Annotated in this window: 55 protein-coding genes, 1 tRNA gene and 3 pseudogenes (1 of these 59 running past the window's edge); 27 read left to right on the forward strand and 32 right to left on the reverse strand. The window is 41.4% G+C overall.

What is annotated here, in order from left to right; translation table 11 throughout:
- The 6 genes from D3222_RS00005 to D3222_RS00035 form a co-directional block, all read left to right on the forward strand.
- The coding region (locus D3222_RS00005) for a transposase (RefSeq protein ID WP_198672711.1) at nucleotides 1–290 on the forward strand (290 nt) is incomplete at its 5' end.
- 151 nt (nucleotides 291–441) lie between these two features.
- Complete coding sequence (locus tag D3222_RS00015; RefSeq protein ID WP_118984270.1) at nucleotides 442–1,122, forward strand: helix-turn-helix transcriptional regulator; 681 nt, start codon at nucleotides 442–444, stop codon at nucleotides 1,120–1,122.
- A gap of 29 nt (nucleotides 1,123–1,151) precedes the next feature.
- The gene (locus D3222_RS00020; RefSeq protein WP_118984271.1) at nucleotides 1,152–1,835 is read left to right on the forward strand and encodes a helix-turn-helix transcriptional regulator; all 684 of its coding nucleotides are present in this window, start codon (nucleotides 1,152–1,154) and stop codon (nucleotides 1,833–1,835) included.
- Nucleotides 1,836–1,864: 29 nt separating this feature from the next.
- Nucleotides 1,865–2,545 carry a helix-turn-helix transcriptional regulator gene (locus D3222_RS00025; RefSeq protein ID WP_118984272.1) on the forward strand — a complete coding sequence of 227 codons (681 nt, stop codon included), beginning with the start codon at nucleotides 1,865–1,867 and terminating at the stop codon, nucleotides 2,543–2,545.
- A gap of 30 nt (nucleotides 2,546–2,575) precedes the next feature.
- A complete protein-coding gene (locus tag D3222_RS00030) occupies nucleotides 2,576–3,247 on the forward strand; it encodes a LuxR C-terminal-related transcriptional regulator (RefSeq protein WP_118984273.1) in 672 nt (223 codons plus the stop codon).
- A 147-nt stretch (nucleotides 3,248–3,394) separates the two neighbouring features.
- Nucleotides 3,395–4,090: a helix-turn-helix transcriptional regulator gene (locus tag D3222_RS00035; protein WP_118984274.1), complete on the forward strand. Its 696-nt coding sequence runs from the start codon at nucleotides 3,395–3,397 to the stop codon at nucleotides 4,088–4,090.
- Nucleotides 4,091–4,453: 363 nt separating this feature from the next.
- On the opposite strand, the gene D3222_RS00045 is transcribed toward D3222_RS00035, so the two are convergent.
- From D3222_RS00045 to D3222_RS24890, 11 genes are all read right to left on the reverse strand, one after another.
- Nucleotides 4,454–5,551: an aminotransferase class V-fold PLP-dependent enzyme gene (locus D3222_RS00045; protein ID WP_118984500.1), complete on the reverse strand. Its 1,098-nt coding sequence runs from the start codon at nucleotides 5,549–5,551 to the stop codon at nucleotides 4,454–4,456.
- A 60-nt stretch (nucleotides 5,552–5,611) separates the two neighbouring features.
- Nucleotides 5,612–6,967 (reverse strand): YhfT family protein, encoded by a 1,356-nt coding sequence (locus D3222_RS00050; protein WP_118984276.1) that lies wholly within the window; start codon nucleotides 6,965–6,967, stop codon nucleotides 5,612–5,614.
- A 10-nt stretch (nucleotides 6,968–6,977) separates the two neighbouring features.
- Nucleotides 6,978–7,337, reverse strand: coding sequence for a DUF2620 domain-containing protein (locus tag D3222_RS00055; RefSeq protein ID WP_118984277.1), 360 nt, complete (start codon nucleotides 7,335–7,337; stop codon nucleotides 6,978–6,980).
- Nucleotides 7,338–7,348: 11 nt separating this feature from the next.
- On the reverse strand, nucleotides 7,349–8,239 hold the full coding sequence (locus D3222_RS00060; RefSeq protein ID WP_118984278.1) for a phosphotriesterase-related protein: 891 nt from the start codon (nucleotides 8,237–8,239) through the stop codon (nucleotides 7,349–7,351).
- Nucleotides 8,240–8,282: 43 nt separating this feature from the next.
- Nucleotides 8,283–9,461, reverse strand: coding sequence for a YhfX family PLP-dependent enzyme (locus D3222_RS00065; RefSeq protein ID WP_118984279.1), 1,179 nt, complete (start codon nucleotides 9,459–9,461; stop codon nucleotides 8,283–8,285).
- Between the two features lie 115 nt (nucleotides 9,462–9,576).
- Nucleotides 9,577–9,936, reverse strand: a complete 360-nt coding sequence (locus tag D3222_RS00070) for a PRD domain-containing protein (protein ID WP_118984280.1) — start codon at nucleotides 9,934–9,936, stop codon at nucleotides 9,577–9,579.
- Between the two features lie 24 nt (nucleotides 9,937–9,960).
- Nucleotides 9,961–10,866 (reverse strand): GntR family transcriptional regulator YhfZ, encoded by a 906-nt coding sequence (yhfZ, locus tag D3222_RS00075; protein WP_118984281.1) that lies wholly within the window; start codon nucleotides 10,864–10,866, stop codon nucleotides 9,961–9,963.
- Between the two features lie 152 nt (nucleotides 10,867–11,018).
- Nucleotides 11,019–12,686, reverse strand: coding sequence for a PTS fructose transporter subunit IIBC (gene fruA / locus D3222_RS00080; protein WP_118984282.1), 1,668 nt, complete (start codon nucleotides 12,684–12,686; stop codon nucleotides 11,019–11,021).
- Between the two features lie 72 nt (nucleotides 12,687–12,758).
- Nucleotides 12,759–13,886 (reverse strand): fused PTS fructose transporter subunit IIA/HPr protein, encoded by a 1,128-nt coding sequence (gene fruB, locus D3222_RS00085; protein ID WP_118984283.1) that lies wholly within the window; start codon nucleotides 13,884–13,886, stop codon nucleotides 12,759–12,761.
- A gap of 368 nt (nucleotides 13,887–14,254) precedes the next feature.
- Nucleotides 14,255–14,875, reverse strand: a complete 621-nt coding sequence (locus tag D3222_RS00090) for a tyrosine-type DNA invertase (RefSeq protein ID WP_118984284.1) — start codon at nucleotides 14,873–14,875, stop codon at nucleotides 14,255–14,257.
- Nucleotides 14,876–14,975: 100 nt separating this feature from the next.
- Nucleotides 14,976–15,134 carry a hypothetical protein gene (locus D3222_RS24890; RefSeq protein WP_157975257.1) on the reverse strand — a complete coding sequence of 53 codons (159 nt, stop codon included), beginning with the start codon at nucleotides 15,132–15,134 and terminating at the stop codon, nucleotides 14,976–14,978.
- Nucleotides 15,135–15,846: 712 nt separating this feature from the next.
- Here D3222_RS24890 and D3222_RS25755 point away from each other — a divergent pair.
- The 4 genes and pseudogenes from D3222_RS25755 to D3222_RS00115 all read left to right on the forward strand — a co-directional run.
- A pseudogene (locus tag D3222_RS25755) lies at nucleotides 15,847–15,957 on the forward strand (MurR/RpiR family transcriptional regulator); the annotation flags it as partial.
- 474 nt (nucleotides 15,958–16,431) lie between these two features.
- A complete protein-coding gene (locus tag D3222_RS00105) occupies nucleotides 16,432–16,749 on the forward strand; it encodes a hypothetical protein (protein WP_118984285.1) in 318 nt (105 codons plus the stop codon).
- 19 nt (nucleotides 16,750–16,768) lie between these two features.
- Nucleotides 16,769–17,440, forward strand: a complete 672-nt coding sequence (locus D3222_RS00110; RefSeq protein WP_118984286.1) for a helix-turn-helix transcriptional regulator — start codon at nucleotides 16,769–16,771, stop codon at nucleotides 17,438–17,440.
- Nucleotides 17,441–17,495: 55 nt separating this feature from the next.
- Complete coding sequence (locus D3222_RS00115) at nucleotides 17,496–18,191, forward strand: helix-turn-helix transcriptional regulator (RefSeq protein WP_118984287.1); 696 nt, start codon at nucleotides 17,496–17,498, stop codon at nucleotides 18,189–18,191.
- Nucleotides 18,192–18,498: 307 nt separating this feature from the next.
- Here the strand turns inward: D3222_RS00115 and D3222_RS00120 are convergent, their stop codons facing one another.
- The 3 genes from D3222_RS00120 to D3222_RS00130 are packed head-to-tail and all read right to left on the reverse strand — an operon-like array spanning nucleotide 18,499 to nucleotide 20,529.
- Nucleotides 18,499–19,755, reverse strand: coding sequence for a PTS ascorbate transporter subunit IIC (locus D3222_RS00120; RefSeq protein ID WP_118984288.1), 1,257 nt, complete (start codon nucleotides 19,753–19,755; stop codon nucleotides 18,499–18,501).
- A gap of 13 nt (nucleotides 19,756–19,768) precedes the next feature.
- Nucleotides 19,769–20,056 (reverse strand): PTS sugar transporter subunit IIB, encoded by a 288-nt coding sequence (locus tag D3222_RS00125; protein WP_118984289.1) that lies wholly within the window; start codon nucleotides 20,054–20,056, stop codon nucleotides 19,769–19,771.
- Nucleotides 20,057–20,085: 29 nt separating this feature from the next.
- Nucleotides 20,086–20,529 (reverse strand): PTS sugar transporter subunit IIA, encoded by a 444-nt coding sequence (locus tag D3222_RS00130; RefSeq protein WP_118984290.1) that lies wholly within the window; start codon nucleotides 20,527–20,529, stop codon nucleotides 20,086–20,088.
- Nucleotides 20,530–20,778: 249 nt separating this feature from the next.
- On the opposite strand from D3222_RS00130, the gene D3222_RS00135 reads away from it, so the two are divergent.
- A complete protein-coding gene (locus D3222_RS00135) occupies nucleotides 20,779–21,819 on the forward strand; it encodes a LacI family DNA-binding transcriptional regulator (RefSeq protein WP_118984291.1) in 1,041 nt (346 codons plus the stop codon).
- Nucleotides 21,820–21,899: 80 nt separating this feature from the next.
- Here D3222_RS00135 and D3222_RS00140 read toward each other — a convergent pair whose 3' ends face one another.
- From D3222_RS00140 to D3222_RS00160, 5 genes are all read right to left on the reverse strand, one after another.
- Nucleotides 21,900–22,355, reverse strand: coding sequence for an Rrf2 family transcriptional regulator (locus D3222_RS00140; protein ID WP_118984292.1), 456 nt, complete (start codon nucleotides 22,353–22,355; stop codon nucleotides 21,900–21,902).
- Between the two features lie 205 nt (nucleotides 22,356–22,560).
- Nucleotides 22,561–22,962 (reverse strand): nuclear transport factor 2 family protein, encoded by a 402-nt coding sequence (locus D3222_RS00145; protein WP_118984293.1) that lies wholly within the window; start codon nucleotides 22,960–22,962, stop codon nucleotides 22,561–22,563.
- A gap of 181 nt (nucleotides 22,963–23,143) precedes the next feature.
- Nucleotides 23,144–24,199 carry an alkene reductase gene (locus D3222_RS00150; protein WP_118984501.1) on the reverse strand — a complete coding sequence of 352 codons (1,056 nt, stop codon included), beginning with the start codon at nucleotides 24,197–24,199 and terminating at the stop codon, nucleotides 23,144–23,146.
- Between the two features lie 361 nt (nucleotides 24,200–24,560).
- The gene (locus D3222_RS00155) at nucleotides 24,561–24,890 is read right to left on the reverse strand and encodes a type II toxin-antitoxin system RelE/ParE family toxin (protein WP_118984294.1); all 330 of its coding nucleotides are present in this window, start codon (nucleotides 24,888–24,890) and stop codon (nucleotides 24,561–24,563) included.
- Nucleotides 24,859–25,095 (reverse strand): TA system antitoxin ParD family protein, encoded by a 237-nt coding sequence (locus tag D3222_RS00160; protein WP_118984295.1) that lies wholly within the window; start codon nucleotides 25,093–25,095, stop codon nucleotides 24,859–24,861. The genes D3222_RS00155 and D3222_RS00160 overlap by 32 nt, the downstream gene beginning before the upstream one ends.
- 285 nt (nucleotides 25,096–25,380) lie before the next feature.
- Between D3222_RS00160 and D3222_RS00165 the strand changes: the two genes are divergently transcribed.
- The gene (locus D3222_RS00165) at nucleotides 25,381–27,102 is read left to right on the forward strand and encodes a phospholipase (RefSeq protein WP_118984296.1); all 1,722 of its coding nucleotides are present in this window, start codon (nucleotides 25,381–25,383) and stop codon (nucleotides 27,100–27,102) included.
- Nucleotides 27,103–27,469: 367 nt separating this feature from the next.
- Here D3222_RS00165 and D3222_RS00175 read toward each other — a convergent pair whose 3' ends face one another.
- Nucleotides 27,470–28,801, reverse strand: a complete 1,332-nt coding sequence (locus D3222_RS00175; RefSeq protein WP_118984503.1) for a D-serine ammonia-lyase — start codon at nucleotides 28,799–28,801, stop codon at nucleotides 27,470–27,472.
- 431 nt (nucleotides 28,802–29,232) lie between these two features.
- The gene (gene dsdX, locus D3222_RS00180) at nucleotides 29,233–30,570 is read right to left on the reverse strand and encodes a D-serine transporter DsdX (protein ID WP_118984297.1); all 1,338 of its coding nucleotides are present in this window, start codon (nucleotides 30,568–30,570) and stop codon (nucleotides 29,233–29,235) included.
- Between the two features lie 241 nt (nucleotides 30,571–30,811).
- On the opposite strand from dsdX, the gene dsdC reads away from it, so the two are divergent.
- From dsdC to D3222_RS26570, 4 genes and pseudogenes are all read left to right on the forward strand, one after another.
- Nucleotides 30,812–31,750, forward strand: coding sequence for a DNA-binding transcriptional regulator DsdC (gene dsdC / locus D3222_RS00185; protein WP_118984298.1), 939 nt, complete (start codon nucleotides 30,812–30,814; stop codon nucleotides 31,748–31,750).
- Between the two features lie 512 nt (nucleotides 31,751–32,262).
- A complete protein-coding gene (locus D3222_RS00190; protein ID WP_118984299.1) occupies nucleotides 32,263–32,835 on the forward strand; it encodes an Ail/Lom family outer membrane beta-barrel protein in 573 nt (190 codons plus the stop codon).
- A gap of 387 nt (nucleotides 32,836–33,222) precedes the next feature.
- Nucleotides 33,223–34,113 carry a gp53-like domain-containing protein gene (locus D3222_RS00195; protein WP_118984300.1) on the forward strand — a complete coding sequence of 297 codons (891 nt, stop codon included), beginning with the start codon at nucleotides 33,223–33,225 and terminating at the stop codon, nucleotides 34,111–34,113.
- 28 nt (nucleotides 34,114–34,141) lie between these two features.
- Nucleotides 34,142–34,216, forward strand: a pseudogene (locus tag D3222_RS26570) (tail fiber assembly protein); the annotation flags it as partial.
- Between the two features lie 70 nt (nucleotides 34,217–34,286).
- On the opposite strand, the gene D3222_RS00205 reads toward D3222_RS26570, so the two are convergent.
- Nucleotides 34,287–34,362, reverse strand: a tRNA-Lys gene (locus tag D3222_RS00205).
- A gap of 255 nt (nucleotides 34,363–34,617) precedes the next feature.
- Here D3222_RS00205 and cycA point away from each other — a divergent pair.
- From cycA to D3222_RS00220, 3 genes are all read left to right on the forward strand, one after another.
- A complete protein-coding gene (gene cycA, locus D3222_RS00210) occupies nucleotides 34,618–36,024 on the forward strand; it encodes a D-serine/D-alanine/glycine transporter (protein ID WP_118984301.1) in 1,407 nt (468 codons plus the stop codon).
- A 232-nt stretch (nucleotides 36,025–36,256) separates the two neighbouring features.
- Nucleotides 36,257–37,285 (forward strand): NAD(P)-dependent alcohol dehydrogenase, encoded by a 1,029-nt coding sequence (locus D3222_RS00215; protein ID WP_118984302.1) that lies wholly within the window; start codon nucleotides 36,257–36,259, stop codon nucleotides 37,283–37,285.
- A gap of 3 nt (nucleotides 37,286–37,288) precedes the next feature.
- On the forward strand, nucleotides 37,289–37,501 hold the full coding sequence (locus D3222_RS00220) for a hypothetical protein (RefSeq protein ID WP_118984303.1): 213 nt from the start codon (nucleotides 37,289–37,291) through the stop codon (nucleotides 37,499–37,501).
- Between the two features lie 77 nt (nucleotides 37,502–37,578).
- On the opposite strand, the gene putP is transcribed toward D3222_RS00220, so the two are convergent.
- Nucleotides 37,579–39,063, reverse strand: a complete 1,485-nt coding sequence (putP, locus tag D3222_RS00225) for a sodium/proline symporter PutP (protein ID WP_118984304.1) — start codon at nucleotides 39,061–39,063, stop codon at nucleotides 37,579–37,581.
- A gap of 486 nt (nucleotides 39,064–39,549) precedes the next feature.
- On the opposite strand from putP, the gene putA reads away from it, so the two are divergent.
- On the forward strand, nucleotides 39,550–43,530 hold the full coding sequence (gene putA / locus D3222_RS00230; RefSeq protein WP_118984305.1) for a trifunctional transcriptional regulator/proline dehydrogenase/L-glutamate gamma-semialdehyde dehydrogenase: 3,981 nt from the start codon (nucleotides 39,550–39,552) through the stop codon (nucleotides 43,528–43,530).
- 110 nt (nucleotides 43,531–43,640) lie between these two features.
- Here putA and D3222_RS00235 read toward each other — a convergent pair whose 3' ends face one another.
- From D3222_RS00235 to D3222_RS00260, 5 genes are all read right to left on the reverse strand, one after another.
- Nucleotides 43,641–44,165: a GNAT family N-acetyltransferase gene (locus tag D3222_RS00235; RefSeq protein ID WP_157975258.1), complete on the reverse strand. Its 525-nt coding sequence runs from the start codon at nucleotides 44,163–44,165 to the stop codon at nucleotides 43,641–43,643.
- 267 nt (nucleotides 44,166–44,432) lie between these two features.
- Nucleotides 44,433–44,906, reverse strand: coding sequence for a hypothetical protein (locus D3222_RS24895; RefSeq protein WP_157975259.1), 474 nt, complete (start codon nucleotides 44,904–44,906; stop codon nucleotides 44,433–44,435).
- Nucleotides 44,907–45,323: 417 nt separating this feature from the next.
- Nucleotides 45,324–45,830 carry a hypothetical protein gene (locus D3222_RS00250; protein WP_118984309.1) on the reverse strand — a complete coding sequence of 169 codons (507 nt, stop codon included), beginning with the start codon at nucleotides 45,828–45,830 and terminating at the stop codon, nucleotides 45,324–45,326.
- The gene (locus tag D3222_RS00255; protein ID WP_339367455.1) at nucleotides 45,805–46,458 is read right to left on the reverse strand and encodes a multinuclear nonheme iron-dependent oxidase; all 654 of its coding nucleotides are present in this window, start codon (nucleotides 46,456–46,458) and stop codon (nucleotides 45,805–45,807) included. The genes D3222_RS00250 and D3222_RS00255 overlap by 26 nt, the downstream gene beginning before the upstream one ends.
- A gap of 129 nt (nucleotides 46,459–46,587) precedes the next feature.
- Nucleotides 46,588–47,664, reverse strand: a complete 1,077-nt coding sequence (locus D3222_RS00260; protein WP_118984311.1) for a multinuclear nonheme iron-dependent oxidase — start codon at nucleotides 47,662–47,664, stop codon at nucleotides 46,588–46,590.
- Between the two features lie 442 nt (nucleotides 47,665–48,106).
- Between D3222_RS00260 and D3222_RS00265 the strand changes: the two are divergent.
- Nucleotides 48,107–48,467 (forward strand): annotated as a pseudogene (locus D3222_RS00265) (transposase); the annotation flags it as partial.
- Between the two features lie 165 nt (nucleotides 48,468–48,632).
- On the opposite strand, the gene fliZ reads toward D3222_RS00265, so the two are convergent.
- The 3 genes from fliZ to D3222_RS00280 form a co-directional block, all read right to left on the reverse strand.
- The gene (gene fliZ, locus D3222_RS00270) at nucleotides 48,633–49,145 is read right to left on the reverse strand and encodes a flagella biosynthesis regulatory protein FliZ (RefSeq protein WP_011146218.1); all 513 of its coding nucleotides are present in this window, start codon (nucleotides 49,143–49,145) and stop codon (nucleotides 48,633–48,635) included.
- Between the two features lie 53 nt (nucleotides 49,146–49,198).
- Nucleotides 49,199–49,921 carry an RNA polymerase sigma factor FliA gene (locus D3222_RS00275; protein ID WP_112876894.1) on the reverse strand — a complete coding sequence of 241 codons (723 nt, stop codon included), beginning with the start codon at nucleotides 49,919–49,921 and terminating at the stop codon, nucleotides 49,199–49,201.
- Between the two features lie 246 nt (nucleotides 49,922–50,167).
- Nucleotides 50,168–51,235 carry a FliC/FljB family flagellin gene (locus tag D3222_RS00280; RefSeq protein ID WP_118984312.1) on the reverse strand — a complete coding sequence of 356 codons (1,068 nt, stop codon included), beginning with the start codon at nucleotides 51,233–51,235 and terminating at the stop codon, nucleotides 50,168–50,170.
- A gap of 274 nt (nucleotides 51,236–51,509) precedes the next feature.
- Between D3222_RS00280 and fliD the strand changes: the two genes are divergently transcribed.
- The 3 genes from fliD to fliT are packed head-to-tail and all read left to right on the forward strand — an operon-like array spanning nucleotide 51,510 to nucleotide 53,725.
- Nucleotides 51,510–52,928 carry a flagellar filament capping protein FliD gene (fliD, locus tag D3222_RS00285; RefSeq protein WP_118984313.1) on the forward strand — a complete coding sequence of 473 codons (1,419 nt, stop codon included), beginning with the start codon at nucleotides 51,510–51,512 and terminating at the stop codon, nucleotides 52,926–52,928.
- Between the two features lie 12 nt (nucleotides 52,929–52,940).
- A complete protein-coding gene (fliS, locus tag D3222_RS00290; RefSeq protein ID WP_118984314.1) occupies nucleotides 52,941–53,351 on the forward strand; it encodes a flagellar export chaperone FliS in 411 nt (136 codons plus the stop codon).
- Complete coding sequence (gene fliT / locus D3222_RS00295; protein WP_118984315.1) at nucleotides 53,351–53,725, forward strand: flagella biosynthesis regulatory protein FliT; 375 nt, start codon at nucleotides 53,351–53,353, stop codon at nucleotides 53,723–53,725. Before fliS ends, fliT begins: the two co-directional genes overlap by 1 nt.
- Nucleotides 53,726–54,079: 354 nt before the next feature.
- On the opposite strand, the gene fliE is transcribed toward fliT, so the two are convergent.
- Nucleotides 54,080–54,391 (reverse strand): flagellar hook-basal body complex protein FliE, encoded by a 312-nt coding sequence (fliE, locus tag D3222_RS00300; protein ID WP_118984316.1) that lies wholly within the window; start codon nucleotides 54,389–54,391, stop codon nucleotides 54,080–54,082.
- A gap of 284 nt (nucleotides 54,392–54,675) precedes the next feature.
- Here fliE and fliF point away from each other — a divergent pair, with 284 nt between their 5' ends.
- The 3 genes in view from fliF to fliH are tightly spaced (each overlapping or abutting the next) and all read left to right on the forward strand, a layout consistent with a single transcriptional unit that may run on beyond the window.
- Nucleotides 54,676–56,379 (forward strand): flagellar basal-body MS-ring/collar protein FliF, encoded by a 1,704-nt coding sequence (gene fliF / locus D3222_RS00305; RefSeq protein ID WP_118984317.1) that lies wholly within the window; start codon nucleotides 54,676–54,678, stop codon nucleotides 56,377–56,379.
- Nucleotides 56,376–57,368, forward strand: a complete 993-nt coding sequence (gene fliG / locus D3222_RS00310) for a flagellar motor switch protein FliG (RefSeq protein WP_118984318.1) — start codon at nucleotides 56,376–56,378, stop codon at nucleotides 57,366–57,368. The genes fliF and fliG overlap by 4 nt, the downstream gene beginning before the upstream one ends.
- Nucleotides 57,361–57,671 carry the start of a flagellar assembly protein FliH gene (fliH, locus tag D3222_RS00315; RefSeq protein WP_118984319.1) on the forward strand. The gene runs 394 nt beyond the window's last position, so only the first 311 of its 705 coding nucleotides appear in the window; the start codon lies at nucleotides 57,361–57,363; the stop codon falls past the right edge of the window. Before fliG ends, fliH begins: the two co-directional genes overlap by 8 nt.

Below are 57,671 nucleotides of genomic sequence, written 5' to 3' on the forward strand. Positions count from 1 at the left end.
GTGGATGGGGGGATGGGGCGGGTTACAACAAAGCTCATCTTGTGAAGGAGTGGGCTTATGTTAGCAATATTGAGTTACATTACCTTCCTCCATACAGCCCAAATTTAAACCCGATAGAGCGATTATGGAAGGTCATGAATGAACAGGTTCGAAATAACCGTTATTTCGCTGATAAGCATGAATTTCGAGACAAAGTCTTCAAATTTTTCACCACAACGTTACCTGATATAGCGGACTCGCTGACGTCTAGAATTAACGACCATTTTCAGGTGCTAAAAACTGCATCTTGAAGTTTCTTGGGTATAAAAGATTTCTGTAAAGAAAATAAACTTGATCTTTATATTCCGGCAAGATTCGTCACTATTGGTAGTTTAGAGTTAAATTGATTATAAGATTAAATATCAATAATCTAACTTTAAGACTAGAAAGAGGAATGATGACATGGACAATAAATTAATTATTTCACCTCAGGTTATTAACACAATGGAGCAAAGTAATGAACCTTGGGGGATAAAAGATAAAAATTCATGCTTTATTTATGTCAACCAGGCATGTAAGCGTCTTCAAAATATTTCATGCTCTTTTGACTATGAGGGAGTTTATGAGCATGAACTCCCCTGGGATGGGGCTGAATTTGCCAAAGAATACATCGCTCATGATCAAAAGGTGATGGAAAAAGAAGAAAGAGTATGTTTGCTTCTAACACATACTTTTGGAAAAGAACAAATTCTTTCGTCTTATTTTTTTGAAAAACACCCTCTTTATCATGAAGACGGAAGCTGTATGGGAACGATATATCATGGCTGGCAAGCTCAGGATTTCTCATTAACCCGGCTATTTCATGGAAAATTGCCAGCCAATATTATATTCCAGCCACCGACCGATCTCTTTACTCAACGGGAATGGGATGTTATTTTCCTAATGTTACACAAGTATACCAGTAAACAAATCGGCAGAATGTTAAATATTTCCTACCGTACGGTTGAAACCCATATCTCACGCATATATAAACGGATTGGTGTTCATTCTAGTTACCAATTGGAAGAGTATTGTCGCACCAATGATTATGATCTCTATGTGCCAAAAAGATTTGTACATCCAGAAAGTAGAATGTTCCCTTAACCATTGGATTAAAAGGAGTTGTTAATAATATGAATAAGAACTATGTAATCTCCCCTCAGGTTATTAACACAATGGAGCAGAGTAATGATCCTTGGGGAATAAAAGACAAGAATTCATGCTTTATTTACGGTAATTCAGCAACAAAACAATTCATTCATGACTTTAAAAAATCATTTGATTATGAAGGACTTTATGATGATGAACTCGACTGGGATGGAGCTGAATTTGCAAAAGAATTTATTGCTCATGATAAAAGTGTAATGGAAAGAGGAGGAAGAGTATGTTCTCTTGAAACACATCTGTTTGGCAAAGATAAATTCCTATCATCTTATTTTTGTGAAAAAACCCCTATTTACCATGATAACGGGGATTGTATAGGAACTATATATCATATGTGGCAAGCCCAGGATTTCTCATTCACCCGGTTATTTTATGGAAAACTACCGGCATCTATTATGTTCCAGCCACCGACCAATCTCTTTACTCAACGGGAATGGGATGTTATTTTCCTAATGTTACACAAGTATACCAATAAGCAAATCGGTAGAATGTTAAATATTTCCGACCGTACGGTTGAAAACCATATTTCACGCATATATAAACGGACTGGTGTTCACTCCGGTTATCAACTAGAAGAATATTGTCGCACCAATGATTATGATCTCTATGTGCCAAAAAGATTTGTACATCCAGAAAGCAAAATGTTTCTTTAGCCCTTAGATTAAAAAGGAGTCTCACTAATATGAACAAAAACTATATAATCTCCCCTCAGGTTATTAATACAATGGAGCAAAGTAATGAGCCCTGGGGAATAAAAGATAAAAGCTCATGCTTTATTTATGCTAATCAAGCATGTAATCGCGTTCAAAATATTTCACGTTCCTTTGACTATGAGGGTCTTTATGATTATGATCTTCCTTGGGATGGTGCCGAATTTGCTGAAGATTACATGGACAATGATAAGATAGTGATGGAAAAGGAAGAACGAATATGTTCACTTGTAACACATAAATTTTTTAAAGAACAAATTCTGTCATCCTACTTCTTTGAAAAATATCCTTTCTATCATGAAGACGGAAGCTGTATAGGAACGATATATCACGGTTGGCAAGTTCAGGATTTCTCATTCATCCGACTATTTCGTGGAAAACTGCCAGCCAATATTATGTTCCAACCACCAACTGATCTCTTTACTCAACGGGAATGGGATGTTATTTTCCTGATGTTACACAAATATACTAGTAAGCAAATCGGTAGAATGTTAAATATTTCCTATCGTACGGTTGAAACCCATATCTCGCGTATATATAAACGGATTGGTGTCCACTCTGGTTACCAATTAGAAGAGTATTGTCGCACCAATGATTATGATCTCTATGTACCAAAAAGATTTGTGCAACCTGGCAACAGAACATTTCTATAGCCCTTAGATTACAAAGGAGTTTTTACTAATATGAAGAAGAACTATGCAATATCGCCTCAAATTATTAATACAATGGCAATAAGCAATGAACCGTGGGGAATAAAGGATAGTTCTTCAAACTTTATCTACGGTAATTCAGCCACAAAGAAGTTTATTCATAATTTTAAAGAGTCATTTGATTATGAAGGACTTTATGATCATGAATTGCCCTGGGATGGCGCTGAGTTCGCCAAAGAATTTATTATCCACGATAAAAATGTCATGACTAAAGGCGAAAGAGTCTGTTCACTCGAAACCCATGTATTTGGGCAAGAGCAAACTTTGTCATCCTATTTCTGTGAAAAATTGCCTCTTTATCATAACAATGGTAATTGTATGGGAATTATGTACCATCTGTGGAAAGCCAAAGAGTATTCATTGACCTGCCTATATCAATATTATGATAAATTACCACCATCCATACTACTCCAACCACCCTCCGATCTTTTTACTCAGCGGGAGTGGGATATCATCTTTTTCTGCTTACAGAAACACCCCAGAAAACAAATTGAGAAAATATTGAATATCGTCTATCGTGAGGTTGAAGAACATATGACAAGGATATACCGTAAAATCGGGATTCACTCTAGTCAACAGTTGGAAGAGTATTGTCGAGCCAATAATTTTGATCACTATATCCCAGAAAGGTTTTTATTGTCTTAGATTACGTATTATTTCCCAGTTTCTACATACTACCTTTGTTAATTATTTATTGATAAAATATATAACTCTATGGAAATATGCTTTTCTTTCAATGAAAAATTTACATTCAATAATTTAAAAAAGCAATAATTATCTTAAAGGATATTTATGAATAAATCAGGATTAAAACAAGTCCCTTTTATTACCCCTCAATTAACACATATATGGGACAAAAGCCCTGATCCTTGGTTTGTAAAAGATAAGGAATCCCGTTTTATTTATGCAAATACCAATTTTATTAAAGTCATCAAGTTACCGGAAAGCTTCAATATTATAGGATATACCGTTGAAGAATTACCAATATCCGTTAATGGTTTTGCTCATCACTTTAAAGAACATGATCGCAGAGTCTTAGAAAGTATGCAGAAAGTATGCTCTGTCGGCACTTATCCTCAAGGTAATGGTCGACCACCTAAATCCTATTTTTGCGAAAAATATCCATTGATGAGTGAAGATAATCACTGTATCGGCATTATCTCTCACGCCAGAGAATTAGAGCACTTTACGGTTTATCATTATATTAAGGACAATATACCAACGTCAGCCTGCCTCAGACCACCTAATGATTTGCTAAATGAGAAAGAGTGGATGGTTATTTTTCTATTTTGCTGTGGCATGAATAATAATGATACGGCCACTGAAATGAATATTTCATTCCATACTGTGGAAAAACATTTTGAAAGTATCTATGAGAAATTATCTGTCAGTTCAGTGACAGAGTTACGATTACTTTGCAAAGAAAAAGGTTATGATCTCTATATTCCACCCAGGTATTTTCTATCCATAGGCCATTTTATATTATAGCTAATTGATTTTACTATTAACTACGACTTATTTATTGATTAATTTTGTTAATAATTAGGAATACAATTAATGATATCACCGACTTTTGCATTAATTCAGGATCGATAAGCCTTGATATCGATTTCCCCATACTCAGAAAATATTGCACACATTTTGGATGACAGACGATATATACCTAATAGATTTCGAGTTGCAGCGCGGCGGCAAGTGAATGAATTCCCCAGGAGCATAGATAACTATGTGACTGGGGTGAGTGAAAGCAGCCAACAAAGCAGCAGCTTGAAAGATGAAGGGTATATACCGCCCATTGTGGCGGATGTCACTGCATCCAGAATAATTTTCTGCTTGTTTCTTAGCCTTTCATTATCGTAAGGCGACGGCTTGTGCACAACTTTGACTCAGGAGCCTTATTACCGTCTCCGCACCGCTTCGATTGGGATTTATCCTTATCATCCGTCTCTCTAACGTGGGATCAGACTGACGGAATGTACCGGACAACCGGTAAAACAGTGGTGGAATGTCAAATTTCGATTCAGCACCCACCGGATATGGCAGTGCACCAAGCTTATGAGCAACATGAAGTACTTGTTCGGCAATCTCATCGTAAAACTCCACCAGCAATACTTTCGATTGCGCATTGGCGATAAACGCCTGTTTTACCTGAGGAATAGCTCCCTGATTAAGCTGAGACACTAATGTTTCACTCACCTGAGCCTGCACAGCATGCATCACTGGGGCAAATACCAATCCACGCAATACTTCCAATGCCTGAAATCCCTGTACCTGACTGCCACCGGAATACATACTACGCCGGATGCGCTCTATTGCCGCTTGTTGACCGACCACAACACCGACACCTTGCGGGCCAAACAGTTTGAAGCTAGAGAAGGCCGATAACGCAGCACCCCATTCACAACCGATACGTTCCACTTTCATGGCAGCATAGTTATCGTCAACCAGAACTGGTAGTGATGCGGCATTCAGCAGTGATATGACTTCTGCCAACTCATAAGCATCATCAATTTTCTGTCGTGTGTGTTGTACCAACGCCGCCACCGGCGAATGTTGCAAAATCGCAGTCCGTATTTGTTCGGATTGATTGAAATCAGCCCGCACCAGATGCAAACCCATCTGCTCAGCAATAATCGCTGTCGAGGGATATAACGGCGCATCATGAACTAGCAGGCTATCACCCGCATTAAGTAATGCCGCCAGCCCACAACGTATTGCCCCGGTTCCCGCCCCTTGCACTAACACAGCAGCCTCAGCAGAAAAGAAATCGGCAACGACCTGTTCAACGCGTTGCGTTATCTGTGGCCGGTTCAATCCCGGCACCAACCCTAAATCTCCGGTAGTGAGAAAATCCGCACCGGGAAAATGGCGGCAGATAATATCAACTAAACGAAACTGTTTGTGCTGCGCTTGCTCCATGCTCAGACTAGGTAATGGATAGGTGTTCAATATCTGCTCTCCCACATTTCCCCCTTATATTTTTAAAAATAAAGGGGGAAATTTATTCAATTAACTGATACCTACCAGATAGATGACGTTAGCTAGCACACCAACCACAATCGTTGCAATCGGCCCAATCGCCATTTCAACCAAAGGACGTTTAGCCGTACGGTTGAGTAGATAAATACCCGCCACCACCATAAATCCCATGCCCGGCAGAATGGCGTTGGCAGCCATCATTCCCCCCACCAATAAGGCAACTTCCAACATGCGGGTAATAACCGTACGAATATGCTCACCACAAGCTTTGACTCCGGGATATTTATCCAACCAGATAGCAATTCTCGCCAGCAGTTTGATTTCCATAAACATAATCAAACTACCGGCAATGAAGGCAATCCACAGATTATTCGTGATTAACCCGGCGACAAACACGAACTTCATGCCGACCGGACTATAAACCCCAGTAGCAATAGCGGTCATACCAACTAACGGCACAAAGCTGATCGCCCTGGCAAGCGCCACCAACATGGCATTAGCCCCTTCTCCCTGCGCCATCAGTTGCAGTGATACCGGACCTTCCGCCAGCAGACTGAGTGACATCGAAGCCGCTACCGCAGTCAAACCACCACTTAATACCAGCAACCAGATGTTGTTTTGAATACGCTGTATCCGCGTGGAGAATAGTCCAACCAGCATCTCATTCGCGCCTTTGGCCGGAGCAGATCCCTCGCCAGCTTTGGGAGCACGCTGTTTCATCGCAAAGTAAAACATCACAATCATCGAGATCAGCAGGGCTATCCCGTTAGGATCCAGTTGCACCGGTTTGCTCAGAGCCCCACCAAAACTCAATGCTCCTACCGCTTTCGTCGCGATATACCCCACCAATGTCGCAATCAGCACCCATATTCCTTTGCCATATCCGTATTGATAGGCCACAACAATCGCCGGAAACAGTGCAAAGCAGGCTACGATAGGATCGCCAACTTTACTCAGGTTGCCCATGAAATTAACCGGCAAATGGGCAAAGATATCGACCACGGATCGTAAACCGGTCATCAAGGCAACGGCATACAGCGCCCCCAAAACAGCAGAAAGTATGAAACCTTTTTTACTGTTTGCACACCAAGTACCAATGACATCGGTTCCCAATAATAAGCTATGCACCAGAATAATCGGGGCGGTCAACGAGAACGGAATACCAAAGCCAATAACCAGCCCAAAACTTAGGGCAAAACTGGTGGCAGCCAGGGTTTTACGATTCATACGCCCTTCCAGATGCTCCGGCATTAAAGGACGTAGCCCATCATGAAATACGGCAATACCACGGTTAGCCATCATGGCGGATATCCCACCAATCACCGCCAACAAACCCGCTTTAAACGGATCAATTTCCATTAAACGGCTGAAAAATTCATATTCCATTTTCCTGTCCTCATGAAGAAAAAATAGCCTTGATAATCACCGGAATAACCGCGTCTATATCCTGACCCGTAAAACCAAATGCGGTCTTCCCGGCGTTAACATGGGCAATAATTTCTTCATCAAGCAGGATCTTGCCTGGCATACTGATGGTGGCGCATTTGTTAATACCAACAATAGCAATTGCCATTGCCAAAGCGCCTCCACCGGTATTACAGGCTCCCAAATAGTAATCCGCATGACCACTCTTAAGCGCCATAGCGGCATCTATATCGCCCATCACGGTAATGGATGAGGTTTTATCCCCGGCCAGACGGCGTAAAGTTTCAGCAATTTTTTCTTTCTCAATTTGTCCTCCAATAACAAATCTCATATGTTTTTCCTTTATTTGAAAAATAGCGTTGGGTTATCACGTAACATCAAATCAATATCGGTTTGCGTTAATCCCGCCCGGTTTAGCATCGGCACAAAGGTGGTGATTAAATAGGCAAAACCATTGCCACCATTGGCTTTTAAGTGAGAACGACGGGTAATATCCATCGATAACATGACGCGGTTAAGTAAGCCACGTTGGGCCAGGGTCTGTAACATAGCGATCCGCTTTTCATCCGGGTAGTAATCTCTTTTGCCAATCGTGTCGAACTGGATGTAGGCCCCCTGTTCAATGATGCGCAAGATGTTGTCTAGATTATCTTTAAGATCACAGTGACCAATAACTACCCGTTCAGCATCTACACCGTGCTTTTTCAGTAACGCCAGTTGTTCAAGACCCATCGTGCTTAATGTCGTATGGGTCGAAACAGGACGCCCGGTTTCCAGATGGGCTATAGCCGCAGCATAAAATACTTTCTCTTCATCAGGCGTAATCACCCCCTTGCTGGAACCAATTTCCCCAATCACTCCGGCTTTCAGCGTCGTACCGTCAATACCCTGCTCAATCTCAGCAATCATTTCATCCGCCAGTTGTCGAGCCGTAGTATGTGCTACATGTTCAGGAAAAAAGGCAGATTGGTAATAGCCAGTTGAAACTATTACATTAATGCCGGAGTCCCGCATCAAATCCAGTATAAACCGTGGGTTACGTCCCATGTAACGATTGGTCATTTCCACAATATTGTGTACACCCAAGCTGACCAGTGTTTTCATCTCTTCACAAATCAGGTCGTACTGATCCAGCCGGCAGTCAATGCTGTTTTTAAATGACGATAAATCGAGATGCAGGTGCTCATGTGCATAGGTATAGCCGGATGCGTCAATTCTGTTTTGCTGAGTCATGAGTAAGACGGTCCGAAGACGAACAGAGTGGAGATGCATCTAGTCATAGGCTATTTTCTCCATTAATCGGGATGGGGTTTCCCTGGCTGTCATAAAGCCCCTCCAAGACCGGATGCCCTGACTGGATACCGCTAACCAATGCCACATCACTGCGAGTAGCAAATATCTGGGTGCGAAAGCACAATACGACAGCACAGCCGACCGGAAATTCACCACTCAGAGGAAAATGGTAATCAATACTGGTGTCATCCATCGGTAACAGGTGAGTGGTGGTGATCTGGCCGTTTGGCAGGAATATCAGCGCGTTATGCGCCCGTCCACGACGGTAATAACCGCCCCCATAGCAGTAACTGTTACCGTTAAATCGGTGGGATATTTCCGTCAGATAGAGCATAGCAATACGTTCTGGCTGCTCTCCCCGAAAATTGGCAAGGATTGTTCCTGTTAGCGCATGTCCAGGCTCGGTATGGGTAACACCATACTTTGCCAGTAACGGCAGTGTGCTACAGCTTGACGCCGACGGCGCATTTATCTGCGTCACCTCAACCCCAGTTTGGCGTAAAATGTCTTTTGCTTTTAGTAAAGTCAATAAGTTTGGCGCCGGCAGTGTCTGCTGCTGATCCTCTTGCCACAGCAAGCAAGGAAAATGTGTCAACCCCGTCAGTTTTACACCGGGCATTGCCATAATGCGCTGAACGATAGTGTGCAATTCCGACAAGTGAAAACCCGCTTCCTGACCTGGATATAAATGATCATGATCATCATAGATTTTCAGCATAATACGTTGCACATTTCCCTCACGCTGCGCCAGACTGGAAATTTCCTCCGCTTTTTCTAAAGAAAATACTGTGATCACTTCCGGATGTTGCTGCATCACCGAGGAGACCATACTTCGAGGGATCTGTACCAGATGGCCTGCATGAGTTACCGGGATCTTGCCATTCATCAAGACTCTGGCTTCTTTAAAATCCACCACGGTGACACCCTGATAACCCAGTTCTATCAGTTTACGTGCCAACCAAGAGTTACGCCCAACCTGTTTGGTCATCAGATAGAGCGCAATACCATGATGCTCCGCTACCGCAAGCAATCGTCTGGCATTTTCTAAAACCTGATCAACGTCGATAACATAAGTATCAGGCAGTAAAACCCCTCGTGCCCACAACATCTGGGCTGCCTCAATCAGTGCCGGATTTTGTTTGTTCAGCGCATGCATAAACATGCTGTACCTCCTGTACTCCTTCGGCGATCAATGCCATTGCAATAAGCTAGATGTTAAATCATCATTTTTTTGAATATTTGATGGAAAAAAAATTCCCTTCATCTCTGTTGTTGTGCTACCACTGCCCCTTTGCCGCCCAAAGGCTAAACAAGTTTGCTAGCAGATAACCCTCCTCACAGGGATGTAATTGCACGTCAAAATGTGCCAACAGCGAAGCGTTTATCGCTTGCAAATGAGAAAAGACACCCGATTGACGTACTTCCATCAGCAGCTCAACATCCATTGAACCGATTTGTTCTCCCCGGCGTGAGCGCATCAACGCATTAGCCATATGTGTTATTACTATTTCCCCTAGCGCATTCTTGACAGGAATTTCCCAATTATTTTCAAGCTGCGCCACAACTTGTAACATGCCATCACAGATATCCTGATCAATGACATTTCCCTGACAGAGCAGATTCAGTCGATTTTCCATTTCGTTAACTCCATCCATGCCAAATTAATAACTTGGGTCCTGCTGGCCTGCCAGTACACGTTGTTGATGAGCCAACAACTCTGTTTTATTCACCATAGTACGTAAAAGTTGTTGAATCAGAATGTCATCAGCTCTGGTTAAAACTACCGCTTCAGAGGCTTGGATAAAACATGCACTTCCACGGAGCGGTACTGCAATAAGCTCCCTGGAACTGAGTTCAACTTCTCTGCTAACGTTCCAAATCACTGCATCAATGTCACCTTTCGCTACCTTATACAGGCTCTCGTGGTAAGAAATATCCACCAACGTGATATCCTGCCCGGCAAAGTACACTTCAGTCATGATTTTCTGGTCGGCGGAACGATGATCCAACCCAACACGACGGATATTATGTTCACCTCCTTTACGATAAATCAGTTGGTGTGCGCCAACATAGGTATGTGGCCCCAATTCAAGTACAGTACAAACATCACCTTGTTCCAGATAAGTTTGCGCCGCCAAATGTGATACCACTGCCAAGTCATAAATACCATTACGCAAGCATTCCACCCTAGCATCTGAACCTCTCATGTGGGCGAAGTAAAATGGAATGCCCTCAAATTGCGCTTTCAGACCGCTCGCCAGCCCCTCATACAACCGGGTATAAGGCAGCGGCATTGCACAAACCACGTTACTAATATCAGCATGGGCTAACAGTGCCTTGTGATCCATACCGACCAAATAGCTGCCATTGCGCCCCCGCCGTTCCACATAAACCGCGCCAGAACTCTCCAGTTTTTTTAATGCAAACTGAACCAGACCAACAGACAACCCATAGTCAGATGACAGCTCTTCAATCGTTTTCAACCGATTACCACAGCGCTCACCTAGCAGATAACGTGCCAGACACGCCTGAGCAACCCCCTCTTTTTTAAGCAGCCCATGACTCATAATAATTCTTCATTTTTTTGAATGTATTTATATCCAATTTAAGCAGGCAAATAACAATCGGAAAATAGCAAAAATGCGAATGAGGTCACGAATAAATAGGTAATTTTCTGCAATTTCAATAATTTTAGTTTGATAACCAATAATTTCTGTTTTTATGTTTTAGTCGTGGTCGTTTCTGGACGCTTAAGCAGTGCATAGATCAATCCCGCCAACAAGGTACCGGCAATAATCGACATCAAATAACCCAGTATTGGTGTGATAGCACCTGGAATCAACAGCACAAACAGGCCACCGTGCGGTGCCATCAACTGAGCACTCACTGCCATGGAGATCGCTCCAGTCACCGCGCCACCAACGATACAACATGGGAGCACACGCATCGGATCGCGGACAGCAAAGGGAATCGCGCCTTCGGAAATAAAACATAAACCCAACACCAATGCGGCTTTACCACTTTCCCGCTGAACGTTATCGAACTTCTGCCGGGCAATCAGTGTCGCCACTCCCATAGCCAGCGGAGGAACCATCCCCGCTGCCATAATGGCAGCCATTGGCGCATAAGTTTGCGAACTCAGCAAGCCGACACCAAACGCATAGGCAGCTTTGTTTATCGCTCCTCCCATATCAGCACACATCATCCCACCCAAAATGGCTCCTAGCAGGAGTGCGTTGGTTGTCCCCATGTGAGAAAGCCAATACGTTAGCCCCGCCATGATACCGGCGACGGGTTTACCAATAACGTAAATCATAATCAGGCCAGTGATCAGGCTAGCAAATAGCGGAATGATCAAGATCGGTTTCAACGCTGCCATACTCTGCGGCAATTTCACTTTGGTATTAAGCAACTTCGCTACGTAACCGGCGAGAAAACCCGCAATAATTCCACCAATAAATCCCGCGTTCGTGCTAGTTGCCAACATGCCGCCAATTAAACCGGGCGTCAGACCGGGACGATCAGCGATCGAAAAAGCAATGTAACCCGCCAATACAGGGACCATCAGAGCAAAAGCCGAGCCACCACCGATTTGCATTAACGCCGCCGCCAATGTACCCGATTCTTTAAATGCGGTGATGCCAAAAGCAAATGACAATGCAATGCACAGGCCACCCGCCACCACCATCGGTAACATATAAGAGACGCCCGTCAACAAGTGACGATAGAGACCTGCATTATCTTCCCTCTGGTCAGTTTTAACATTTTGCCCTTCCGGCTCGAAAAGCTTGGCTTCGGCTAACGCTCTATCAAATTCTTGCGCTGTTTTCTTCAACGCCAGCCCGGTGGAAGTACGGTACATAGGTTTTCCGGCAAATTTCGCCAGATCTACCTCAATATCTGCAACGACTAGCACCAGATCCGCTTTTTCCACCTCTTCCTGCGTAATAACATTGCCCGCACCTACTGAGCCTCGCGTTTCCACCTTTACCCACCAGCCGCGCTTTTTGGCTTCGGTTTCGATGGCCTCGGCGGCCATAAAGGTGTGTGCTACCCCTGTAGGACAAGCAGTAACCGCGATAATCCGTTTTGTATCACAACTGATGTCAGTAGCCGGTAACTGGTACGGCTGTGCATCGATTTTTGCCTGCTGAAAGAAACTCTCTGGCGCATGCAACGCCTGTTCTGTGTCGCCGAGATAAACGAGCTTACCGTTCAATGTGTTATCGGTGGGGATGCGACCGCCGGTCACCACCACCAAATCGGCCTCTGCTGGATCTTCTGTTAGTATCAGTCTGTTTTCCGCCGCCGCGGCACTAAGGATAGTTTTCACCAGATAACTTCCGGCAAGTCCGAGTGAAGGATCAACGATAAGCAGCATTTTCATCATACTTCTCCTGCTGTTAGCTAAAAGGGTTGTGGATCGACGTGCACCATTATCACGGCGAATTAGGGATTGCTACTCACGCGGCCCCTCCCCCAAACCAGAAGTAATCGCTTCACCAATGGCCGCTATCGCCTGCCGCGCATCATCACCATTGGCGGTAACGTGAAGCCGATGGCCTTTTTTAGCGCCCAATGCCATGATTTTCATCAGACTACGACCGCTGATCGGTTGACCGGTACCATCAAGATTAATGATGGTAATGCCACTGGAAAATTGCCGGATAACATTAACCAACACAGCACCAGGGCGAGTATGTAAGCCATGTTCGTTACACAGGACAAATTCCCCGCTGGATATTGTGCTCTGCGCCAGTACGCCACTGGTCAGTAATGCCAGCACTGTCGGCGCATCAGCTTTCAGCAAACATTCCGCTTTTTGTGCTAATAACAAGTTACTTAGGTGATGCAACACATTTAGCGGCTGGTCGTCGGCAACCGCAACAGTCAGCAACATCACCACCGGCTCGTTATCCCGCGTGAATAATCGGCTCACTGCCACAGCGCTAGTTAAGTTACCGTCGGGACTATCACTGAGCCAAATGCCCTGCCCAAGATCCAGTGGTTTACTGTTAATCACTTTGCTAACAAAGGCCGTATCCACTGCCCCCGCTTGCTGTAACCGCCCGGCATTCAATGCCTGTAGTGTCATCAGATCGCGGGCATTAACATCTAGCGTAATCAGGCTGGTATCGAATTTAAATTCAACCTGCTGAACTTCTCCCATTAGCAAGCTATGCAGTGACTGTGCTGACTCAATAGTTTTTAGCTGTTCGGCGATACGATCATCACTCAGTAGGTGTGTTAACTGACGCAGTAGTGCCAAATGCTCATCGGAACGCGCGGCAATACCAATAACCACATAACACATCGCTCCCTGATCCCATTCAACACCCTGTGAGAAATGAAATACCTGTACATCGGTTTTCAGTACCCGATCACGGGTATCTAGCGTGCCATGAGGCATGGCAATACCGTTGCCAAGGTAGGTGGAAATTTGCTTTTCACGTTGCAGCATGCCGTCAACATAAGTATCACTGACATTACCACTCGCGGCTAGCATGGCCGCTACCTGGCGAATGGCATCCTCTTTACTGGTCGCAATTGCACCAGTATGGATATTTTGCAGAGCCAACTGGAACATCATTTTCTCCCTATTACCGAAAATAGAATCGTTCCAGTTTACGCAGAGAAAAAAGCATTAGGTCCAATAAAAAGAAAAGAGATAAAAAACTGAAACGTTTCAACGAGTGTGGGATATGACTAATTTTTATTCAATACTTATGTGAAATAAAATCGCAATTTTTTGAGATTACTCACATTTTCCCTGCCATCGTCTTTTGCCTACCTCCGGTTTAAGGGATTTGGTAAACCAATAACTCGCTTGCCATTCACCAACCTCTACAGTACTAAGACAATGGTAAGAAACTATCCGTATGAAAATATTAAAAGTCACACTGTTTAAGATAGTTTTTATATATGCGCCTTAACAGGCGCATACATCAGAATCGCTTATTCAATTGAACAAGCATTTTCCTTTGGGACATAATCAAAGTGTAATTCTCGATCCCGGTTCCTTTTTACACCCCAAACACCGTGGAAACGCTCTGCATTACTGGCAGTATACCGCACAGTATGGCGAATATTGCTGTGCCCAAGATAATCTTGTATTAACCGAGTATCTATCCCTCTATCCGCAAGGGCAAAACCGCAAGCATGGCGCAACATATGTGGATGCGAATCCACGGCAATATTAGCCAATCGCCCTAATTGACTAACAAGTTGATAAATGCGCTGGCGTGTCAGCGGTCTCCCAGTACGTGACAGAAACAACCAATCACTTTCTGCCCCTTTAAAGGTTTTACGGACTTTAAGCCACTCCCTGATCGCCTGGATTTCATAACCCAAAAGAGGGTGATTAGTACAAAATCCACCTTTTAAACGCCGGATGTACAAACTTCCATCATCCAAATCCAGATCAGATAACCGTAAATACCTGGCTTCACTAACACGTAAGCCATGAACAAAACTCATATATACCAGACAATAGTCGCGCTCCCCATTGGAGCTCTTTTTCGCCATTTCCAGCATTCTTTCCACTTCGTATTGCGTTAGATGTCTTCGTTGACCCATTATGGTCTATCCCAAATATTCTTTATTTCAACGCATGTAACACACTGCGTTATCTGTAACTGATTAAGACCCGGAACCAACCCTAAATCCCCCATAGTAATTAAACCTGCGCCGGAATAGCGGCAGATGACTGTATAAACTTCTGTTTCTGTACTTGATCTATGCTCAAGCCGCGTAATGGATAGATATTCAATGTCTGTTCTCCGGTAATCCCCCCTATTCTTACCATCACAAGGTCAAAAGAAAAATAGTGATTCAATTAACCGCCCCCCGCCAAACAAGGCTTTTTGGCTAGAATTACCAACAAAAATCGCTGCGATAGGCCCAATAACCATTTTAACAAAAGGGCATGTCAATCAGATTGATTTCTGGTTCAAATCACTAAGGAAGGATGTTGATGCAGCAATGTTTGCCAGCTTCCGATAAACATTTAATCTCTCTATCTTTGCCAGAGAGACCGGCAGGCAGCAAATTTAACAAACTGGTAACACGAGTAGACGATCCTTTATGCAGAATGATCCGGTATATCAGCTAGATATAATATTCAGCTTTCCAAGCCATTACTAGATTTTATCCATGCCGTCATCAATGATGCCTGTTATAAATTTTTTAAACCTCAATATTATGACTCATTATTGCCCTCCTCCGCCAATCATTTGAAACAAAATTGGTTTGCGAGTGTATTCACATGTTTAAAAGTTACATGCTGCCTTTCCCATTATTTGTTATTTAAAACAATCGGATAAGTGTTATTTTACCTTCCTGTGCTGCTATTCTTAATCTGTATCTTTAGTTTTATGTAGTCAAATAATATCCATCGCAAGGAACAGAAATTTAATGAAAAGAATCATCCTCCCCCACCTTCACACTTCGTGACTCAGGAGGGGGATTCCCGTTAGTGGGTAACTGCTGATCGCTCAGTGTCTGGTTCCTGCTTCAAAGGACGGCCTGAATGCACCCTTCCTTCACAGGCAAATACGGCTGATGTGCACTTTGCACTGTATGACGAGGCAATTTATTTCGATGCGAAAATCAACGAAATAACTTCATTCGAGTCTAATCTGATCATGCTCATCGATTGACTATTATTACAGGCAACGTCTTAATTCATTGAGCACAAACCATACAATATGATTTCGACAGCCAAGGAAAATAAAAACACAGGAAGAGATGTTAAGTATTAAATCAAACCTACATAGAACTATCTAAATAATTTTAGCATTAAACAATATTAATGTTTATACCCTTCATCTTTCAAGCTGCTGCTTTGTTGGCTGCTTTCACTCACCCCAGTCACATCGTTATCTATGCTCCTGGGGATTCATTCACTTGCCGCCTCGCTGCAACTCGAAATCTATTAGGTATAGATTTTCTCACATAGAGGTATTTTTACATAGAATAATAAATTATTCAATTAACAGATACAGGTAAAAATCGATAAATTCTATTTTTCTACAAATTAATTATTGCAATTTGTTATATAATCAGGTTATTTTAAATAAAATAAGTAGAAAAACTCTTCAGATAATGATTTAAATACTCATTAAGGAGTTGTCATGTTAAATATAACAAATAAACAGAATAATATCACTCCGCAATTAGTTTACATGTGGAAAAAAAGCCATGATCTTTGGAGAGCTAAATATTGCCAGCCAAAATTTACCTATGCCAATCCGATTTTTTGCCAACAACTCAACTTATCTGAAAGTTCTGATATTACCAAATTTTCAGCAAATGAATTACCCTCACCTATTGCAGAATATGAGGATTCACGGCATCGTATTGGTACTCTCTTTCATGCAAATAAAGCAAACGATTTTGCTCTCGACACACCAGAAAAATTTTTACAACAAGAAAGCATTATGTTCTCCTAAATCAAAATATTACATAAATATGACTAGAAAAAATTCGACTACTTCACTACAAATAATCAATACCTTGGAAGTCAGCAATGAACCGTGGGGAATAAAAGATAAGTCTTCCTGTTTCCTCTATGGTAATAATGCATTAATTAAACTCCAAAATATAAATGCCAACTATGATTATGAAGGTAAATATGACAGTGATATTCCCTGGAGTGGCAATAAATCTGCCAAAGATTTTATTACACATGATTTGCAGGTAATAAAAAATAGAGAAAGTATTTTATCATTAGAGACGCATGTATTTGGGCGAGATAAAGTTTTATCATCTTATTTCCAAGAAAAATTTCCACTCTATGATGATCAAGGTGAATGCATCGGTATTCTTTTCCATTCCTGGAAAGTTCAGAATAATTCACTGACTCGGCTATTTCACAGTAAACTATCTGCTTCTATTATGTTTCAATCGCCAACTCATCTTCTTACTGAACAGGAATGGGAAATTGTCTTTCTTTTTCTGCAAAAATATAGTAAGTCACAAATCTGTCAATTACTCAAAATTTCAGATAAAACCATAGAGGAATATATAAGAAAGATTTATAATAAATTGAAAGTTAACTCAGACGCACAACTGGAGGAATATTGCCAACTAAATAGTTTTGATCTCTATGCACCAAAAAGGTTCTTATTGTCTTACTTATAAATATCGTCTATTTATTCAAATTTTTTATAAGGTAATAATGTTATAAAGGTCAAATATGAGTCAATCAGGATGTAAAAAAGTCCCTTTTATTACTCCTCAATTAACTAATATGTGGGATAAAAGCTCAGAACCGTGGTTTGTAAAAGATAAGGAGTTCCGCTTTATTTATGCAAATAAAATGTTTATTAAAGCTAATAAGCTACCTGAAGATTTTGATATTATTGGGTATACCGATAAAGAATTACCTTCGCCAGTTAATCAATTTTCTTATCTTTTTGAGGAACATGATCATAAGGTGTTACAGGGTATGCAACGAATATCATCTCTTAGCACTTACCCTCAAGAAAAAAATGAACAAGCTACATCCTATTTCTGTGATAAATATCCGTTAATAGACGAAAATAAACAGTGTATTGGCATAATTGCTCACGCAAGAGAAATACATAATTTTACGGTATCTCATTATATGGAGAACAATATTCCTATATCAATTCGATTTCAACAACCTAACAATATATTAAAAGAGAAAGAATGGATAATCATTTTTTTATTCTGCCGTGGCGTTAATAATAGATATATAGCTGACGAAATGAAAATTTCATATCGCACTGTGGAGAAATATTTCGAAAGTATCTATGAGAAACTATCAGTTAACTCAGCAATTGAGTTAAGAACACTTTGCAAAGAGAATAGTTATGATCTTTATATTCCCTCCCAATACTTTCAATCTATAGGCCATATTTTGCTATAAATAATCGATTTCATGATTACATATTTCTCTCTGACCTGTTTAATTAACCTGAATTTTGCTTAAATTCCCCCTAACTGATATATGGATAACAATTTTATAAATAAAAATAAAGGGCTAAAAACATGACTAAATAATCATTTTTTTGAAAATTTACTTTTCTATTTCTGTTGAAGACTTTATATAAAAACGATGAAACCAAGAGATTCCCATGAGCACTGATTGATGCCTTAAGGTTTACATCAACATTTTGGCAAGAGACAGGGTGTTTATAACCCTGTTTCAATGCCAAGATCCAGATACTCCACAATCAACGAACAATAATACCTAACAGAATGCCCAATGCGCCAAAGTCAGCATCACTGAATGTCGTGTTGGCAATACCGATATCCCCCAAAACGGGTAACAGAAATACGGGTAAGAAGGTGATCAGAAAGCCCTGAGCAAAAGCCCCGAGAATAGCGCCTCTACGCCCCCCTGTCGCATTACCAAAAACCCCGGCCGCCGCACCAACAAAAAAGTGCGGCACAACGCCGGGAATAATGACCGTCATACCTAATGCATACAGTACAAACATACCGATAACACCAGCCACAAAACTGCTCAAGAACCCTACCAATACGGCATTAGGAGCGTAAGGGAAGACAACCGGGCAATCTAACGCAGGTTTAGCATTGGGTACCAGTTTGTCAGAAATTCCTTTAAACGCGGGAACGATTTCTGCAATTACCATTCTCACACCTTGCAGAATAATGTATACACCCGCGGCAAAGGTAATAGATTGCATTAGCGAGAACATAAATCCATTTTTCCCACCACTGACTTCTCTCACAAAATCACCGCCAGCGAATAAGCAACTGATCATGAAAATAATCGCCATCGTAAAAGAGATGGCAACCGGTGTATCACGCAGAAACAGCAAGCTTTTCGGAACATTCATCTCTTCGGTTGAGTGGGCCTTATTTCCTAGTTTGCTGCCAATAAAACCAGATAGAACATAGGAGAGCGAGGAAAAATGCCCAATGGCAACGTCGTCAGAACCTGTTACTTTCTTCATATATGGATGAGCAATCGCCGGGAAGAAAACCATAGCAACGCCAACAACCACAGAACCAATAGCCACTAGCATCGAGCCTTTGATCCCTGCTGTTGCCAGAATCACCGCGACCATCATGGACATAAATAATGTGTGATGCCCAGTCAGAAAGATAAATTTCCACGGGGTAAAACGTGCAATCAAGATATTGATCACCATAGCAAAGAACATGATCATTGCCATTTCTTTACCAAAACTCTTTTGCGCAATGGAAACAATTGCTTCGTTGTTTGGTACGACTCCCTGAATACCAAAGGCGTGTTGGAAAATTTCAGCAAACCCTCCCAGTGAAGAAACGATTAATCCAGCACCGGCACCCAAGATCACAAAACCCATAATGGTTTTTATGGTACCTTTGATACATTCAGTCACCGGTTTCCTTTGCATGATCAAACCAACAAGCGCGATAAACCCAACCAAAATCGCAGGTTCTGACAGGACATCATTCATCAGAAAATGAAAAAATTCCATGGCGACCTCCCGGTTACAGTGCACCAAGTTCAACTAATGCCACGGACAGACGTACTTTCATTGCCGATTTATCCACCATATTGTCCAGCGAAACAATTTTGCCATCGACTGCCTGAGCAACCAGTTGTTCTGCAATATCTTTAGTACCGACAAAAATGTCGCTTTGAGTGGCTTTTGCCGACCCCAGATCAACGTGATCAACACTGGCATCTACTCCCATCTCTTTCAGAATATTTTTGATGCTCATTTCCATCATCAAGCTGGTACCTAACCCATGTCCGCAAACAACAGTGATTTTCATACAGTTTCCCCATGGCAAAAAATAACGATTTAATACTGGTTAATCACGGCAAGAATTTCTTCTTTACTTTTGGCACTCATCAGTAATGAAATATCTTGTTGATTATCAAATAGTTCGGCAAGTTGAGCGATCACTTCGATATGGCTGTTGCTATCAGTTGCTGCTAAGACAATCAACAAACTAACCGGATCATTTCCTTCCGACCCAAACTCCACTCCTTTGCTAATCACAGTTAACGCTAAAGCTAATTTGTTGACCCCTTCTTCCGGTCTGGCATGTGGCATAGCAATTCCCGGGCCGACAACATAATAGGGACCAATTACCTCATGTGAACGATAAATAGCATCAATATAACGAGAAGAAATGGCGCCATTTTCCACTAAAGGCTGACAAGCAATCGCGATCGCTTCGCGCCAATTTTTAACATTCGGTATCACTTGGATCACATCTTGAGTGAGTAACGTCTTTAGCATCAATCTCCCCTAATTAAAATCTCATTCCGCACTATCTACCTTCTGTCTTCTGCTAGTGATATTAGTCACAAATGATAGCGCTATCCATGATCGTAACTCATAATTGTGATAGCGCTATCATTTGTTATTTGATTAATTCACCAGAAAGCGAAAGTACATCATGGTTTTTTCCCACGACTTGCCTGAGATCAGGTAGAATCCCATCGTCAAATTCATAGCCGTTAATTAAAAAAATAGAAAAATATTTTGATGAAAAAGATACGAAAACGCCGTAATACAGGGCGAGTAACATTACAAGATGTTGCTAAGTATGCCGGTGTCGGTTCAATGACAGTTTCACGCGCATTGAGAACACCAGAAATGGTATCGGATAAATTACGAGAAAAAATTGAACAAGCTATACAAGAATTGGGATATATCCCAAATGGTGCTGCCGGCGCACTTGCTTCGGGCCAAAGTAATATTATCGCGGTGCTTGTGCCTTCATTGACAGATAAAGCCAGCGCTACATTTATACAGTCACTGCAACAAGTGCTGAATAAACATGCCTTTCAAGTTTTGCTTGGATGTCATGAATATGACCATCATAAAGAAGCCGAAATTATCATGACATTACTGCAAAGCAATGCAGCAGCATTGGTGATTTTCGGTTCGCAATTGGCGGATAAAACCTACAGTAACATTTCTCATATCAATATTCCCATTATTAATGTTGCGGGCTCTCATCAACAGCAGACGACTATTAATATAGAAACCGATTTTTCCGCGGCTGCCTATACGTTGACTGAACATATGTTGAATAATGGCCGCAAGCATATCGGTTATATTGGCGCCCAAATGGACAGCCGTTTACGCAATCAGCAAATTAATGGCTGGCATAAAGCCATGCTGCATCACTATCAGAATGCTGACCAAAGTATCACTACCTCGGATACTGCTAGCATGCAATTTGGTCGCCAGGCAATGACTGAGATGTTATTACGTCAACCTGAACTGGAAGGTGTGATTTGCAGTCATGAAGTCATTGCCCTAGGTGTCATGTTTGAATGCCAGCGGCGTCTGCTTAAGATACCCACTGATTTGGCTGTTGCTTGTCTGGAAGGCTCAGATAACTGTGACCACACACAGCCAACACTGACATCAATTCGCATTGATTATCCCCAAATAGGCAGGGACACCGGAAAATTGCTGATAAAACTGCTCGATCAACAAGGTGAAGATGAAACAAAATATCAAAACAACCAATATCACCTGTTTTCATATAAGTTCGAGCCTAGACAAAGTGCTTAACAAAATAAAAACGCCCTGACGAGACATCAATTGTGATTAAAGCCTATAGCCAGCCGTGGTAACTATTTTACCTGCTTTACCTACTGGCTTAGACCATGTGGCGTAAAAGAAAAACCCGCATAATCTTCAACCCTATTTACTATGTCAGCCACTGTCGTTTCAGCCAAGGCGGCTTCCAGCACACCGGTAACACGCGAGAATTCATCTTCTAATACTGGGGTGATATTGTGCCCAATATAACACTTGGGATTAGGTTTAGAGCGGTGCAATGTAAAATACAAAGGGTCTTCAACTGCGCGATAAATATCTAATAATGAGATTTGCTTCGACGACCGGGCGAGTAATGCTCCCCCTCCCTGCCCCATTTGCGAATACGTCAGGCCAGCTTCCGCAAGGGCGCCTAAGAGCCGACGAACAACAGCCGGGTTAGTATTCACACTTTTTGCGATATCTTCAGAACGCACGGCTTGTCCGTGGTGAAGCGCGATATCGGTGAGAATATGAATAGCGACAGCAAAACGGGTAGATGTTGGCACTGGAGGATCCTATATACCTTAAGGATGTTATGAAAGAATAGCAGAGTATGAATAAAAAGACCGTGTAGTATGTCACTAATTTCGTCACATAACAATGAATGAAATTCAGAATGTTAACTTGTCTGATTAACATTCCTACTCCTCCCGTTTTGCCACCGTATGCTATTATTTGGCTCAGTTAAGGTTACAAGCATGATAACTAATGCTACCGAATAGAATAATCTGCATAAGCACGCTCAATCTGAAGCGTATCGGCAGTTTGTTGTAATTTAACTAACCGCCCATCCCGCACTGTCCATATATGAACGAAACGAGAAATAAATCGTTTACCACGCTTCACCCGTCCTAAATAATTACCCAAAACAATGACATGATCATCTGACTCAAAATATTCAGAACTGTCTACAACAAACTCATCAATATCATTTAAAAATGGCACAAAGAAATTATTTAATACATCTTCAATTCCTTCATAAATCCCACCATACCGAGATCCTTCGGTAACATCCCAAATAATATCATTCGCCATAATCTGGCGAAGAACATCAACATCCCCCATAGCGTCGTAAAAACGACGAACAATAGATACATTTAATGAATCTGACATTATCATTCTCCTTCAAATTATCCTGCAATGAAATATGACCGGCTCTTATAAAATGAGCCGGCCGGATATCTTGAGACGTTCAACAAAAAAGCGCCACTGGAGCTTTAAATTAACATCCCCGGAAAATAACTCGAATATCTTTCATGTTAGGCTATCCATTACGGGTAAGATATCCCCTTACCTAGGTAAGCGCTGGATAATCAGTATAGCCTATGGCACCAGGAACCATAAAAGTTTCCGGTTGTTGTTCATTAAATGGTGCTTCAACTAAAAACCGGTGAGGTAAATCTGGATTAGAGATAAACAATTGACCAAAAGCCACTGCATCAGCCCAGTCGTCAGCAAGAACTTGCTCGGCACTCGCTTTAGTAAGTTCCTCGTTAGCAATATAGGTTGACCCAAAAGCCTCTTTTATCACCTTACTTAAGTCACCATCAACGATGGCATCACGCGAGAAAATAAAAGCAATACCACGTTTACCCAGTTCACCTGCTACATATCCGAATGTCACCACCGGATTAGAATCCGCCATAGAGTAATGTCCACCACGTGGCGCCAAATGCATACCGACGCGCGATGCCCCCCAAACTGAAATACAAGCGTCTGTCACCTCCAGCAGCAACCGAGCCCGATTTTCTACCGAACCCCCGTACTGATCTGTGCGCAGATTAGCACTATCTTGCAAGAATTGATCGAGCAAATATCCATTGGCGCCATGTATTTCTACTCCGTCAAATCCTGCCGCTTTCGCATTTTCCGCTCCACGTCTGAATGCTTCGACAATGCCAGGAATTTCCTCAGACTCAAGTGCCCGAGGAACCACGAAAGGACGTTTTGGTCGTAATAAGCTGACATGACCATCGGCCGCAATTGCACTTGGCGCCACAGGCCGTTCTCCATTAAGGAAAGCAGGGTCCGATATCCGCCCCACATGCCAAAGCTGTATAAAAATACGCCCTCCGGCAGCATGCACAGCATCCGTAACCAACCGCCAACCAGCAACTTGTTCATCCGACCAAATACCCGGCGTATTCTCGTAGCCAACTCCCTGTGGGGTTACTGAAGTCGCTTCACTGATAATCAAACCGGCAGAAGCCCGCTGAACATAGTACTCCGCCATCAGCGTATTAGGGACACGCCCTTCTCCTACTGCACGGCTACGTGTCAGAGGAGCCATAATGATGCGATTTGGCAAGTCGAGATCACCAATGCGAATTGGGTCAAAAAGTGTAGGCATATTTTTTCTCTCATTTAGATTAATAAATGCACTTCGTTGCAAATCATCAATAGGTACATCACCAGATAACAACACCCGTCAGGGAATGTAGGCTACTTTTCTCACTCTCGAACCTGTAATAACAGGCGATTCGTTTCTATGAATTAATGTAACTTACACAGTTACATTAAACAAGAGGGATCTGATACCAGATGTCAGGATATCCGCAAGATTAATGCCATGACACAACAATGACTTTGTTTAAGAATGGGATAGGCCGCTTGTAGTCTTTGATTTAAGTGAATAAGGATTCGTTGAATGAGTGGTATAAAAAAGGCTACGCAATACGCAGCCTTGAAACGCGCTTTAATGGATAGAGTCCCTATCCAATGAGTTTTAAATCCGCTTTTCCGTGTCGCTTTTGTTCCTGATAAAAATTTTCATGTGAGCCAAAGTTCAGCAGGTATAACTCTAATTTCCCTTCAACCCAACAATAACCAAGCAATGTTAACTGGTTATTTAACTGAAATTTATGAACACGAAGGAAACTTAAATCACCTTTCTTCTGCTCACCGATTTTAGGGTTATCAATTATTCTATCAATCTCATCTTCTACTATCGTAAGCAGATCCTCAGATAACTTAGATAATGCTTTAGAGAAACGTCTTGTTTCATAAACATCAATCTTTGGATCTTTTTGTCCTTCTGACATAACGCGACACCTTACCGCTATTGACTTCGCTTTTTGCCAGTAAAGAATCAAGGATAAAAGAGTACGACAAATCAGGGTTATCCTCCGCAATACGGCCAATCTTAGCCCAATGCTCGATTTGCTTAGGTACACTTCTGCTTGAAGCTTCTGCATGAATTTTTACATCATTCACGAAATCATCATCCAAACGTATACTGATAGCCATAGTTTAGTTTGCCCTCTGGGATTTTGTACTACATGCGATATAAAACGCATCTGTATAGAATGCAACATTTTGTCGCATTTTGCAATTTAAAAAACCAAACAATACTCAGCCTTGAAACATCCTTTAATGGATAGATGCAATAACCTACGTTTGAAAATACGTAAGCCCAGTTTTATCTTTTTTAACCTCCCCTCCTCAAAAATTGGTTATGATTATAAATAGCTTGCCTGATGCTGGAGGCTGTTGGTTGATATGTAAAAAAATTTTTACTCGGAGGATGCATATATGAGTTTATTGGATGGTTTACAAGAAAAACTGGACGGTTACTTTAATAAAACAAGTGAAATCAACTATGTAAAAATATTTGATACTCCCAAAGTATGGGGGCTTCCTTTTGGAAAAGAGATAATGCCACAAGCTGTTAAAAGAGCAGCGGAATTTGAAGATGCTATTGTAAGCATTCTGGAAAACATGCGTTATCGCTGTGATATTTCCTCCTTGAATGCCCCGGATGCAGAGTGGAGAAAAGTTATCCTATCAGCTATTGATCGCGCATTTACAAAGAAAATAAACAGGAAGGACAGAACTCAGATAAGGTTCTTATTCGCTCAGACACCGACATCTTTGTTAAACGGTGTGAATTCATACTTTGAAGGTACCCCTGAATATCTGGCATTGAAGAATGATATTATTAAATTAATTCAAGAAAGGAGAGATAATTGGGAGTGTATACCTGAAATATGGATTGGTCGATTTTACAGGATAGTAGACGGACTTAAAATATCATTAGAGAAGAAACTGCTGCCAGAAGAAATGATTCCAGAAGCCGATACCAGAATGACATGGAATCATACAAAAATTATCGCAGTTGATGGAATTGAGTCATTTGTCGGGGGCCATAATTTAAATATGGATCTTTTTAAACATTACCCTCCCGTTCATGATGTCTCTGTTAAAGTTATAGGAACGGCATCATTAAGCTCACAATTATTTTTAAATAACATGTGGGAGGCGAATACAGACCTCTTAACTAAAGAATTCTTTGATATAGATGAAAATAGATGGGTAAATGTAAATGGTATTGTGGGAAAGCCGGAAGATCCATTAAAAAAAGAGCACATTACTGAATATATAGACAGAAAAAAACAAGAATGCCTAAAAAATCCACCTAAGGACCCAGAATATAAGAAAGCAAGCAGGATATTATCCGTAGGTAAATATTGGGCTGGTCCTGATATGCGAACAGATTATAAAAAAGGCTCTGAAATAATGAAAGAGTTTATAATAAAGAATGCAAAGAAAAAAATTCGCATGTCCCAACAGGATCTCGTCAGTGCATGGAAAAAACAATGGCGAGATCATCATGTATGCCGATGGTTAATCGAAGCATTACTTGCCAACCCCGAGCTGGAAGTTCAAATTGTTGTATCACCACTTGATGCAGCCGCAGGTGCTTCTGGTGATCAATATTCTTTTGGTTCTGGAGCCAGAAGAACGTTTGAATTATTTAAATACTATTTGACACATGATGAGCATACCAATGAGAAGCTGAGAGATCCGGATGGAATTAGGCAAGCCGCACTGAAAAGAATAGAGGTTGCCCCTTTTTTCTTTACAGACAAAGTACCTGAAGATCTTTTGATTGAAGGTGCTACATACAAATGGCCAACCCCGGATGAAAATTCTTATACTGCTACACTAAAAGAACCGTCTCTTTTTGAAAGACCTCCACAGGAAGGTGCTATAGGACGCCCATTCCGATCCTTAATTAAAGCAAGTGGTCCGGTATATCCCAAAGTCCCCCCTGCTCCTGGCAATCATGCAAAAGTAACAATCATTGATGATGAACTATACGTGGTTGGTTCTGATAATCTCTATCCGGGATATCTTTCAGAATTCAACTATCTTATTGAGGGAGAGGACGCGGTGAAAGCTTTCATAGAATCCTACTGGGAACCGTTGTGGAAATACTCAGGAACACACGCATTTAATGACAAAAATGTTTGATGTAAGTAACAAATGTATTGATATATACCCGCCAAATGCTGGCGGGTATATACCCTTCATCTTTCAAGCTGCTGCTTTGTTGGCTACTTTCACTCACCCCAGTCACATCGTTATCTATGCTCCTGGGGATTCGTTCACTTGCCGCCGCGCTGCAACTCGAAATCTATTAGGTATACAACTTGAAAAACATTAAGGAGATGACTTTTCAGAGTAGGAAACCAAATCAACGCATTTTTCAGTAATAGCCTGGAAGCCAGCGGGACATTGAACCTGAGAAACCAGATACTGGCAACCCGATTGTCCCTGTGAAAAACACCATTTTTATTTTCAAATAATCTGGGTTTGAAGCCCGTTAAATTATTTACAATTAAATTTTCGCTGTAGCCAGATATTTTGTCATTTCATCAGCGGGCACCATGCCGCCGCCGGTTGCCCAAACCAAATGCGTAGCCTGTTTCATCTTCTCTGCTGAAAGGTTCTTATTATTCAGATAATCGAGGTTTCCACTCACACGAGCAGGACCCGCCATCCCAACTAACGCCGAAGGCTCTAACCGGATACCTTCATCACGATCCAGTAAGCCCAATAGATTATACATTTCCTGATCTTGGACAGTATAAAATCCATCCAGCAAGCGTTCCATCGCACGCCCAACAAAGCCGGAAGCCCTGCCTACCGCAAGACCATCAGCAGCAGTGATATTGTCGATCCCGATGTCTTGTACACAAATATTGTCATGCAAACCGGTATATACTCCCAACAACATACTAGGAGAATGGGTCGGTTCAGCAAAAATGCAGTGCACATGATCGCCAAAAGCCAGTTTCAATCCAAATGCAACACCACCGGGACCACCACCAACGCCACACGGCAAATAAACAAATAATGGGTGATCTTCATCAACCACAATATTCATCTGCTCAAACTGCGCCTTTACCCGTCCACCTGCAACAGAATATCCCAGAAACAATGTTTGGGAGTTTTCGTCGTCAATAAAGAAACAGTTAGGATCAGATTCGGCTTCTTTACGCCCTCTGGCTACGGCTACCCCGTAATCCAGTTCATGTTCCACGACATTGACCCCATGTGAACGTAGTTTTTGCTTCTTCCATTCACGAGCATCGGCAGACATATGCACACTGACATTAAAGCCCAGTCTTGCACTGACAATACCAATGGACAGCCCCAAATTGCCGGTAGAACCTACAGCAATACTGTATTGATTAAAGAACTGCCTGAACTCTTCCGAAAACAATTTGCTATAATCATCGTTTTCAGAAAGCCAACCTGCCTGTAATGCCAATTTTTCCGCGTGAGTTAACACCTCATAAATTCCACCTCGTGCTTTAATCGAACCGGAAATTGGCAAGTGGCTGTCTTTTTTAAGCAAAATTCTCCCTGTGATATCCACACCATAATGTTGTTCCAGTGTTTTCCGCATCGCAGGAATAGCCACTATTTCCGATTCAATGATGCCATGCATGGCGGCTGTTTCCGGGAAAGCTTGACATAAATAAGGCGCAAAACGATCCAGGCGTGCTTCAGCATCCCCAACATCATCAGCGACCAAACCGACAAAAGACAACCCCTCTTTCAAGGTGGTATTACAAGGGTTAAACCAGAAGATTTCCTCTAATTCCATTAAATTTTTTACTAACGGATATTCATTTAGTAATTGTTGAATTTCAGTACTTTTCATGTTTGTGTTAACCCAATATGAGTGTTTCCCTGGTATATACCCTTCATCTTTCAAGCTGCTGCTTTGCTGGCTACTTTCACTCACCCCAGTCACATCGTTATCTATGCTCCTGGGGATTCGTTCACTTGCCGCCTCGCTGCAACTCGAAATCTATTAGGTATATAAAAACAACTGTTGCTTTTTTGATTATTAGAATTTTATTATATTCAATATGTTATGTTTACTACAACTTCTTACCAATATCAGCACATCATATTTTATTTATTTTTATCTTCCCCTTATTTCGATTACTACGTTAATGTTTATTTTTTTATTATTTTAGCTATAAAAGCTGCCTATTTTATAGGCTTCCCTGGTATTGACACTTCGCACTTCTTATTCTTATTTTTCAAGCTGAGTTGTTGCTTCTTTCCATTACACAATGGTAGCCATCATACAATGGTAGAAAGAAGAAACGTCCCAATCAACGCAACCACGGACGCAATAAATGTTGCGGTTGTGTAGTACTTAAAAGTTTCACTGAGCGTTGCCCCGCAATATTGCTTAACCAACCAAAACAGTGAATCAGTCACAATAGTACAGCCGATAGCACCAGAACCAATAGCCAATGTAATGATTTCAGGGCTAATATCTGGATATAACGGCAACATAGGCGAAACAATCGCTGTTGCCCCCATCATTGCGACTGTTGCTGAACCAACCGCCGCATGCAAAATAATGGCAACCAACCAAGACAAAAGAATTGGATGCATATCCAAACTCGACAAAACAACGGCCAACGACTCACTAAGGCCACTGACTTTTAAAATACTATTAAATGCTCCGCCCGCGCCGATAATTAATAAAATATTGGCGATAGAAGAGAAACAATCTTCTGTTTTCGTCAACAACGTACTCATTTCCATATTTTGCTTGATGCCCAAGGTGTAATAGGCAACAAACGCGGCAATGAACATAGCTGTAATAGGATTACCAATAAATTCCAGCGCCGTATAAAACATGGTGCCTTTTTCCATATTTAATTCAGCAGCCGTTTTAACCAACATTAACCCAATTGGCAATAACACTGTAAACAATGTCACGCCTAAAGAGGGTAAATCCTCTTCTTTACGAACGGCAATTTCAGAAAATTCAGCCGGAACCGATTTAAAAGGCAGACGGCTACCGAGAAGTTTCTGAAATAATGGCCCCCCCACCAAAGCTGCAAACAGGCCAACTATCAGCCCATAAACAATCACCGAGCCAATATCCGCACCCAGTTTATTCGTCACAAATAATGCAGCCGGGTGTGGAGGAACAATACAGTGAACCGCCATCAATGCTGTACATAATGGAATCGCTAATTTCAGCAGTGACGTATTGGTTTTCCTGGCAATAGAAAACGCCAGTGGAATTAACAATACCACCCCGACTTCGACAAACAGCGTAATACCACAAACCAGACCAATCAGTACCATAATGATATCAGGTGACAACCATCGGCATTTTTGCAATGTGATACCAATACGCTCTGCCGCGCCGGATATCTCCATCATCTTACCAAGAATAGTCCCCAAACCAATCACTGCGGCCAAAAAACCTAACGTATCCCCGATTCCCCCTTGAATGGCGTTCACCATTTCAACAGGGTCCATTCCCATTAAGGCACCAACATAAAAACTGGCTAATAATAGTGCAAGAAAAGGGTGAATTTTTAATTTAATTATCGTAAATACAATTAACACAATACTTGTAAGTAACGTACCAATCACCCAAGGTTGTGAATCCACTTAATCATTCCCCGCGGTTAGCCTCTGTTCATCACACGAATTTTCATTATTGAATATGAATATTCAATTTTTGACAAATGATTAATACATAGTCATGCATGAATCAGATTGAGCCAATTCAGTGATACCGATCAAAATTTTCACTTTATTTGCGATTTAAATCACTAAAACTATCTGAAACATACCGCCTTAATGATACGGTTATATTATCCGTCGTCGATGAACTAGAAACACTATAAATATGTACACAGATGATAATTTCATGGTTGTAAATAAGTTACTCAATGGAAGCCAGTTATCAAAGCTGCATACATTTGAGATAGCCGCTCGCCACTGCTCTTTTGTTCTGGCTGCTGACGAATTAGCTATCACTGCCAGTGCGGTCAGCCATCGAATCAGTTCTCTGGAACAAGAGTTAGGATTCAAACTTTTCCAACGTTTTCACAGAAAAATTGAATTAACTTGTGAAGGAAAGCGTTTATTTTGGACAATTAAATCGACGCTGGAACACCTCAATCAGGAAATTCTGGAAATAAAAAGTCAGGAGTTATCGGGTAACCTGACGATTTACTCCCGTCCGACTTTTACTCAATGCTGGCTAGTGCCTAAATTGGCTGATTTTAATCAGCGATATCCATCCATTAACCTGAACATCTTAGTCGGTAATGAAAATGTGAATTTCCGCGGTTATGGTATCGATCTTGCGATCTATTTTGATGATATTATATCCAACGAATTATCACATCAATATCTGATGAGTGAGTATATTACCCCGGTCTGTAGCCCGCAGTATGCCGAAAAACATAATCTAATGGGAAATATTGATAATCTACGATACTGCACGCTATTACATGATAAACAAGCATGGAGCTACGATTCTGATACCAAAGAGTGGAATACTTGGGCAGAACACTTTGGCATTACACTGGATCCATCACAAAAGTGTATCGTCTTTGATCGCTCCGATTTAGCTGCCGTTGCCGCAATACACCACGCAGGGGTTGCAATGGGAAGAAAAAATATGATTTGGGAAAAAATTGAAAATAATGAATTAGTCGCCCCTTTTCCCAACACTGAAGTATTATGTAAACAATATTACTATACCTGTACCCTGCCTCAACAACAGAATGAGAAAGTCAATGCCTTTATCCAATGGCTAAAATCAACTATAGACGAATAAAAATATAGCCAACCATTAAAGCCTGCTCTGTTTTAAGTAGCGATGGTAAGTTTTAAGTGGCGATAGTGAGTCGCCACAGAATTTAACAACGGATTCTACCCTACTTTCAATTCCATCATTTATTGGCTCTAGGAAAATATTGCCTACCACCGTCAAATACCGTTTTACCTTTAATGCATGATGATTTTAATACTAGATTTTTCCTTATCACTATTTCTATCCTTAAAAAATCAGTGATAATGTAATTATTTGAAAATAACATCTAAACTTAATCAAAAAATATATACTAATGGTGTAAGTTATGATATTCATCGCAACTGCTGATAAGCAAATCGTTTAAATGAGTTATATACCTAATAGATTTCGAGTTGCAGCGCGGCGGCAAGTGAACGAATCCCCAGGAGCATAGATAACGATGTGACTGGGGTGAGTGAAAGTAGCCAACAAAGCAGCAGCTTGAAAGATGAAGGGTATAAAGTCATTTATTTTAGAAGTATATAGAGTGTAATGAAATGCAAAAATTGTTATTAAGCTGTGGAGTTATCTTTTCTGTATCTGCGATAACTTTACCTGCTCAAGCAGAACAACATACAGCTTCAATCGGATACGCCTATGTGAAACCACAAGATGCGAGTGCGCTAAATGGCGCAATATTGAGTTATCGATACGAATTGGATGACCAATGGGGGCTATTATCATCATTTACCTTTGCTAAAGGAGATGATAAAGAGACGACAAAAGATTATCACTCAAAAAGTGATGTTAAGTACTATTCCCTAATGGCGGGCCCAACCTATAGGATTAATAACTATATTAGCTTATATGGTCAACTGGGATTATCCAGGATTAATGCAGAATCTTCCACCCACTATAAACCTTCTCCACACTATAGTGGCGGATATATTGAAAAGGAAGCAATAAGCAAAAGTACTTTAGGTTGGGGAGCGGGTTTTATTATCAATCCAACAACCAACACCTCAATTACCGCCGGTTATGAAGGTAGCCGTTTTAGTATTAAAGACGGAAACGAGAAAGATCACTTATCTACTAACGGTTTTAATATAACTGTCGGCTATCGTTTCTAATCTTAATCAATGAGCAATGTATCATCACCAAGGTTGAATATTTTATTTAATTGATAATCTTGGTGATTTTTCGAAATATTAAATCGCCATAACTATTTATAATAAATCCAGTAAGCATTATCAGAAAAAATCATAGAAAGAAATTAAAGGGATGAAAGAAAAATAATTTCCAAATGTTGAATATAAATAATTTAAACATATTTTCAGTTACAATATTTTTGTTTTTTATTTCTATCAACGATATAAAAACAGTTAATCTTCTGAGCTAATAAAAACATATCATTATTCTTTATCTGAATTAGACTATGGTTGATGTAAATGACAAGAAATTATCTGTACAATAATTTAATATATTGATTATAAATCAACATTATTTAAGGAATATATATGAAAAAAAAGAATGATTTTAAAGCTTTTTCTATTAGTAATGATGCAAATATAATTCATCAAGAAAAATATAGAGAAAGCCAGAGTTTACAGACTGGGTTTCCACTAAATACTATTTCCATTGATTTATTAAATAAAGTCCTTCGCCAATCATCAATTATATCATCGGTGATAGCTGATTTTATCGCGACACAATCTAATAATGATATTCTGGATGATGGCGATATAGCCAAACTCACTAAACAATTAAATAAAGCGTTAGAACGGAAAATCACAACCACAGTGCCAAACGCCTCATTAACCCACAAAGGCGTTGTTCAGCTTACAAATGTAATTGGTAATAGTGACACATTAGCTGTTACGCAAAAACTTACTCAGGATATAATAAATTTATTGAATGAAAATATTAATGGCAAAGTACCCAACACCCGGAAAGTCAATGGGAAGGTATTATCCAGTGACATCAGCTTAAATGCAGGGGATGTGGGAAGTTACGATAAAACTGAATCAGACAATAAATACCAACCACATGGTAATTATCAGCCAGCAGGACTGTCGTATACTAAAGATGAATCCAATGCTCGCTATGGCAGTAAAAACACGGCTTTAAAAGCTACAAATGGTTGGTGGAAATGTGGTGAAACTGGGATGATTCATCAATGGGGAATATCTCCTGATTCTCTTAACGAGTCAACTGGAGAATACTATTTTCCTATTGCATTTCCCTCAATTTGTGTCGTCGGAGTAGCAACACCTGATCATGATAACGACGAAGTAGGTTCTATTTCTGCATATTTTAAAATTATTAGCAATGAGAGATTTAAATTAACCCTTGATCAAAGCGATAATGATCAACCAGCTCGAGTTTTTTGGTTTGCTATTGGATGGTAAGGAATACATGACTTTGTAGGCTTGGAAAAAATACCGAGTTATTCTGAATCGGATTGGCACTTCGAAAGTACCAGAAATTGGTTGGTCAACGCTATCATTATAATCACCAAACAAGGTCGGGGATAGGATAGTCCCCGACCTTAACAATTTTATTTACAACTTATTCATTTGATTGGTGGGTTGTCGGGGGCTCGAACCCCGGGCCAATTGATTAAGAGTCAACTGCTCTGCCGACTGAGCTAACAACCCAATGTGAGTAATTATTCACCTATATAAAGCTATCGTCAATATATTATGACCATTTTTTTCTGAATGAATAATTCATATTCAATTCCAGCAGCACTGACAAGCTAAATTGTAGCCAATTTGTTTTTAAAGTGAGATCAGACTGTTATTGTGATAGTCATCTGTGTCACAATATTTTTTGCAAACACCGTCAATATAAGGCTACTTGAAGAGCCGTAACAATTTACCTAAGAAAATAAAAATATTGGACACTATTCTATGGCAGAAAATATACACACTTCGCTTTCCGCTAAAACTGGGGAAACACAACTACAACGCAATCTAAGTAACCGGCATATACAACTTATCGCGATCGGTGGTGCCATTGGCACGGGTCTGTTTATGGGATCAGGGAAAACAATCTCTCTCGCCGGACCCTCGATCATATTCGTTTATATGATTATCGGCTTCATGCTGTTCTTCGTAATGCGCGCAATGGGAGAACTACTGCTCTCGAACCTCAATTATAAATCATTCAGTGATTTCTCCGCCGATTTGCTCGGGCCCTGGGCAGGTTTTTTCGTCGGCTGGACTTACTGGTTCTGTTGGGTCATTACCGGTATCGCCGATGTAGTCGCAATCACTTCCTATATCGGCTATTGGCAACCAGATTTTCCACAATGGCTCACTTCCCTACTCTGCGTTTCACTACTGCTGTCCCTTAATCTGGCTACAGTGAAATTATTCGGGGAAATGGAATTCTGGTTCGCCATGATAAAAATCGTTGCCATTATCGCTTTAATCGTGACAGGTGCTGTTCTGATTGGCATGCATTTTCAATCTCCAGCCGGTCATACCGCTTCACTGGCAAATATATGGAATGATGGTGGATTCTTTCCCACAGGGTTAAGTGGCTTTTTTGCTGGATTTCAGATAGCTATATTTGCCTTTGTGGGCATTGAATTAGTAGGCACGGCGGCCGCGGAAACTAAAGATCCAATGAAATCGCTTCCCAGAGCCATTAATGCCATCCCGATTCGGATTATCACCTTCTACGTGCTGGCGCTGATAATTATTATGTCAGTCACACCGTGGCGTTCAATCATTGCGGACAAAAGCCCTTTTGTTGAACTGTTTGTTCTGATTGGTCTACCCGCCGCCGCCAGTATCGTGAACTTTGTGGTATTAACCTCTGCCGCCTCGTCAGCAAACAGCGGGGTTTTCTCCACCAGCCGCATGCTATTTGGGTTAGCAAAAGAAGGTGATGCACCACAGCAATTCAGTCGCCTTTCACGCCGTTCCGTGCCTGCATCGGGGTTAATCTTCACCTGTTTATGTTTATCCTGTGGCGTGGTGCTGATTTATTTAATTCCTGATGTTATGCATGTATTTACCCTGGTAACCACCGTTTCAGCCATTCTGTTTATGTTTATCTGGAGCATGATCCTATGTTCATATTTGGTTTACCGGAAACGTCGCCCGGCATTACATAAGGCTTCAACCTATAAAATGCCATTGGGTATTATCATGTCATGGGTCTGTCTGGCATTTTTTGCATTTGTTCTGATATTACTCACTTTACGGGATGATACCCGTCAAGCATTAATCATCACGCCTGTTTGGTTTCTGGTTTTAATTATCGGTTTTCAAATTGTAAAAAAACGTAGAACACGTTTGCACAGCTAACCTATTCAAATTTTTAATATTTATATGGCCTGTTGGAATAATACTCCACAGGTCTTTTTTATTGCTGCAAGCCACCAAACTACCACTACACTTACTCTACTGGTTAAGAAAATCTTTCTTACAAAATAGGGTCATCCACCTTATTACATCAATAATATTGATGAATTTAAATAACAGGCTGCCGTTATTGTAAACTTCACAGCCACTTTTTAAACTTATAGGAGAAAGTGATATGAAGGCATTAGTATTAGAAAAAGCAGGTCAGATTTCAATTCAAGATTGGGAAGCCCCCGAAATACTGGGTGAAAATGATGTTGAGATAAAAATTCACTCGGTGGGAATTTGCGGCAGCGATGTGCATTATTACCAATACGGGCGTATTGGGCCATTTGTTGTCGAAAAACCGATGATCCTTGGGCACGAAGCATCAGGTGTAATCACAGCAGTAGGTAAGAATGTGACTCACTTAAAAATCGGCGATCGTGTCTGTATGGAACCTGGAATTCCTAATCTGCAATCACCACAATCACGGGCAGGTATTTATAATTTAGATCCAGAAGTCCGTTTCTGGGCAACGCCCCCTATTGACGGTTGCTTACGTGAAAGAGTTATTCACCCGGCAGCATTTACGTTCAAATTACCTGATAATGTCAGTTTTGCCGAAGGTGCAATGGTTGAACCCTTAGCTATCGGTATGCAAGCAGCCACAAAAGCAGAAATTAAACCCGGAGATATCGCACTAGTTGTTGGCGCTGGCACGATCGGAGTTGTTACCGCACTTGCAGCATTAGCCGGTGGTTGTTCTGATGTTATTATTTGTGATGTGTTCGATGAAAAATTAGAAATCGCGAAACAGTATCCAGGTCTCCACCCGGTTAATAGCAAAGTACTCGCTGAGAAAGTTAACGCATTAACCGACGGTAATGGCGTCAATATTCTCTTTGAATGTAGTGGAGCAAAATCAGTCATTGCCACTATTTCAGAGCACATTGCACCGGGAGGAATCGCTGTTCTGGTCGGTATGCCCATCGATCCAACGCCACTTGATATTGTCTCGGCTCAAGCTAAAGAGATCACATTCAAAACTATTTTCCGCTATGCAAATATGTACCCTCGTACTATCCGTTTACTTAGCTCTGGCAAGCTCAAGGTAACCCCGTTATTATCCGCAACCTATAAATTTAAAGACAGCGTTAAAGCTTACGAACGAGCCGCGGAGGGTCGCCCGACAGATATCAAAATTATGTTGGAAATGGAGTAACACATGGCGCTCTATGCTGGTATCGATTGCGGTACACAAAGTACTAAGGTCATTATTGTCAATAGCCAAAAAACGCATATTTTGGGTGAAGGTATGACGATATTGATCGCCGATAATTCTCCTAGTGAACGACTCAAAGTCACTGGCATCCAAAAATCTTTAATGTGGAAGCGACTCCCGTGCAGCAGAGACAAAACCGGGAAAAATGATCAATAATTTTTCATGATGAAAAAAACAAACCTCGCTATTTTAAACGAGGTTTGTCGGTTTATTTCAATTTACCTTATTTCAACTCATTTAGTTTTGTATTGCGCCTCAGCATCAATAAAACGCTGTTGCGATGCGCTGCTCGGCGCTTTACCCAACAGACTCACAACCACGATCGCAATAGAAGCTAAGATAAAGCCAGGAATAATTTCATACAACGCAAACCACTGGTATTTCATCCACACCAATACCGTGACGGCCCCGACCAACATCCCCACTAATGCGCCATTACGTGTCATACGTTTCCAGATAACAGAAATCAGTACAACTGGGCCGAACGCAGCACCAAATCCAGCCCATGCATTACTGACCAGAGCCAGTACTTTATTGTCCGGATTGGTTGCTATCACCATCGCGATGACCGCCACCAGCAACACCATGAAACGCCCCACCCACACCAACTCTTTCTGGCTGGCGGATTTACGGATAAAGGGTTTATAAAGATCTTCCGTCAAAGCACTCGCACACACCAGCAACTGACAGCTTAAGGTACTCATCACCGCGGCCAGAATAGCAGAGAGTAAAATGCCCGCTATCCACGGATTAAACAGAACAACCGCCAATTCCATAAAGATACGCTCACGGTTGGCTGTGACCGCACCAGACAGTTCAGGATGAATTTCAAAATAAGCAATACCGAAAAAACCGACAGCAATTGTGCCTGCCAAACATAACACCATCCAGGTCATACTGATACGACGAGCTTTGCGGATAGTATGATGGGAATCCGCCGCCATGAAACGCGCAAGAATATGTGGTTGACCAAAATAACCTAACCCCCAACCCAACAGCGAGATAATGGCAATAAAGTTCAACCCTTTAAACATATCCATATAAGCCGGACTTTTTGCTGCTATCAGAGCCATAGAGGTATCAATGCCCCCCACAGAGAAAATAACGATAATCGGGGTCAAGATAAGCGCAAAGATCATTAATGAAGCCTGAACCGTATCAGTCCAACTAACCGCCAGAAAGCCGCCTAAGAAAGTATAGGCAATTGTTGCCGCCGCACCGAGCCACATGGCTTTCTGATAACTGATACCGAACGTACTTTCAAATAACAATCCTCCGGCAACCACGCCAGAAGCACAATAGATAGTGAAGAAGATCAGAATAACCAGCGCGGAAATAATACGTAGGATTTTACTGCTATCGTCAAAACGACTGGTGAAATAGTCCGGCAATGTTAGCGCATTATTATTGACTTCCGTCTGGATCCGTAGCCTGCCTGCCACCAATTTCCAGTTCAGGTAAGCGCCTAAAGAGAGGCCAATGGCTATCCAGCTTTCTGAAATCCCCGCGAAATAGACCACGCCAGGTAAGCCCATTAATAACCAGCCACTCATATCCGAAGCACCGGCGGACAAAGCCGTTACCACGCTACCTAATCGCCTTCCTCCCAAGATATAGTCATCAAAATTTTTAGTTGAACGATAAGCCAAAAAACCTATCAACAACATTCCAGTAATGTAGACAATAAAAGTGATTAGCATTGGTGTATTTACTGTCATGCAAGTTCTCCATAGTGTTATCTGTGTTTTGCAAATCCGCAGTTCTCCTGGGTACACAGAGTTTTCCCTGTCAGGTTCAGGAACGTTGCACCTGATTGCACCTAAAAATGGTCCATAATTCTAAATTGAAATAATTATTTTTGTAACCAATTAGAAAGTTACAGTGAATCCTAGATTAGCATCAGGTAATTTAACAACTAATTAACGCCACTTTTTACAAAAAACGTTTACTGAATCACATTTATTTGATTTAAAAATTATACTTTTTAACCATTTCAGGGTTACACCCCGATGTTAGCTATAAAATGTTAAACCAATGTGTATCAACCAGATAAAATCACAAAAATAAATATACCCACCTAATTATAATAACTAGATTAATTTCACAAAAATAAAACAAGCGATTCTCATAAGGTTGCACAAAGTTGCAACATGTCAGATATTATCATGTAATTTTAGATAAACCTTACCTATTAAGGAGCAAGGATGGGTAGTACAACAATGGGCGTGAAGCTTGACGAAGCAACGCGTGATCGCATTAAGGCTGCTGCACAACGGATTGACCGCACTCCACATTGGCTGATTAAACAAGCTATTTTTAATTATCTTGAACGTCTTGAAAATGATGAGCAGATCGCTGAACTCTCCGCTAACCAAGATGTTAAAGAAGAGAAAATAATCGCAGAAGAAACGGTAACAAACTCTTCTTATCAACCTTTCCTCGACTTCGCAGAACATATCCTACCGCAATCAGTAAAACGTTCTGCAATTACTGCTGCCTATCGCCTGCCAGAAACACAAGCCATTCCCATGCTGTTACAACAGGCACAATTGCCAGAAGATCAGGCTCAAGCAACTCATAAGCTGGCTTACAGCATTGCAGAAAAATTGCGTAACCAGAAAAACGGCATTGGTCGTTCAGGTCTGGTTCAAGGGCTATTGCAGGAATTCTCGCTTTCATCTCAGGAAGGCGTTGCTCTGATGTGTCTTGCGGAAGCCTTGCTCCGTATCCCTGATAAAGCCACTCGCGACGCGCTGATCCGCGACAAAATCAGTAACGGCAATTGGCATTCTCATCTGGGCCAAAGTTCATCCATGTTCGTCAATGCGGCAACCTGGGGTCTGCTGTTTACCGGCAAACTGGTTTCTACCCATAACGAGGCCAAACTCTCCACTTCGCTGAATCGCATTATTAGTAAGAGTGGCGAACCATTAGTGCGTAAAGGCGTAGATATGGCAATGCGCCTGATGGGTGAACAGTTTGTGACAGGAGAAACCATCGCTCAAGCGCTGGCAAGTGCGCGTAAGCTGGAAGAAAAAGGGTTCCGTTACTCCTACGACATGCTAGGTGAAGCCGCTTTAACCGAGGAAGATGCTCAGGATTATATGGTTTCCTACCAACAAGCGATTCATGCTATCGGGAAAGCATCTAACGGCCGCGGCATTTATGAAGGGCCTGGAATTTCCATTAAGCTCTCTGCTCTGCACCCGCGTTATAGCCGCGCTCAATATGAACGCGTCATGAATGAGCTATATCCACGCCTGCTTTCCCTGACATTACAGGCACGCCAATACGATATTGGTATCAATATTGATGCCGAAGAAGCAGATCGTCTGGAAATTTCTCTCGATTTGTTGGAAAAACTCTGTTTTGAACCACAACTGGCTGGCTGGAATGGCATTGGTTTCGTGATTCAGGCTTATCAGAAACGCTGCCCCTTTGTTATCGATGCGGTCATTGACTTAGCACAACGCAGCCGCCGTCGATTAATGGTGCGACTGGTAAAAGGCGCTTACTGGGATAGCGAAATTAAACGTGCTCAAATCGATGGGCTGGAAGGTTACCCAGTTTACACCCGCAAAGTTTATACTGACGTTTCTTATCTGGCTTGTGCCCGCAAACTATTGTCAGTACCTAATCTGATTTATCCTCAGTTTGCTACCCATAACGCCCATACTTTAGCTGCTGTTTATCATATGGCGGGCCAAAACTATTACCCCGGTCAATATGAGTTCCAATGCCTGCATGGCATGGGAGAACCTCTGTATGAACAAGTGGTCGGGAAAATTGCTGATGGTAAGTTAAACCGCCCATGCCGTATTTATGCGCCAGTAGGCACCCACGAAACGTTGTTGGCCTATTTAGTCCGTCGTCTGTTGGAGAACGGCGCTAACACCTCTTTTGTCAACCGTATCGCCGATACCACATTACCACTGGATGAACTGGTTGCCGATCCAGTGACAAAGATCCAGAAGCTGGCCGAAACCGGCGTCCAAATCGGTCTTCCACATCCTAAAATCCCTCTGCCTCACAATCTGTATGGCAAAGATCGCGCAAACTCAGCCGGCTTGGATCTGGCCAACGAACATCGTCTGGCTTCTCTTTCCAGTGCGCTATTAAGTTCTGCTACCGAAGAGCAGTATAGCGAGCCACTACTGGGCGGCCATTATCACCATCAAGGTGAGTTACCGGCCACTAAACCGGTTATAAACCCGGCGGCCCCTTCGGATATTGTCGGCTATGTTCGTGAGGCAACTGAGCAGGAAGTCAGTCATGCGCTGGATGTCGCAACAGAAGCTGGCGCAATTTGGTTTGCGACACCACCATCAGAACGGGCTGCTATTCTGGTTCGTGCGGCGGAATTAATGGAAAACCAGATGCAACCGCTATTAGGTATTTTGGTTCGGGAAGCCGGCAAAACCTTTAATAATGCGATTGCCGAGGTACGTGAAGCGGTCGATTTCCTCCATTACTATGCGGGACAAGTTCGCCATGATTTCGCTAATGATACTCATCGCCCACTGGGGCCGGTCGTCTGTATCAGCCCGTGGAACTTCCCATTAGCTATTTTTACCGGACAGATAGCGGCTGCATTGGCCGCCGGTAACAGTGTATTAGCAAAACCGGCGGAACAGACCCCATTAATTGCGGCAACAGCGGTCAAAATACTGCATCAAGCAGGTATTCCCCACGATGCATTGCAATTATTACCCGGTCAAGGTGAAACCATTGGCTCTCTTCTGGTGGGTGATGAGAGAGTGCGAGGTGTAATGTTTACTGGCTCCACTGAAGTGGCCGGTCTGTTACAACGTAACATTGCCGGACGACTTGATGCACAAGGGCGTCCAACTCCTCTGATTGCCGAAACCGGTGGCCTGAATGCAATGATTGTCGACTCTTCCGCGCTGACAGAACAAGTTGTTACGGATGTGGTCGCCTCTGCTTTTGACAGTGCAGGTCAACGTTGTTCTGCCTTGCGTATCCTCTGTATTCAAGATGATGTAGCAGAAAGAACCATCACCATGCTGAAAGGCGCTATGTCTGAATGCCGGATGGGTAATCCTGAACGCCTGTCCACCGATATCGGCCCAGTCATTGATGCGGAAGCCAAAGCGGGTATTGATCGCCATATTCAAGCAATGCGTACCAAAGGGCACACGATTTATCAGGCAACACAAGATAATGTGGTCGACAATCAAGAGTGGGATCACGGTACTTTCGTTAAACCGACACTGATTGAACTGGAAAGCTTTGATGAGTTGAAACAGGAGATTTTCGGTCCGGTTCTGCATGTTGTTCGTTTCAAACGTAATGAACTGGATAAGTTACTGGAGCAGATTAACAACTCTAACTACGGTCTGACTCTGGGCATCCATACCCGTATTGACGAAACGATTGCACAAGTTACCGCTAAGGCGAAAGTCGGTAATCTGTATGTCAACCGCAACATGGTAGGCGCTGTTGTTGGCGTACAACCATTCGGTGGTGAAGGCTTGTCCGGTACCGGACCAAAAGCAGGTGGCCCACTCTATCTGTATCGTCTACTCTCTTGCCGTCCTCAAAATGCAATCAACCAAACGTTGGAACGTCAGGATGCTGAATATCCATTGGATGCCAATGCCCGTTCAGCACTGATGGCACCCTTTGATGCACTGACAGAATGGGCTGCCAATCAGCACAACGAAGAACTAAATCAGTTAGTTCAACAATATAAATTGCTGGCACAAAGTGGTACCACTCGCCTGTTACCGGGGCCAACAGGCGAACGCAATACTTACACCCTGTTACCTCGTGGTCAGGTACTGTGTCTGGCGGATAATCAACAAGATACATTCATTCAACTGGCAGCAACACTGTCTGTAGGCTGTCAGTTGCTATGGCAAAATGATGAATTACATCAACAACTGTTTCGTCAATTACCAGATAGCGTCCGTAAATCAATCCATTTGGTTCAGGACTGGCAAAGTGAAGATACAGCATTCGAAGCGGTTATTTACCACGGCGACTCTGATCAACTGCGTCAAGTTTGCGAACACGTCGCTCAACGTAAAGGCGTTATCATTTCCGTACAAGGTTTTGCCCGTGGAGAAACTAATCTACTGTTAGAACGTCTGCTGCATGAACGTTCACTGAGCATTAACACGGCGGCAGCGGGAGGCAATGCTAGTCTGATGACTATCGGTTAATTTCGGCTGTAGCTAAGGGGAACACATCAAAAATGTGTTCCCCCCAGATTAGAAGTCAACCTCAAAACTCTGTTAACTCCCATCGAATATAGGAGTAATAGTGTAATCATCTACCTCAATTCTCCATCAGATATTCCTTTAGTCATATAGTATTCATCTGTCAGTTCACCATTTATAAATAGTGAGCTAGTTCTGATGCCAGAAAAAATAAAACCTGATGACAAATACAGCTTTATTGCCAATGTGTTTTTTATTGCAACGGTTAACTCAAGTCTGCTAATTCCATTTTTCCGTGACCAATCTTGCGCTTTGTCGAGTAAGGTTCTCGCTATACCTTTGTTTCTATATTCTTTTTTCACTCCAATAACAATAGAACCCAGATGCCTGTTCCTATTGAACAAGCCCCTAGATATAACAATAAATCCAACAATATTTTTGTTATCTTCACATATTAACATTTGCCTGTCTTTGTCGAATCCTTTTATTATATCCATCTGTTCTTCAACACTTGTTTTTCTTTCTCCCGGCTCAAGCAACATAAATTCCGATGTGTTATCCAAATCATTAAGAAAAACAATGAGATTGTTTGCATCTTCTACGTTAACTTCTCTAAAAACAAAGATTTCTTTTTCCATAGCGAATACCATATTAATGAAATTAACATATACAATATATTACTGCATACAAAAGTCAATAATATTTCGAATGATGTTGGGCTAATTAATGTAGAGGTGACCACAAGTACGGTGATAATGGGAATCACCTTAAGATATACAGATTTTGAGTTTGGTGATTTGCTCCTTATTCTGTTAATAATAGATAAAGAAATCAAGTCAAAGAATATAACTAATGCGCAAGTTATTATGTCTATTGTTTCTGTTAGCGTGTTAAACAGCATCAAACTAATTAATGGTGAGACGGCTGAAAAAAATAATAAGGTAAAAGAAGTTAGTACCCATCGCGATATTTAAAAAATTGCTGTCACCCCCTCTGTAATTTGAAGCCAATGAAATAATAGCAGAAAAACCTGTGACAAATAGGTAATTCATAACCCCCATGTAAACAAATAATTTTGATAATTCTATGTTTGAAATTAATGTCGATACAAACCTTATTAAAATAGACATCAATATTACTAATAATGTAGATGTCAAAGCCTCGTTTATTCCTATAATCATAATATCCTTAATGTAAGGCAAATCAATTTTTTTCCATTTTATAAACTTTATTAATGGGATTGAAGATGAGATGGCCATGTATGCCCTTGAGATACTGATGGCAAGAGCAATAGAAAATATTAAATCACCAGTAAATAAGTATAATACAATCAGGGCGAATACATTTACTAATATACTGAATGAGTTAACTTTTACCATGTATCTTTCTTGTTTTGTAGACTCTAGGATTGCACAGTTAACAGAATATATACATAATGGTATAATGCCGATTGATAGTATCAATGCTGTTTTCTTTATTACTGTATGGTCACTGTAATAATGTATTGATATCACAGATATTAGAGTTATTAATAAACCTATTATCGTCCCTGTCATTAAAAGCCAAGTGTAGTTTTCGTAAGTGTAGTTTTTATTTTCAATGTCTGATTTTATATTAATGCCGATGAAAAAGGTACATGAAGCAACAACAAATATCTGAATCAACTGTGATGATAGTAAAAAAAACCAGCATTGTCTACAGACAATTGATATATTAGTGCAGTAATAATGAGTTGCATTGCCATGTTGAGTACTCTACTCTTAAACATTGTTATCGATGGCAATATAATACTCTTGTCAAATATATATAATTTCTTTTCTTTCATCATGAGATCCATCATTCATAATATCAATCTTAACTATGTATAATTTTCTCGCAACTGATGCTTTTTTTGACTTTTTTGCTATAAACTTATATCCTTCTTTAATCTTGGAGTATATTATTATCTCTTCTTTGTCGCTTTTATCAAAATAAGTCCATTGGCTTGCTGAGAAGATTAATAAATCATTAATCATCTTATCTGTAAGGGGCTTTTTATTTTCATATCTGAAAGATAAAAAGTATGCAAATATTCTCCAGTTGAGATGATATTTCCTTTTGTTTGCCCAACGTATAAATTCTTCTACTTCTTCAAAAGAAACTTCGGCTTTAGATCGGCTCAGAGGATTATTTAGTACGCAAGTTATGTTGTAGATCATAAGTTTAGATAGAGAGTTTGATTTGTTTTTTGGTAGTTCTGATTCGGACTCTCCAGTTACAACATAAGAGTAACAATTTCTATTGTCTGCATAATTCGATGTCATTAATCCAGTCTCCTAATATAAAATTATCATCTCTTTCAACAGATAGTGATGTAAGGTTGTCCTTACTCTCTGTTTCCAACTTATAAAAATACTCTAATGAAAGATTAGATATTCCATCTGCATGAGTGTCGACCAGGAAAACAGGGCATAATGATGTTTCTGCATAACCACCAATATGAAGATGGTTCATTTCTATATCAAGCCATTCTTCAAATGGAGTTCCTGTGTTTTCTTGTGCAATCACAGCATTTGATATATCAAACAAAAGTCCATTGCCGCATTTTTTTGTCATTTCTTTAAAAAAATCTGGTTGTAGCCTAGCGTTTTCATCAAGTATTGAAGGGAAGTTTTCTAAATAAATTTTTTCTCCAATTATGTCTTGCCAAAGGCTTACTGAATCGAAGTATTTATCTTTTTCAGAAGAGTAGTCTACTTCACTCATTGTTGGTAAAGGATAGCTATTATGATAAAAAACACCCACATGGTCAGATATATATATGGGGTTTAGTTCTTTTTGGAGTAATCTTATTCTTTTCCCTATACTCTCTAAATCTTGTTTGCTTCTGTGCATATATTTAGAGTTCATGATATGAAATGCTATCGGTAATCCTTTGCTTATGTCAAGTATTGAGTCAGGAGAACACTATAAAAAGTTATCAATTAATATCTCTATAAAATCGACCTTTTTTAGTGATATTATCTCTTTTAGAACACTTAGTTCTCTATTCCCAGACCAATTGGTTCCTATTTGCATGATTCACCTATTCAAAAAATTTTCGAATGATTTTAAATAATGAACTGAATTTATAGTTTCATCTTCCTCTTCTTTTGTTAGACATAGATTTACTTCACTTCCTTCTATACTTAATATCCAACTAGATATAAGTGACTCAATGTTTTCTGACTTAGCGATTTCAATTTCCTTCTTGTTTTTTATGGCTGCCAGCAGGGTTTTTGATAGATATGATCTCGCATAATCACTCATGTTGGTATTTGAGAGTTTACTTGTTTTTTTATTTTTTAATAAAATTGAATCTAGTTTTTCAAAGTCATTATTATAGCCAGCTAAATTCTTTAACCAAGAATTTTCCGTGTGCTCAATATTTATATAGCAATCTTCTTTGATTAATTTGCTGGAAACTATTTTCTCAAAAGAATCCCAAACAATATGATGAACTCTCTCTGAATGCCCATCATGAAATGTCCCATCCCTCCCCTCAATTATGCCTGATAGATGAACCTCGACTACATTATCCCAATCTATCATTCCAATAAATATAAGAGGATCAACTTTTGCATTTACTGAATTGATGATTAAATGAGCCAAATCAACTATTTGTTTAGAATCACTTTCTTTACTTATATAATTCGCGCTTATTATCGCGTTAGAGATCTCACTTGGTTCACCAGAGTAAAAATTTGAATTTTCTATCCACGTATCTATCTGATATATTTGGGAAACTCTTTTTAAGAAATTTATAGCATTTCTTTCTTTCCTATTGCTTCTTGCATAATGGGGAGTAAAACCATACTTACCAATGTTATCTTTTCTACTCCCACATAAATGAAAACCAATGCTAATTGTTTTTTCCTTGTTGATTATTTTTGGCATAATGTTATTAATATAGTTACAACCTGATCGCATATCTTCTGTTATTGCACTTCTGGCGATGTGAAGAGAGAATTTTCCATTGTATCTTTCGAATGGAGTTCTTTTTTCTGCAACTGATAAAATATTGTATGCAGTAATCCCTAATTCTATCATCGATACTTTACTCGGTATGTATATTTCACCGCTAAGAAAATTAGAATTAAAACCACATGCTATTCTCATGCCTCCTCCTTACACAAAACATGGCCAACCAAAATTGGTTAGCCATACGCCAATATTTTTATTTATTGTATGAACCGCAGGTCATTTCTTCAACTTCAACAGATGTTTTCTTTTACATCTTTATATCCTCAATTTAGTTTTAAAAGTGACTTTTCATAAAGTCACTTAATTATATAATCTACAATATTCATAATGTCTTTTTATTTTCTTTGTAATTATGATACAGATCACAATAAATGTTATGAATATATTACGATAATGTTATTGACAAAATTCTGGTTTTTTATCCAGCACTTTGTTTTAATTAAGTTCCGTTCACCAGATGGACAGTTCCCACCTGAAAGCCAGCATTAATCCACATAAATTGGAGAATGTCAGACAGCCAGCTCTCCCCAGAGCTTATCTTGATGCACTGGATAAAACCGTCAATGAAGACTACCAAGCGATCTGCCAATATTGTCCGCAACGCAGCACTTGTACTCATGCTAAAGGCAGAAAAAAGATAACCCTCCATGTTTGAAAAACCAGCAAAGAGCAAACAAGAGAACCGATTAACACCGTGGGGTAAAAAGCTCTACGCGCGACAAAAGGAGGCGATAGAGCGCAGTTTTGCTGATACGAAGCAGCATCACGGACACTGTTATACCCATTTTCATTGGTTGCTGAAAGTTTAAATACAGTGCCTTTTGGCAGCAATAGCCCAAAATATCAAGAAGATAACATTGCTAGTTGTGATGCTTTGTTGTTTTTACTTCTGGATGGCGAGAATATTCAATGCAGCAGAAGCTAACATAACCCCCTAGCGAGCGATTAAGCCGGATTAATGAGGAAAACGAGTTGCATGATTATTCATCATGAAAGAAAAAAACCTCATTATTTTTAACGAAGTTTGTCAACGAGCTAAGGGGAACACATCAAAAATGTGTTCCCCCCAAATTAATCATCTCTTTGCTGTTTATACTTCCAGCTTAGTGACCGCCCTGCTGCCAGCTCAAATACTGTTCATACTTGCGCAAAGCAATGTTGTAGTTACTGAATGCCGACTGTGACAGTTTCTCACTCAGTTTTTCCTGAATTTTCTCTGTTGTGAACTCTTTTACAGGGTAATTGCTTGAAGTGAGCAATTCATCCAAACGTCGTAAACGCACCACATACTCACGAACAGTACTATGACTCATTTCAGTCTGTTCAAACAGGTACTGTTTGAACGACATGATGTCAAAATAATCTGTCTCGCTATTGCAATAAATCTCACTGCAAAAACGGCATAACGCGACAAATTTATCTTGCAGCTCATCCCAAGTCTTGTCATCAATCAACTCCGTCATCTCGGAGATGGACTCTTTGTTGATCACTTGGCCATTAAAAACCAAAGAGATACGGTCAAGAGCTTTGTGACAATGCAAGCAATGAGTTTGACTATGTTTATAGTCTTTAATGTAACGGCTGAGCGGCCGTTTCTTTTGTGTTGTAACAGACATAAGAGATAAGCCCTGTGTGTAGTCTTAAACAAAAAAACAAATAAGCAAAAAAGTTACTTTTCCGGATTTAAGCGTGCCCGCAAGCGTTTAATCGCCTGGCTGTGTAGCTGACTTATACGGGACTCCCCGACTTCAAGTACTGCGCCAATCTCTTTCAGATTAAGTTCTTCCTGATAATACAGCGTCAGAACCATTTTTTCTCGTTCAGGTAACGAATCGATTGCCTCAATTACCCGTTGACGAACGTCACTCTCCAGCAATTGTTGTAAGGGATTGGTTTCATGCCCTTCTTCAATGACAGGTTCACAGCTTTCACCATGCATTTCATGCCATTCGTCATACGAAAACAACTGACTGTTATTCGTATCTAACAGTATCTGCCGATATTCTACCAGATCAATCTTTAATTCTTTAGCAACTTCCTGCTCACTGGCTGGACGGCCTAAGTCTTGCTCAAGTTTACGGATGATTTGCGTCACTTCGCGCGCATTACGGCGCACGCTACGCGGAGCCCAATCGCGGCTCCTTAACTCATCCAACATTGCACCTCTGATGCGTTGTACCGCATAAGTGGTAAACGCGGTTCCCTGTAAGGAATCAAAGCGTTCCACCGCATTTAGTAAGCCGATTCCCCCGGCCTGAAGTAGATCATCCAGCTCCACACACGCGGGTAACCTAACTTGTAGCCTTAACGCTTCATGGCGAACTAATGGTACGTAGCGCTTCCAGAGGCTGTTTTTGTCCATCACGCCTTCGGCGGTATACAAATCGCTCACAACAACAGACACCTTTGGAAAAAGAGACTAACCCTCATTATCCAATCCCCTAACAAGGGCAATCGTTTGAACAATGTAGTAAAAACGCTTCTTTTTCACCTATGCGAAATTTATTGCCCGCCTAATAGTATCACAAATTTTAGGCTGTTCCCGATAAACTCCTAAAAAAGAAGGACCGGCGAACCGATCCTTGATTTATTTGGATTTTTATGTGAATCAGGTTCACATATTGCCCTAGCTGAGCAATTAACGCAGCAGAGACAATACGTTATTAGGAATTTGGTTAGCCTGAGCCAGAACCGCAGTACCTGCCTGTTGCAGAATTTGACCACGGCTCATGTTAGACACTTCGGTCGCATAGTCAGCATCTTCGATACGGCTACGAGCAGCGCTCAGGTTGTTAACCGTGTTGTTCAGGTTGTTAACGGTAGATTCCAGACGGTTCTGAATAGCCCCCAGAGAACTGCGCAGGCTGTCAACTTTTGCCAGAGCCTTGTCCAAAGTTTCCAGAGGCTTTTCTGATGCTTTAGCTGTGACTTCATTACCTGCGGTTAATTTACCACTAGTCTTATCAATCTTAGCGTCGAAATATTTTACTTTACCATCTGCGTCAGTACCTTTGACAACATAGTTGTCAGGATCAACTGAACCATCATCCTTAACAACTTTATAGACTTCTACACTTTTCAGGTCTTTAACTTTAGCATCAGCAGAGTAATCGATATTTTTCTTCGCACCTGCACCATTGTCAACCTGTTCAATTGCTTCGCCGTGTGGAACTGCCGCAGAAACAGTGAATGTACCCAGTCCCAGAATATTACTGTCAATTTTTTCCAGATTAATTTTGATAACTTCGTTATCGTTAGCACCAACCTGAATGGTCATTTCGTTCTTTTCACTTAGAACATGAACACCGTTAAATTGAGTCTGTTTAGAAATACGATCAATTTCCTTTAAACGCTCAGTAACTTCTTCCTGGATAGATTTGGTATCACTCTCAGAGTTGGTTTCGTTTTTCGCCTGAACAGCCAGTTCACGAATACGTTGTAAGTTGGTGTTAATTTCGTTCAAAGCACCTTCGGTAGTCTGTGCAATAGAGATACCGTCATTAGCGTTACGTGCTGCCTGAGTCAAACCTCTAACATTTGAAGTGAAACGGTTAGCGATCGCTTGACCAGCCGCATCATCCTTCGCGCTATTGATACGCAGACCAGAAGACAGACGCTCGATAGCATTACCCAAAGTACCCTGGGATTTGGTCAGGTTATTCTGAGTCAGCAGGGACAGGCTGTTGGTGTTGATGACTTGTGCCATAATTAGAGTTCCTTTTTAAAATCAAGTCGATATATAAGTTTGGGTTTTACCCACGGTGTTCACCACCGCCAACAGTTTTATCGGCGCTCCTCAAAGAACCTTTAATTTTTCTTGAAAAAACTTTTTCTTTTTTATCACTTTGCCCTGATAAGCCAAACAGCGCCGGTTCTTCACGACTATTCTTACCATAGAAAAATTATTTTTATTAGTAAACTTTTCTAAAAACTTACCGATAACCGGTTCAATAAAGCTTTACTAATAAAGGAGTCAATAAATGGCTAGCATTTCTTCATTAGGCGCCGGGTCGGGGATGGATCTGGGCTCTATATTGGATAAACTTCAGGCAGCAGAACAAAAACGTTTAGTACCGCTGACAGAGCAACAAACCAGTTATAAAGGTAAGCTAACCGCTTTTGGTACATTAAAAGGCAGTTTAGAAAAACTGGAAACCGCATCTGAATCACTGAAAAAGTTCGATAAACTTAACACCACCACTGCCAGCGAAAAACATGATGCATTCGTTGCTAGTACTGATTCTAAAGCCAGCCCAGGTAACTACAGTATTGAAGTTAAGCAATTAGCGCAGGCACAATCATTACAGGCAGAAAAAGTCAGTAATATCAAAGAACCTATAGGGGAAGATTTGGGTGAAGGTAAAACCCGAATAATCACCATTACTCAGCCTGGCGAAAAAAAGCCGATGAAAATCGAGCTGACACACAACCAAACATCCATTATTGAGATTCGTGATGCAATTAATAAACAAGAAGGTAATGTCAACGCCAGTATTATTAAGGCAAAAGATGGCGAAAACTATTTAGTGCTAACGGCTAAAAAAGCTGGCACTGAATCCGTGATGACCATCAAAGTTGAAGGTGATAACAAACTTAGCCAATTTTTAGACTATACTCCGGGTACAACGAGTAAACTAACTCAAACCGTCGAAGCTAAGAATGCACTCTTGACCGTTAATAACATTCCAATTGAGCGTCAGACAAACCATATTACCGATGCACCCGAAGGCGTTAAACTGGATCTGAAAAAAACGACCGAAGATAAAGATAAACTTGGGAAACATAAGCCAGAAATGTTGGTCGTATCCCGTGATATCGAGCCGATGAAAGAGGCAATTAAAAACTGGGTTGATGCTTATAATGAGTTGCAAACGACATTTGATTCACTGACCAAATATAAGCCAGTAAAACAGGGTGAAGAACCGTCGAAAGACAATGGTGCTTTATTGGGTGACAGTACATTACGCGGAATACAGAATCAACTAAAAAGCCAGATTTTCAGCTCTCAGGCGGCTAATGATATTCCAACCCTAAATAAACTGGGCATTAAACAAAAGCTTGACGGTAAACTAGAAATTGATAACGAAAAACTAGAAAAGAATCTAAAAGAAAAACCGGCTAATGTGAAAGCATTCTTTATGGGTAACGGTAAAGAAACAGGTTTTGCCACTCAGACCCATAAACTATTAAAAGATGCTCTGGATAGCCATGAAGGTACCTTGGTTACCGCCACCAATGGCATTAACAAGCGCCTAAAAACCCTTGAGAGACAAGTGGACAGGACGAAAGACAGTATTAACCAAACGGTTGAACGTTATAAACGCCAATTTTCACAACTGGATAAAATGGTCACTTCCTTGACACAGACCGGTAACTTCCTATTACAGCAGATGAGATAATTAAAGGAAATTATGTATCAACGTTCGGCAAGTCAATTATATGCCCAGATAGATGTGGAGAGCGAAATTATGAATGCCTCCCCCTATCAGTTGATTCAGATTTTGTTCAACGGGGCGCTTAGCGCCCTACGTCGAGCAATTATTCTGATGGAACAAGGTAATATCGCAGAAAAAGGTGCAGCTATTTCCAAAGCGATCAATATCATTGATAATGGCCTCAAACAGGGGTTAGATAACGAAAAAGGTGGAGAGCTGGCACACAATCTCGCTTCCCTTTACGACTATATGACCCAACGTTTACTCCACGCTAATTTACGTAATGATGAATCAGCCATTACCGAAGTAATCAAGTTACTCACCGAGATTTCAGACGCTTGGCGGCAAATTGGCCCTCATTACAACGGCAGTCAGGATATTGTTTAATGGATAATGAAATGGATCTTTTGTCAGCTTACCAACGGATCCTAAGTTTAAGTGAGCAAATGCTTAATTTAGCCAAAAATGAAAAATGGGATGAACTTGTTGATATGGAAATCACCTACCTCAAGGCAGTAGAAGTGATCAGCCACTCTTCAATATCATCGACAACTTCTCTTTCGTTACAGCAAAAAATGACCAACATCTTGCAGATAATTTTAGATAATGAAAATGAGATTAAAAAACTACTACAGAAAAGACTTGATGAGTTAAGTAAACTCATCAAACAAGCCAGCCGACAGCAATTATTAAATGATAGCTACGGCCAATTTCCTGTTGAACCTTATCATATTCTTATGAATTCTACGGAGCAAAAGTAATTGAGAAATAAAGGTGATGTATCTTCATCACCATTATTTACTCGTTTTGTGAGCTTGGTTTAGAACGTATTGATTTCAATTCAGATCATAAGAAATAGATAAAAAATCTGGGTGATCAAATAATACCCTGCTTTTCATTTTCAATATCTTATACGTCAATGAAAGGTATTTTACATTTCTGACACAAATTATAGAGATTCTCTATAATCCATCAGCAAAAACAATTCTCCCATAAAGTGACTCTGCAAGCGAACCAGAAATTTGAGTCCAGGCATCCGTGGGGTAATATGGTCGCCCCTGTAAGTTGTCGATAATACAAAAGGTTTATGACAATAGATATCAATAAGTTAATACCTACACCGGCATATTCATAATCTCCTGATAAGAAGCCACCAGCTTATTTCTTACCTGGACGCCCATTTGCAAAGCGATACTGGATTTCTGCATCTCCACCATAACATCATTCAATTCAACTCCGGGTACACCCAGTGTAAAATCCTGAGTTTGTTTTGTGGCATTCAAACGTGTCTGATTAATTTTACCAATGGCTGCCGTCAGTTGACTGGCAAATCCCCCCTGCAACGGTATTGGTTTTGCGATACTTGCTGCCTGTAACACCTGAGCCTGCATCTGTTGCAGCACACCTTCAATTGCCTGAATTGACATAAAAACCTCGTGTTAAACCACCCTATACCCTACGCAATTCAATGCCATATTAACCTGAGATTTATACGGCATATTTTTAGATTGCCACCCTAACATAGCCCCCTCAATCTAAAGCGGGTAATTAAAGTAAAAAGTCAGGGCTTATTGTGCCATTAAAAGATGAGTGAACAGCGAATAATGACAAGAATGAAAATAGGAAGAATTTTTTCGCTTGCGTATGGGGAGTCTGTTTTGTTACGCCACGCTTTTAGTATTCATGTTGAACAGCAAGGCAAGGATCGTCTATGAGTGCCGCAACAACTGACGTTGAAAATCAAACTAAAGGTTTCAGTGCTATCATTAACCAGATAAAAGCTGATCCTAAAGTGCCATTATTAGTTGCCGGCAGCGCAGCCATTGCGATTGTCATTGCCCTTTTCCTGTGGTTACGCAGCCCCGATTATCGGGTGCTTTACAGTAATCTAAGCGATAAAGATGGTGGCGATATTGTCACCCAACTAACCCAATTAAATGTCCCTTACCGTTTTGCCGAAAATGGCGCGGCTATCATGATCCCTGCCGAACAGGTGCATGAGACACGGCTAAGATTGGCACAACAAGGGCTACCTAAAGGTGGAGCTGCTGGATTCGAACTACTCGATAAAGAAAAGTTTGGGATCAGCCAATTTAGTGAGCAAGTTAACTACCAAAGGGCATTGGAAGGTGAACTGTCACGTACCATTGAATCTTTAGGGCCGGTGCAAAATGCCCGCGTTCACCTTGCACTCCCCAAACCCTCGCTGTTTGTCCGTGAACAGAAATCGCCCTCAGCTTCCGTTACTGTTGGATTACTGCAAGGCCGTACCTTGGATGAAGGCCAGATAAACGCCATCGTCCATATGGTTTCCAGCAGTGTCGCTGGCTTACCACCGGGCAACGTCACTATCGTTGATCAGACCGGACGTCTGTTGACCCAAGCCGACGCCACCGGACGTGACCTAAACACCAGTCAACTGAAATACATTCAGGAAGTAGAAAACCGTTTCCAGCATCGTATTGAAGCAATTCTGACTCCGGTTGTCGGTCGTGGTAACGTTCACGCACAAGTGACAGCTCAGGTGGATTTTTCTCGCCGCGAAGAGACAGCGGAAGAATATAAACCTAATCAGCCACCAAATCAGGCGGCGGTTCGCTCAAAACAGTTAAGTGAAAGCGAACAGAGTGGCGGCCCTCGGGTTGGCGGTATTCCCGGTGCGCTTTCCAATCAACCGAGCCCTCCACCGAGTGCGCCGATTGATAAACCCAACACCAAAGAGAACAATAAAAACGACAAGAGCGATAAGAAAGCATCATCCGCTGGTAGTAGTCACGAGCGCATGGTCAACAATAATCGCAATAACCGCCGTGACGAAACCACAAACTATGAAGTGGACCGGACTATTCGCCATGTGCAACAGCAAGCTGGCGGTGTTGAACGCTTATCTGTCGCCGTTGTCGTCAATTATGCCACGATAGCAGGCAAAAATGGCCCGGAAACTCAGGCGCTGACACCGGAACAACTGGCGAAAATAGAAGCGCTGACCAGAGAAGCAATGGGCTTTTCCAAAGAGCGTGGCGACAGTTTGAATGTGGTTAATACACCATTTACTGAAAGCAAAGAAAATATCGAAGTGATCCCGGTATGGCAGAATCCGGTTCTGCTGGAAAAAGCCTTTGATTTTGGTCGCTACCTTCTGTTGATACTGGTGGCGTGGCTTCTGTGGCGCAAAATGGTGGTTCCTCAACTCGCCAAAAAACGCGCCGCGGAAAAAGCCGCCCTTGAAGCACGGAAAGTGCAGAAAAAACAAGTGACTGAATCGAGTGCGGAAATGGATGAAAAAACCCGCCAGAGACTGACTCGTCAACGGGTCAGTGCTGAAATTCAAAGCCAACGTATCCGCGAACTGGCAGAAAAAGATCCTCGCGTAGTGGCGCTGGTGATCCGTCAATGGATGAGTAACGAACAATGAGCCTGAACGGAACAGAAAAAAGCGCCGTCATGTTAATGACCCTGGGAGAAGATCAGGCGGCCGAGGTGTTTAAGCACCTGAACTCCAGGGAAGTCCAACAACTCAGTATCACCATGGCGGGTATGCGCCAGGTTTCCAACCAGCAACTGGTCGATGTCTTAGCTGAGTTTGAAGAGGATGCCGGCCAATATGCGGCACTGAGTATCAATGCAAGTGACTATCTGCGTTCGGTGTTGATTAAAGCGCTGGGTGAAGAACGCGCTTCCAGTCTGCTTGAAGATATTCTCGAATCCCGTGAAACCACCACCGGTATGGAGACCCTCAACTTTATGGAACCTCAAATGGCAGCCGATATGATCCGTGAAGAGCATCCACAGATTATCGCCACCATTCTGGTTCACTTAAATCGTGGACAAGCAGCCGATATCCTTGCGCTGTTTGATGACAAATTACGCAACGATATCATGCTACGTATCGCGACTTTCGGTGGTGTACAGCCGGCTGCACTGGCGGAACTCACGGAAGTGCTCAATAACCTGTTAGACGGTCAAAATCTCAAACGTAGCAAAATGGGTGGCGTTCGTACCGCAGCTGAAATTATCAACCTGATGAAAAGTCAGCAAGAGGAGAATGTTATCGAAGCCATGCGTGCCTACGATAACGAACTGGCACAAAAAATCATCGATGAAATGTTCCTGTTCGAAAACCTTATCGATGTGGATGACCGAGGTATCCAACGCCTGTTGCAGGAAATCACAACTGACTCCCTGCTCATTGCACTGAAAGGCTGTAACCAGCAACTGCGCGATCATTTCCTCAACAACATGTCTCAGCGTGCCGCGGAGATTATGCGCGATGACCTGGCAAACCGTGGTCCGGTGCGGATGTCGCAAGTGGAAAGCGAACAGAAAGCGATTCTGCTTATTGTCCGTCGTCTGGCGGAAAGCGGCGAGATTATCCTGAATGGTGGCGACGATAGCTATGTCTGATAAGTTAAACAATGCTGACTGGCAACCCTGGAAACCAAACGAACTGACACAGTGGGAAAAACTACGGGCCAAACCAGAGCCCGTTGATGACTCACAGGAAGACTCTGAGCGCAATGAAATCCTTGAACAGGCGGCAATGCTGGATAACCTGAAAGAACAGGCTCGCCAGGCAGGCCATGAACAAGGATTTACCGAGGGCCAAACACAAGGTTATGAAAAAGGTTACCAAGCCGGCTTAGAGGCCGGTCTGGAACAGGGGCTAAAAGATGCCATTCAGCAACAGAAACCTATCACAGAGCAGTG

Origin of the sequence: Photorhabdus sp. CRCIA-P01, assembly GCF_003545805.1 — a bacterium.
Taxonomy (GTDB): Bacteria; Pseudomonadota; Gammaproteobacteria; order Enterobacterales; family Enterobacteriaceae; genus Photorhabdus; species Photorhabdus antumapuensis.

Bases quoted from the DNA above. Each gene is read 5' to 3' on its own strand.
- D3222_RS00015 (WP_118984270.1), top strand. From the start codon at position 442: ATGGACAATAAATTAATTATTTCACCTCAGGTTATTAACACAATGGAG.
- D3222_RS00020 (WP_118984271.1), top strand. From the start codon at position 1,152: ATGAATAAGAACTATGTAATCTCCCCTCAGGTTATTAACACAATGGAG.
- D3222_RS00025 (WP_118984272.1), top strand. From the start codon at position 1,865: ATGAACAAAAACTATATAATCTCCCCTCAGGTTATTAATACAATGGAG.
- D3222_RS00030 (WP_118984273.1), top strand. From the start codon at position 2,576: ATGAAGAAGAACTATGCAATATCGCCTCAAATTATTAATACAATGGCA.
- D3222_RS00035 (WP_118984274.1), top strand. From the start codon at position 3,395: ATGAATAAATCAGGATTAAAACAAGTCCCTTTTATTACCCCTCAATTA.
- D3222_RS00050 (WP_118984276.1), bottom strand. From the start codon at position 6,967: ATGGAATATGAATTTTTCAGCCGTTTAATGGAAATTGATCCGTTTAAA.
- D3222_RS00055 (WP_118984277.1), bottom strand. From the start codon at position 7,337: ATGAGATTTGTTATTGGAGGACAAATTGAGAAAGAAAAAATTGCTGAA.
- D3222_RS00060 (WP_118984278.1), bottom strand. From the start codon at position 8,239: ATGACTCAGCAAAACAGAATTGACGCATCCGGCTATACCTATGCACAT.
- D3222_RS00065 (WP_118984279.1), bottom strand. From the start codon at position 9,461: ATGTTTATGCATGCGCTGAACAAACAAAATCCGGCACTGATTGAGGCA.
- D3222_RS00070 (WP_118984280.1), bottom strand. From the start codon at position 9,936: ATGGAAAATCGACTGAATCTGCTCTGTCAGGGAAATGTCATTGATCAG.
- yhfZ (WP_118984281.1), bottom strand. From the start codon at position 10,866: ATGAGTCATGGGCTGCTTAAAAAAGAGGGGGTTGCTCAGGCGTGTCTG.
- fruA (WP_118984282.1), bottom strand. From the start codon at position 12,686: ATGAAAATGCTGCTTATCGTTGATCCTTCACTCGGACTTGCCGGAAGT.
- fruB (WP_118984283.1), bottom strand. From the start codon at position 13,886: ATGTTCCAGTTGGCTCTGCAAAATATCCATACTGGTGCAATTGCGACC.
- D3222_RS00090 (WP_118984284.1), bottom strand. From the start codon at position 14,875: ATGGGTCAACGAAGACATCTAACGCAATACGAAGTGGAAAGAATGCTG.
- D3222_RS00105 (WP_118984285.1), top strand. From the start codon at position 16,432: ATGTTAAATATAACAAATAAACAGAATAATATCACTCCGCAATTAGTT.
- D3222_RS00110 (WP_118984286.1), top strand. From the start codon at position 16,769: ATGACTAGAAAAAATTCGACTACTTCACTACAAATAATCAATACCTTG.
- D3222_RS00115 (WP_118984287.1), top strand. From the start codon at position 17,496: ATGAGTCAATCAGGATGTAAAAAAGTCCCTTTTATTACTCCTCAATTA.
- D3222_RS00120 (WP_118984288.1), bottom strand. From the start codon at position 19,755: ATGGAATTTTTTCATTTTCTGATGAATGATGTCCTGTCAGAACCTGCG.
- D3222_RS00125 (WP_118984289.1), bottom strand. From the start codon at position 20,056: ATGAAAATCACTGTTGTTTGCGGACATGGGTTAGGTACCAGCTTGATG.
- D3222_RS00130 (WP_118984290.1), bottom strand. From the start codon at position 20,529: ATGCTAAAGACGTTACTCACTCAAGATGTGATCCAAGTGATACCGAAT.
- D3222_RS00135 (WP_118984291.1), top strand. From the start codon at position 20,779: ATGAAAAAGATACGAAAACGCCGTAATACAGGGCGAGTAACATTACAA.
- D3222_RS00145 (WP_118984293.1), bottom strand. From the start codon at position 22,962: ATGTCAGATTCATTAAATGTATCTATTGTTCGTCGTTTTTACGACGCT.
- D3222_RS00150 (WP_118984501.1), bottom strand. From the start codon at position 24,199: ATGCCTACACTTTTTGACCCAATTCGCATTGGTGATCTCGACTTGCCA.
- D3222_RS00155 (WP_118984294.1), bottom strand. From the start codon at position 24,890: ATGTCAGAAGGACAAAAAGATCCAAAGATTGATGTTTATGAAACAAGA.
- D3222_RS00160 (WP_118984295.1), bottom strand. From the start codon at position 25,095: ATGGCTATCAGTATACGTTTGGATGATGATTTCGTGAATGATGTAAAA.
- D3222_RS00165 (WP_118984296.1), top strand. From the start codon at position 25,381: ATGAGTTTATTGGATGGTTTACAAGAAAAACTGGACGGTTACTTTAAT.
- D3222_RS00175 (WP_118984503.1), bottom strand. From the start codon at position 28,801: ATGAAAAGTACTGAAATTCAACAATTACTAAATGAATATCCGTTAGTA.
- dsdC (WP_118984298.1), top strand. From the start codon at position 30,812: ATGTACACAGATGATAATTTCATGGTTGTAAATAAGTTACTCAATGGA.
- D3222_RS00190 (WP_118984299.1), top strand. From the start codon at position 32,263: ATGCAAAAATTGTTATTAAGCTGTGGAGTTATCTTTTCTGTATCTGCG.
- D3222_RS00195 (WP_118984300.1), top strand. From the start codon at position 33,223: ATGAAAAAAAAGAATGATTTTAAAGCTTTTTCTATTAGTAATGATGCA.
- cycA (WP_118984301.1), top strand. From the start codon at position 34,618: ATGGCAGAAAATATACACACTTCGCTTTCCGCTAAAACTGGGGAAACA.
- D3222_RS00215 (WP_118984302.1), top strand. From the start codon at position 36,257: ATGAAGGCATTAGTATTAGAAAAAGCAGGTCAGATTTCAATTCAAGAT.
- D3222_RS00220 (WP_118984303.1), top strand. From the start codon at position 37,289: ATGGCGCTCTATGCTGGTATCGATTGCGGTACACAAAGTACTAAGGTC.
- putP (WP_118984304.1), bottom strand. From the start codon at position 39,063: ATGACAGTAAATACACCAATGCTAATCACTTTTATTGTCTACATTACT.
- putA (WP_118984305.1), top strand. From the start codon at position 39,550: ATGGGTAGTACAACAATGGGCGTGAAGCTTGACGAAGCAACGCGTGAT.
- D3222_RS00235 (WP_157975258.1), bottom strand. From the start codon at position 44,165: ATGGAAAAAGAAATCTTTGTTTTTAGAGAAGTTAACGTAGAAGATGCA.
- D3222_RS24895 (WP_157975259.1), bottom strand. From the start codon at position 44,906: ATGGTAAAAGTTAACTCATTCAGTATATTAGTAAATGTATTCGCCCTG.
- D3222_RS00250 (WP_118984309.1), bottom strand. From the start codon at position 45,830: ATGACATCGAATTATGCAGACAATAGAAATTGTTACTCTTATGTTGTA.
- D3222_RS00260 (WP_118984311.1), bottom strand. From the start codon at position 47,664: ATGAGAATAGCATGTGGTTTTAATTCTAATTTTCTTAGCGGTGAAATA.
- fliZ (WP_011146218.1), bottom strand. From the start codon at position 49,145: ATGTCTGTTACAACACAAAAGAAACGGCCGCTCAGCCGTTACATTAAA.
- D3222_RS00280 (WP_118984312.1), bottom strand. From the start codon at position 51,235: ATGGCACAAGTCATCAACACCAACAGCCTGTCCCTGCTGACTCAGAAT.
- fliD (WP_118984313.1), top strand. From the start codon at position 51,510: ATGGCTAGCATTTCTTCATTAGGCGCCGGGTCGGGGATGGATCTGGGC.
- fliS (WP_118984314.1), top strand. From the start codon at position 52,941: ATGTATCAACGTTCGGCAAGTCAATTATATGCCCAGATAGATGTGGAG.
- fliT (WP_118984315.1), top strand. From the start codon at position 53,351: ATGGATAATGAAATGGATCTTTTGTCAGCTTACCAACGGATCCTAAGT.
- fliE (WP_118984316.1), bottom strand. From the start codon at position 54,391: ATGTCAATTCAGGCAATTGAAGGTGTGCTGCAACAGATGCAGGCTCAG.
- fliF (WP_118984317.1), top strand. From the start codon at position 54,676: ATGAGTGCCGCAACAACTGACGTTGAAAATCAAACTAAAGGTTTCAGT.
- fliG (WP_118984318.1), top strand. From the start codon at position 56,376: ATGAGCCTGAACGGAACAGAAAAAAGCGCCGTCATGTTAATGACCCTG.